Genomic DNA, 56,102 nt, shown 5'->3' on the forward strand with positions numbered 1-56,102 from the left:
CTGTCGACCGCCGGATAATTGCGTGGCAGTTCGAGCCCGCGCACGAATTCGTGGAACCGGCGGTGCGTCATGATGTCCGTGCTTTGCAGCATGCTGCCCGCGGCACGGAGCAGGTCGGTATACGATTTGAGACGGACGCTGATGACGCTTTGCGCGTGTTTCGCGTGGTTGACGAACCGCGCCTCGGCGTCGCCTTCGATCGAGTGAGCCGTCACGATGTACAGCAGGCTGCTGACCAGGGACGACAGCAGGGCGCCGGCCCAGAACGAGAACCGGGTGACCGAAAACGCGTCTCTCAGTGTCGTCGCCATGAAAATACGTTTCCCAAGATGTGTTCCGGCGCTGCCGGGTATGCAATGTTAATTTTTGTAAATTACTTCGCTTGAGTGCCGGGCGTACCTAGCAGTTCGAAGAGTTGTCGTCCGGCATAGTTCAGAACCGATTCATAACGGGCGCTGCCGGAACGAAAAATGCCCGCAGGTGAGCGGGCAGGTGCTTCGGCTGGAAGACGGCGCGCGGAGACGCAGTCTTCCCATGGTGAAAGGTCAGGCATGTGACACGGCCGCGGCGATATCGGCACGGCACATATTGATGTCCGGTCCGGCTCGTTTGTTGTCCGGCCCGGCGCGGTAGGGCGTTTCCGCGCGGGGACCGGCGCAGTAAGCGGTCGCCGCGACGGCGCCTTCGCCACGGGCGGCCTGCGCCTTCACACGCGGCCCCGCGCAGTAAGCCGTTTCCGCGCGGGGACCGGCGCAGTAAGCGGTTGCCGCGACGGTGCCTTCGCCACGGGCGGCTTGCGCCTTCACGCGCGGCCCGGCGCAGTAGGCCGTTTCCTTGCGCGGCCCCGCGCAATAGGCCGTTTCGGCACGGGGACCGGCACAGTAAGCGGTCGCCGCGACGGCGCCTTCGCCACGGGCGGCTTGCGCCTTCACGCGCGGCCCGGCGCAGTAGGCCGTTTCCTTGCGCGGCCCCGCGCAATAGGCCGTTTCGGTGCGGGGACCGGCGCAGTAAGCGGTCGCCGCGACGGCGCCTTCGCCACGGGCGGCCTGCGCCTTCACGCGCGGCCCGGCGCAGTAGGCCGTTTCCTTGCGCGGCCCCGCGCAGTAGGCCGTTTCCGCGCGGGGACCGGCACAGTAGGCGGTCGCGGCGACGGCGCCTTCGCCACGGGCGGCTTGCACCTTCACGCGTGGCCCGGCGCAGTAAGCCGTTTCCCTGCGCGGCCCCGCGCAATAGGCCGTTTCGGCACGGGGACCGGCACAGTAAGCGGTCGCCGCGACGGCGCCTTCGCCACGGGCGGCCTGCGCCTTCACGCGCGGCCCGGCGCAGTAGGCCGTTTCCTTGCGCGGCCCCGCGCAGTAGGCCGTTTCCGCGCGGGGACCGGCGCAATAGGCGGTGCCCGGCCCGCCATCTTCTTCGCGGCAAACCTGCTCGACGACGGCTTGCGTGCCCGGATAGGCTTCGCCGAAGGTGGCTTCGTACAGTTCGCCCATGCGTTTGCCGCTGTCGAGGCGGAACTGCTCGTCCTCTTCGCCGCGCATGCCGACATACGGATAGTGGTGCAGGAAGTAGCCGAATGCCTGTTCGCAGTCGGCGGCGTATTTCATCGTATCGAGGATGTGGTAATGCCAGAACGTGTCGACGTCGACCAGCGGTGCGGTGTCCTCGTCCGGGTACAGCTTCATCAGGCACAGGAAGCGGCGGTATTCTTTTTCGACCGCATCGGCCTTTTCCGCACTCCAGCCTTCGCCGGATTCCACGTGCATCAGCTTCGTTTTGATCGGTTGGAGGTCGAGTTGCATCACGGCTTTGAACAGGTCATTGGCGTTCATGGTCATCCTCATTTGTAATGGTTAAGTACAGCAATCCCTAGTTATGGTGTGAGCGGTGAATCGACTGCCGGAAACAGTATTTCCTTGGAGCATATGATGACATCGGGCAATACACTGTCTAATTCGCAAACATGTCTTACATGTAGTCAATTTAAATCAGGCAACTCGTTAAGATATTGATATTTATCAAAGAAGCAACATTAGTTGTTCATGTGGATATACAGTTGTCATAAGGTAGGGTAGGGATTTATCCGGCCGGGATAAATAAAGGCAAAAGAAAACCTCGCCACCCATGCGGCGGCGAATTGCAAGAGGGAAGTATAGGGGACTAGATCAGGGCAGAGCCTGGTCCATGCTCGAATTGTGCGTGGACCGGATGTTGCACAGCACCCACTACGGGCGCGGACACCATCACGGTCGTGCCGCCGTCCGGCTCGCTGAACACGGCGCAGGTGCCGCCGAGGATCACGATGCGCTCCTCGATGCCGACCAGGCCGAACGAACCGTATTTGTTGCGCCCGCCCGGCGGCAGCCCGCAACCGTTGTCGCGCACCGTCAGCGACAGCCAGCCGCCGTTCAGGCGCAACTCCACCTTCACGCGCGTTGCGTTGGCGTGCCGGACGATGTTCGTGAGCGATTCCTGCAGGATGCGGAAAAAGGCCGTGGCGCAATGGTCGGCAAGGGCGATCTCGCCGTGGTCGTCCTGGATCTCGCACTGGATCCCCGTGCGCCGCTGGAACTGGTTGACCTGCCACTCGACGGCCGCCGACAGCCCGAGGTCGAGCACGGTCGGGCGCAGGTCGTTGATGATCTGGCGCACGCTCTTGATCGTCGTGTCGATCTGCAGCAGGGTGGCGCGCGCGCGCTTGTGCAGGTGGCTGTGCGTACCCCTGGTGCGTCCGGCCAATAGTTCGGCCTCGATGCGCAGTGCGAGCAGGCTCTGGCCGAGGTCGTCGTGGATTTCGCGCGCGATGCGCTTGCGTTCCATTTCCTTGATCTGGTACGCGTGGTCGGCCAGGCGCCTGAGTTTCTGGTGCGACAGTTGCAGCTTGCTCTGGCTCTCGCGCAGTTCGCTCGTCATCTCCTGGGCGAGCGCGAGCGCGGCGCGGCGCGACGAGGTCAGCGTGTGCAGCAGGGCGTACAGCAGGATCGAGCCGAGGAAGCCGAAGGCCATCATCAGCTTCGGATAGTACGAGTCGAATTCCGTGTACAGCGCGGTCTTGGGGGCCGAATAGATCGTCTTCCAGGTCCGGCCGTGGAAATTCAGAGAAAGGGCCGTCGAAAACGTGGTGTCGCCGCCGGCGAGCGGCGGCGTGGGATCGCTGGCGCTGCCGCGGCTGTCGAACAGTGTGCGCGGCGTGCAGCCCGTGTCACGACCATGGATATCCAGCCCGGGACCGATGTCGTACAGTGTCATGCGCAGCCCCGTGATCGGCACTTCGTCCATGACGCCGTGGAGAAGTTTCGGAACGCTGAAGGCGATGCCGAGGGAACCGGCGTAAGCTGCGCGGCGCTCGGCTACGGTATCGAGCCGGCCGCTGCCGTAATAGATGGGCATGCGCATGCCCAGATGGGTGTCGTTCGGCTTCGACAGGGGCTGGATCTGCGTACCGGAGGCGTAAACGGTGCCTTCGTCGCGGGACTTTTCCAATTGCGTGCCGAAATAGCGGTTTGCCAACAGGTCAACGCCGTAATGCCCGGGACTGGACAGGTCGGGTTCGATGTACGAGATGACGAGGTAGGACGAGCGCCTGCCTGGCGGCGCAATGTCCAACGGGGCGGGCAGCTCGACAAGGCCCTGCATCTCCTTCCTCAGTTCCTTGATGAAGATGTCCCGCCGCTCATCGGTGACGTGGGTCGCAAAATTGATCGAGTCGACCGCCGGGAAGTGCTTGGCCAGATCCAGTCCGGTCACATACTGATGAAGCTTGCGATGGGTGATGATATCCATGCTCTGGATCATGCTGCCGGTCGACTGCAGCAGATCGTTGTATGACTTCACCCGGACGTTGATGACGCTCTGGGCATATTTTGCGTGGTTGGTGAAGCGCTCATACGCATTGTTTTCGATCGAACGCGCAGTGACCATGTACAACAGGCTGCCGACCAGCGTCGACAGCATGGCGCCGGTCCAGAACGAAAACCGGGTAACGGAAAACGTGTCTCTCAGCGTCGTCGGCATGAGGTCCCGCAGGCAGGCAAGGGGTGTGTTTATTGATTGCAACTTACTTGTCTTGCGTGGCTGACGAACCTAGCAGGTCGGAGAGTTGTAAGGTAAAAAAAGCCCGGCTCATCGACTGGGCCGGGCTCGTGCAGGGGCGCCAAAGAATTACTTGCCCCAGCTGTCCTTGAGCGTCGTGACGCGATTGAACACGGGCTTGCCCGGGACGGAGTCGACGCGGTCGGCGACGAAATAGCCGTGGCGCTCGAACTGGAAGCGCTGGTCCGGCGCGGCCTGGGCGAGGCCCGGTTCCAGGTACGCGGTGACGACTTCCAGCGCGTTGGGGTTCAGCGCGGTCATGAAATCCTTGCCGCCGCCGTCCGGCTGCGGATCGAGGAACAGGCGGTCGTACAGGCGCACCTCCGCTTCGAGCGCGTGCTGCGCGCTGACCCAGGTGATGTTGCCCTTGACCTTGTAGTTGTCCGCGCCCGGCGTGCCCGATTTCGAATCCGGGAAATAGTTCACGTGCACGGCCACGACGTTGCCGTTCTCGTCCTTGTCGAACCCGGTGCACTCGGTCACGAAGCCGTATTTCAGGCGCACGCGCGAACCCGGCTTGTCGTCGATCGGCGGGTAGAAACGGTGGTAACCCTTGGCCGGCACTTCCATGAAGTCTTCCTGCTCGATCCACAGCTCGCGCGAGAACGGGAACGAACGGGTGCCCCATTCCGGATGGTGCGGGTGGACCGGTGCGCTGCACTCGACCGTCTCGCCGTCCGGGAAGTTATCGACGATCAGCTTCAGCGGACGGAGCACGGCCACGGCGCGCGGCGCCTTCGGGTCGAGGTCGTCGCGCAGGGCGCCTTCCAGCGTGCTCATGTCGATCCAGCCGTCGGCCTTCGAGACGCCGATGCGCTCGCAGAACAGCTGGATCGATTCCGGCGTGTAGCCGCGGCGGCGCAGGCCGACGATCGTGGGCATGCGCGGGTCGTCCCAGCCCGTCACGACACCGTCAACGACCAGTTGGCGCAGCTTGCGCTTCGACGTGACGACATAGGTCAGGTTCAGGCGCGCGAATTCGTACTGGCGTGGCACCGGACGCTGGAAGAAGCCGCCGTCGGCCAGCGTCTCCACGAGCCAGTCGTAGAACGGGCGGTGGTCCTGGAATTCCAGGGTGCACAGCGAGTGGGTGATGTTTTCCAGCGCGTCCGAGACCGGGTGCGTGAAGTCGTACATCGGGTAGATGCACCATTTGTCGCCCGTGCGGTGGTGATGGGCGTGGCGGATGCGGTACAGGGCCGGGTCGCGGTTCGTCATGATGGGCGAGGACATCGCATCCTCGCTCATCTTGGCACGCAGCACGTGTTCGCCGTCCTTGTACTTGCCGGCCTTCATGTCGCGGAAGATCTGCAGCGATTCGGCGGCGGGGCGGTCGCGGAAGGGCGAGTTCGTGCCCGGCGTGCCGAAGTTGCCGCGGTTGCGCGACATGTCTTCGGCGCTCTGGCTGTCGACGTAAGCCTTGCCGTTCTGGATCAGGTATTCGGCCATCGCGTACAGCTGGTCGAAGTAGTCGCTGGCGTAGTGCAGGTATTCCTGGCCGCCTTGCTCCCACGTGAAGCCCAGCCACTTGACGCTGTCCATGATCGTGTCGACGTATTCCTGGTCTTCCTTTTCCGGATTGGTGTCGTCGAAACGGAGGTGGCAGCGGCCCTGGTAGTCGCGCGCCAGGCCGAAGTTCAGGCAGATCGATTTGGCATGTCCCACGTGCAGGTAGCCGTTCGGCTCCGGCGGGAAGCGCGTGATCACGGACGGCATGCCGGCCCGCGTGTGGGTGCCCGCGGCGAGGTCGGATTCGACGATCGCGCGGACAAAATTCGGCGACGGGGTGGCCGCCGCAGCGTTCTTGTCGTTACTCATGAAACCTATTGTGGATGGGTATGATTCCCGGCATTTTACCGTAGAAGGCGGCATCCGGGCCGCTATGTGGCCAAGCGCACGGTCTGCCCCGGAGGCAGTCTCCATACTGGGCGAGCCGTCGTCCCGGCAGCGGCCTGTCAAGTTGGCGCTTTCTATAGGATAATCTCGGTTTAATGTTATTTCGGCCACAGCCGGAGAGTTCCAAGTGGAAAACTTATACGCGATCCTCGGCGTCGCGCCGAATGCCGGCGACGACGAGATCAAGAAGGTCTACCGTTCGCTGGCCATGCGCTACCACCCGGACCGCAACCAGGCACCGGGCGCGGAAGCGCGCTTCAAGGCCGTCACGAAGGCCTACGAGGTCCTGTCCGACCCGGTCAAGCGTGCCGAATACGACCAGAGCGTGAACCACCGCATCGTGCTCGACGCGGAGGCGGAGGCGTTCGAATTGTGGCGCTCGGTCTTCGCCCTGAACGGCGTCAATTTAGCCAACTGAGCTGGCGGCCTGAATACGCATCCAAACAGAATACGAGTCAATCATGAAAAAAGTACATCCGGAGTTCGCCTTCCAGTCGCGCGAGCTGGAAGGGCAGATCGAAGGCACCCTGGGCGACCCGCCCAACCGCAAGAATTACGACATGATGGTGCAGGCCCTCGTGTCCGAATACGCCAATGGCGACGGCCTCGACGACGTCAACATGATGGCGTTCGCGCTCGTCGACCGCATCCGCTTCACCGATCCGAAAGGCCTCATGCGCGAAGCCTATGACTATGAAGGCGGCGACCCGGCCAAGGTGTTCGCGATGGCTAATTGCGACGGCGACGACGAAGGCCGCGCGATGTACGCCGCGATCTGCGACAACCACCCCGAGCTGGCGCGCCAGGCCATCGTGACGGCCTTCCTGTACAAGAACCAGGCCCGCTGGGAGGACGACGACCAGTCGCTCGACCAGCTCGCGAAGGACGACGAAGGCGACGACGAGGAGCTCGACGAAACGTCCGTCGGCGACGAGTTCACCCAGCTGTTCGACCAGGAAGGAGGTGACCGCGAATGAGCGACGACAACAAATCCAACCTGCCCGCGCTGACCAAGCAGGTCGGCGAACTCGTGCTGGCCGGCTCGCTGCAGCACGCCGAAGAGGCGCTGTCGCAGGCCGCCGACGAGCATGGCGACTACGCCGTGGCCGAGGTGCTGTCCACGCTGCCGCCGCAGGTGACGGCGCTGCACCTGGCCGGTTTCGACGGCGCCAAGACCTCGGTCGCGACCCTGCTCGTGCCGCCGAAGGCCTGGGCCGAAAGCCTCGCCTACCTGGCCGCCACGTGGCCGGACGACATGATCGAGGACGATCCCGAGCGCATCGCCGAGAACCTGTTCAACCACATCCACGGCATCGTCTACGCGACGGATGACGAGGAGCGCCGTCAAGAGCTGCTGACGGAAGCGTCCGCCACCGACTACGGCGCGACGGCGTTCGCCATCGTGTGGTCGCTGGCGCCGCGCGAGATCCTCGAAGTGGCGGGCGAGATCAACAACCGCGGCCCGCACATCAACGTGCACACGACGTCCGACAGCGACATCGTGCCGCTCGCCGTCGACCTGGCCAAGGCCAGCGAGGACGGCTGGCAGCGCTCGCTGCTGGAACTGTTCCCGGAATACCGCAACACGGCCGACCTCGCGGACGTCGAACTGCCGGACGATCCGGACGAGGAGACGGAATTCCAGCAGCGCGGCACGCGCGAACTGCTGTACCGCCTGCGCAAGCAAGTGCCGTCCGTCCGCAGCCTGCAACGCCGCAGCGGCCGCCGCAGCATGGGCACGGACATCTTCTCGTGACGGGAGCGAGCGCATCGATGCTGCCTGCCATCGTCATCGAAAAACTGCCCCGGCTGATCCGCGCAATCCGGCTGATCCCGCAACATGCCGCCGACGACGAGGCGGCGGGCCTTGCCGACGAGCTGTCCGGCATCACGGCGATGGTGGCCGAAAAGTTCACCAACGACCGCACGGCCGAAGGCATCCAGCGGGCGCAGCTGCTGACCATCGGCTGCGTGTCGCTGGGCCTCGAACACCTCGTCGAAACGGAGGGCGAACAGGGCGACCTGGACGCGCTCGACGTGCTGCTGGGCGAGGGCGCGGAATACGTGTTCCAGCAGGGCTTCCGCCTGATCCGCGAACTCGCGGCGCTGCCGGAAGACACGTTGATCGGCGAGTTCGACAACGACCCCGTGTACTCGGCGCGGCGCCTGAAGGAACTGTTCGTCGACATCTGCACGGCCGACCCGGGCGAAACGTGGTCCGGCTACGAGCGCTATCTGGGCCAGCTCAAGCAGCGCCAGGAGGTGCAGGCCGTCGTGCGTGCCGCGCAGTGGTTGCGCCGCCATCACTGGGAAGGGCCCGTCAAGGATCCGGACCTGAATGCGGAAGGCGTGATCGCGCTCGCGATCATCTTCGGCGTCGAGGGCGGCGGGCGCATCGTCGCGCGCACGGGGCAGAAGGAATTCGAACGCTTCGTGCAGACCGTCCGCAAGGGCAAGCCCGATTTCGACGCGGGCTGGGCCGCGCTGCTCGAACACATTCCGGCACCGCACCGGGCCATCATCGCGGACCGCATCGCCAGTTACCGCAACAGCATCCTGCTGCAGAATATCGCGGGCAGGGTGCCGATGAAGGAATTGTTCGTCGAGCTCGAGAATTATGCGGGCTCCGAGATCGACGCCGAGTATCCGTGACCGTAGGGTGGGCTCGGGAGCCCACCCGTACGTGTAACCGCAGCCGTAGGGTGGGCACGTTTCATGCGAGGTCGGGACCTCACATGAAACGTGCCCACCAATCGTTTGAGTCATCAAATTCGGCAATTCCGAGGTGGGCTGCCGAACTCGTCAATGCGGTTCGTGCGCCTCTTGATTCCCAACAGGACTACCATGACGCTCCAGCCCCGCATCCCCAGCCGGATGCGGACACGTGCCATCAATGCAAGGAGTTACGTCATGTTGCAAGCAAACGAAATCCAGCAGCGATTCACTCATATTCAGCAAACCATCCAAGAGGCGGAACAGGCTTGCCAGCAGGCGGGCGACGCACCGGACGAGATCCGCAACGTCATCGACAAGCTGTCGCGCGAAGCCAAGCAGGCGCAGAGCGTGATGCAGTCGAACGACCAGCAGCGCATCCAGCAATGCGTGGACAACCTGGAAGACATGGGCGACGAAGCCAAGCGCATCAGCCGTTCGCTGCCGACCATGCCGGCTCACCTGGAAGCGGCCGTGACCCGCGTGCACGCCGAGCTGTCGGACCTGAAGCACAAGCTGCACTGATCCCTGCGTGCGGCAGCGCGCCGCCCGACGTCACACCACGCCGCCCGCGCGCAGGGCGGCGATCTCCTCGTCGCTCTTGCCCAGCACGTCGCGCAAGACCTCGACCGTATGCTCGCCCAGCAGCGGCGGCGCCAGGTTGCTCGTCGCCGGCGTGGCCGACATGCGCATCGGGCTGCGCACCAGTTTCACTTCGCCGGCCGTCGGATGCGGCAGCGCGAACTCCATGCCGCGCGCGCGCACCTGCTCGTTGGCGAACACCTCGTCCAGATCGTTGATCGGACCGCACGGCACGCCCACCGCTTCCAGCATCGCGATCCACGCGTCGCGCGGCCGCTCGCGCACCATGTCGGCCAGCAGCGGCACGAGCACGTCGCGGTTTTGCACCCGCAGCGGATTGGTGGCGAAGCGCGGGTCGCGCGCCAGTTCCGGCCGGCCGCCCGCTTCGACGAATTTCTGGTACTGGCCGTCGTTGCCGGCGGCGACGATGATGTGGCCGTCGCTGCATGCGAACGTCTGGTACGGCACGATGTTGGCGTGCGCATTGCCCCAGCGTTTCGGGCGCTTGCCGCTGTTCAGGTAATTGCTGCCGACGTTGGCGAGCATCGCGACCTGCGTGTCGAGCAGCGCCATGTCGATGTGCTGGCCTTCGCCCGTGCGATCGCGGTGGGTCAGCGCGGCCAGCACGGCGATGGTTGCGTACATGCCTGTCATCAGGTCGGTCAGCGCGACGCCGACTTTTTGCGGACCGCCGCCCGGCAGGTCGTCGCGCTCGCCCGTCACGGACATCAACCCGCCCATGCCCTGGATCAGGAAGTCGTAGCCGGCGCGGTGCGCGTACGGCCCGTCCTGGCCGAAGCCCGTGATGGAGCAGTACACGAGGTCCGGCTTGATCGCCTGCAGCGATGCGTAATCGAGGCCGTAGCGCTTGAGGTGGCCCACCTTGAAGTTTTCCAGCACGACGTCGCAATGGCGTACCAAGTCGCGCAGCAGCGCCTGGCCCTGGGGACTCGCGATGTCGACCGTGAGCGAACGCTTGCCGCGGTTCGCCGACAGGTAGTAGGCCGCTTCGGTGGTCGGCCGGCCGGAAGCGTCCGGCGCGTACGGCGGGCCCCAGGCGCGCGTGTCGTCGCCGGCGCCGGGGCGTTCGATCTTGATCACGTCGGCGCCGAGATCGGCCAGGTTCTGCGAGCACCACGGCCCGGCCAGCACGCGTGACAGGTCGAGCACGCGGATGTGGCCCAGCGCGCCCTGGGGTCGTTGATCCGGACCGTTGTGCGGTCCGTTCTGAATGGATGCCATTCTGTCTCCGATTGAAGAGTTATTGTTCCCGGCGGGAATTATACGTGGCGCGTCTCGTCCAGCGTGGAGACGAACTGGTCGCGCTCGCGGTCGACGATGTCGTCGACGACGCGTTCGTCGAGTCCCATCCCTTCGAGCACGAAGGCCGACAACTGCAGGCTCGCTTCCAGCGTTTCCGGCACGACGACGCTGGCGCCGGCCTGCTTGAGGGTGCGCGCGTGCTTCTCGTCGCGCGAACGCGCGTACAGCTGCACGTGGGGGAATTCGCGCCGGATGCCGCGCACGGCCTGCAGGGCCGATGCCGGATGGTCCATCGTCAGCACGATCGCGGGCGCCTCGTGAGCGTGCACGCGGCGCAGCAGCTCCGGCCGCGCCGCGTTGCCGAACCAGACGGGCCTGCCTGCCGCATGCAGCCGCGAGACGAGCTTCGCATCGTTCTCGAACGCGATGTATGGGATGCCCTGCTCGGCGAGCAGCTTGGCCAGCTGCTGGCCGACGCGCCCGAAGCCGGCGATGATCACGCGGCCCCGCGCTTCATCCAGTTCGCTGTCGTCGCCCTGCGCTGGTGCCGCGCTCGTGCGCTCGGCCCAGCGTTCGCCGATCGCGTGCCCGATCCGCGCCAGCAGCGGCGTGATGAACAGCGACAGGCCGACGGCCAGCATCACGCGCGCGCCGACGGCGCCGTCCAGCAGCTTCATCGCGATCGCGTAGCCGATGACGATGAACGCGAACTCGCCGCCCTGGCCGAGCAGCAGGCCGCCTTCGATCGCGCGGCCCCACGGCAGGCCGCCCAGGCGCAGCAGCGGCGCGATGACGACCGCCTTCAGGAGCACGAGTCCGAGCACGGCGCACGCGAGCCACAGCGGCGCGTCGACGATCTGCAGCGCGTCCATGCCCATGCCGACCGTCATGAAGAAGAGGCCCATGAGCAGGCCCTTGAACGGTTCGACCATCAGCTCGACCTCGTGCTTGAACTCCGTCTCGGCCAGCAGCAGGCCGGCGATCAGCGCCCAACGCCATCGACAATCCGGCCAGGTGGGACAGCGCGGCGATGCCGAACGTCGACAGGAGAATCAAGGCCATGAACACGTCCGGCTGGCGGTGGCGGGCGAATGCGCGGAACAGCGGGTGCACGATCTTCCCGCCGATCAGATAGATCAATGCGATGGCGACGGCCGCCTTGACCATCGCGAGCAGGGCGACGGCCGCGACGTTGGTGTCCGCATTCTCGGTGCCGAGCGCTTTGACCAGGATCAGGATCGGCACCACGGCGAGGTCCTGCAGCATCAGCACGGCGAACGCGGCCTGGCCGACCGGACTCGCGGTGCGCTGGCTCTCGGCCAGCAGCTGCATGACGACGGCCGTCGACGACAGCGACAGCACGAGACCCAGCACGAGCGCCGCGTCGAGCCGCCGGTCGAGCAGAAAGTAGGCCGCGGCGCCGATCAGCGCGGCGCACAGCAGCACTTGCGCGCTGCCCGTGCCGAACACCCAGCGCCGCATGGCCCACAGGCGCGCGGCCGACAGCTCCAGGCCGATCATGAACATCAGGAACAGCACGCCCAGCTCGGCCAGCATGGCGACGTTGTCGTTGTTGGGGAACGTGAGGAGGCCGAGCGGGGCGAAGTCCTGCGCGATGCGCCCGAGGCCGAACGGACCGAGGAGCGCGCCGATGGCGAGGAAGCCCAGCACCTGGTTGATGCGCAGGCGCTGCAGCAGCGGGATCAGGATGCCGGCAAGGGCGAGGAACAGCAGGATTTCGCGCAGGAAGGGGAATGCGTGTTGCTCTTGCACGGGCGGCCTTTGTTGGACAGAAGTTCCGGCAATTCTAACGCGTGGGCGGAGGCCGCCCACCCTACGGCTGCGATGCCGTCGGGCGGGCATTCGAGGCCGGGGGCGCGAACGAAACGTGCCCACCATGCGCCGGGATTACGCCTGGCGGCTCTCCGCCATGAGGATCACCTCTTCCATCTCCTGGTCGATCTCGTTGCGCAGCTCGAGGTAGCGCGTGAGCGCATGATCGATCCCCGGCAACAGGATGCCCCGTTCGCTGTGCAGCCCCGTGTAGCGCGGGCGCGGCGCCGCGAAGCCGATCGACTCGGTCGACACGGCTTCGAGTCGGCTCGCGTCGACGCCGGCCCGCGTGGCCGCGCGTTCAGCGAGCTCGACCCACGTCAGCGTGCCGACGTTGGCCAGGTGCCAGACGCCGGATTCGCCGTCGATCGCGAGGTCGAGGCAGGCGTGTACGAGGTCCGGCACATACGTCGGCGACACCGCCATGTCGTGCGCGGCGCGGAACGGTTCGCCCCGTTCCAGCGCGCCCAGCGCCAGCGTGACGAAGTTGTACTTGTCCCACGGGCCGAAGAACGCGCTCGTGCGCACGACGAGCGCGCCCGGATGCTTGTCCTGCACGCGCAACTCGGCCTCGGCCTTGCTGCGGCCGTAGACGTTGAGCGGGGCGACGGTATCGCTTTCCACATACGGCCGGTCGAGGGCGCCGTCGAACACGAGGTCGCTGGAGAACGTCGTCAGGTGCACGCCGTGGCGGGCGCAGGCGGCGGCGAGGATCGCCGGGCCGATCGCGTTCTCGCGGAAGCAGCGTTCGGCGTCGCGCTCGGCATCGTCCACGCGCACGTAGCCGGCCGTGTTGATGACGGCCCACGGGCGGTATCTGTCGAGGGCGCGGTCGACGGAGGCGGGATCGGTGATGTCCATGTCCTGGCGCGACAGCAGGCGGTAGGCGAGGTTGCGCTTGCGGCAGATGCGGGCGAAGGCGCGGCCCAGGGTGCCCGTCGCGCCCGTGATCAGGATCGGCGCCGCATCCTTGCCGACGAGCGTGTGGCCGTCGGCCGTGATGGACGTCAGCGCATCCGGCGTCGCCACGGGCTGGCACAGCCAGCGGCCCGGACGGCGCCACCAGCCCTGGCCGCGCAGCACCGGGTGCGACAGCGGCGTCCCGGACGACAGTTCGCGCATCATGCGCGCGACGGCCGTCGCGCGCGGTTCGGGCGCGCGCACGTCGAACGGGCCCGGTTCGTAATAGCCGTTGTTGCGGGTGACGAGGCTGTTCCAGTCGAACGAGCCGAGCAGCGACCAGACGGTCACCGCGCGCAGGTCGACGCCGTTCGCGCGCACTTCCTTGCCCGCTTCCCAGATTTCCAGCAGCCACCGCAGCTGATCTTCGCGGTTGGCGTCGATGTGGGCCTCGGTGACGGCCAGCGGGATGTGGTACCGGTCCCAGATTTCATGCAGCAGCGGGGCGATGCCGGCGGTCGGTGTCGCGAGCGCGCGCGACGCTTCGATGTCGGCGCACGGGATGCCGTCCGCCATGCCGCGATGGTGGGCCGGATAGCGGTCGGGGCGGTGATCGAGCCAGCGCTCGCTCGTCACGTAGTAATTGACGCCGATGATGTCCGGCGGGCACGGATTGTCGCGGAACCACAGGATGTCGTCGGCTGGGATGCCCGCCTTCGTCAGGTACGACCACAGCGGATGGTCCGGGCCGACCATGCCGCACAGCAGGTCCCACGCGAGCCAGCGGCGTTCGTTGTAGAACTCGGCCACCTGCGCCATCTCGGGCGTGCTGTAGGTCTTGCCGAGGTCGTCCGTCTGGACGAGTTTCGCGTCCGGATTGACGGCGCGGATCGCGCGCATGGCCAGCACGACGGCGCGGCACTGGTTCAGCAGCGCCTGCACGAACGTCCGGTCGTCGCGGCCGTGCGGATACCACACGCCGTACAGGCCGGCGAAGCGTGCCGTCGTGCAGGGTTCGTTGACGGGCGTGTAGTACTCGATCCATGGATAGCGCGCGGCGACGGCGCCGGCGTATTCGGCCAGCTGCTCGGCGAACGCGGGATCGACGAGGCTCGTGTGGCGCGGGCCGCTGCCGTGGTGGATCAGGCCGGCGATCGGCGTGATGCCGTGGGCGCGCAGCGCGTTCAGGCGCGCGTCTGGCCAGGTCCAGTCGGCGGCGTGGACGCCATCCGGCGCCGTGCGTTCCCACAGCACGGGATAGCGGATGGCGCGGATGCCGAGGGAGGCGAAACGGTCGATGTCGTCGGCCCTGGTGGCGTGGCCGTTACGGTCGAGCTGGTGGAAGTAGTCGTCGCGGACGCGGTTGACGGTGCATTCGAGGCCGCCCCAGAGTTCCAGAGGGCGGGCGTGGCTGTTCGTGCTCTTCGTAGAATCCATAAATCACCAATTTGTTAGTTTTATTGCAACGAAAAATCCAGCATGGTCCCGAACTGGCAAAAAAGTCGGGGAAGCGTTTTGGCTTTCGAACGGTGGCGGTTGACAGCGGCGCGTCAACCTGCAACCATGCCATCCATGAATTTTTCGTATCCACATCCTGTTCTCACCTGGTGGCGCCGCTGATTGCGCGCGGCCAGTGAATTGGATAGGTATTCCGAAACGCCGCCTCGATTCCAAGGTGGCGTTTTTGTTGGCGCGGCAGGATCGAGGCAGGGCGGTCAACCACCCAAGGAAAACTCGATGAGTCTGCAAACCCCTACCGCTACCACGCCCATCATCCTGACCGGCGACCGGCCCACCGGGCCGCTGCACCTCGGTCACTTCGTCGGCAGCCTCCGCAATCGCGTTACATACCAGGACCAATATCGCCAGTTCATCATGCTCGCGGACGCCCAGGCGCTCACGGACAACATGGATGATATTGGTAAGGTACACCGGAACGTGATCGAGGTGGCGCTCGATTACCTTGCCGTAGGGATCGACCCGGCCAAATCGACCATCCTCATCCAGTCGCAGATCCCGGAACTGGCCGAGCTGACCTTCTATTACCTGAACCTCGTGACCGTCGCGCGCCTCGAGCGCAACCCGACCGTCAAGCAGGAAATCATCGTGCGCGGCTTCGAGCGCGACATCCCGGCCGGCTTCCTCACGTACCCGGCGAGCCAGGCCGCCGACATCAGCGCGTTCAAGGCGACGATCGTGCCGGTCGGCGAGGACCAGATCCCGATGATCGAGCAGTGCAACGAGATCGTGCGCAAGTTCAACCGCAATGCCGGCCGCGACATCCTCGTCGAGTGCAAGGCGATCGTGCCCGAAGTGGGCCGCCTGCCGGGCATCGACGGCAAGGCCAAGATGAGCAAGTCGCTGGGCAATACCATCAACCTGGGCGCTTCCGCCGACGAGATCCGCGCCGCGGTCAAGATGGTCTACACGGACCCGCTGCACCTGAAGGTGTCGGACCCGGGCCACCTGGAAGGCAACGTCGCGTTCCTGTACCTCGACGCGTTCGACACCGACAAGGAAGGCCTCGCCGAGATGAAGGCCCATTACGTGCGCGGCGGCCTGGGCGATTCCATCGTCAAGAAGCGCCTGGAAGGCATCCTGCAGGACATGCTGGCGCCGATCCGCGCCCGCCGCGAGGAATTGGCCAAGGACAAGGGCCAGGTCATGCAAATCCTCAAGGAAGGCACGATGAAGGCGCGCGAGGTGGCGGCGCGCACGACGGACGAGGTGCGCAAGGCTCTCGGTTTGTCTTACTTCTAAACCGCATCGGGTAGCGACAGACGCGACGTGAGGTAGCGCAAGGCGATGGCTTTGCGCTTTCTGATGGTCCACTCCATGTATTGATGGCAAGCTGCGGCTTCCGCCATCGATGGAGAGTGCCATGAGCAAGGGTTTGCGCCTAACCGAGCAATGGATGCGCCGGGCCTTGTGGCTCGTCGCGTTCGTGTTTGCCGGATTCCTGACCGGGCTCGGTAACCAGGTCGTCGACAACGTCATGGTCCTGGAGCCCGTGCCTCCTCCCGAACAGTTCCTCGATCCGGCCAAGGCGGGGCCGCTGCAGGCTGCGATGCGGGACGCGCGGGCGACGCGCGAGAAGGCCGATGCGGCGCTGGAGCAGGCCCGGCAGAAACACCGGGTCGCGCAGGCGAACACGAACAGCGCGCGCGACGCGTTCGACAACTGGATCGCGACCCGCCACGCGACGGTGCGGCCGGACCAGGACGAGGAGCTGATCGCGCGTAACCGCGAGCTCGACAAACTCGTCGCCGCGGAACGCACGGCGCTGGCCGGTGTCGAAGCCCAGGAGCAGGTCGAGCTCGACGCCAAGCAGGCCGAGCAGAAAGCGGATGCGGCCTGCGAGGCACTGCTGGAACCGGCGCGCGCAGCGTCGAACGAGGCCGCCCGGCGGGCCGCGCGCAAGGTCTTCCTGATCCGTCTCGCCGTGACCCTGCCGCTGCTGCTGGTGGCCGGCTGGCTGTTCAAGACTAAGCGCAACGGCACTTATTGGCCGTTCACGTGGGGCTTCATCTTCTTCGCGTTGTTCGCGTTCTTCGTCGAGCTGGTGCCGTATCTGCCCAGCTATGGCGGCTATGTGCGCTACGGCGTCGGGATCGTCATGACGGTCGTCGTCGGCCGCTACGCGATCCGCTGGCTGCACGCGTGGCTGGCGCGCCAGAAGGAAGCGGAAGCCATGCCCGACGCGCAGCGCCGCACGACGATGCGCTACGACGTGGCGCTGGACCGCATCGCCAGGAGCGTATGCCCGTCATGCGAGCGTGCGACGAACTACAAGGATGAGCACCTCGCCCATTGCCCGCACTGCGGCATCGCCTGTTCGACCGCTGCCCGGCATGCAGCGCGCGCAAGAACGCTTTCACGCGCTATTGCTTTTCGTGCGGCACGCCGGCGAACGTCAGCTTGGCCGATTAGTCCTTCAGGTCGGCCGGCACCTTGCCGCCGTTCGCCGCCAGCTTGTTCATGACCTGGCGGTGCAGCCAGATGTTCATGGTGGCCGAGTCGTTCGTATCGCCCGTGTAGTTCAGCTCGGCGGCCAGTTCCTTGCGGGCCTGTAGGCTGGAATCGAGGCCGAGCAGCTTGAGCAGGTCGACGATCGACGTGCGCCAATTCAATTGCTGGCCAGATTGCTGCTGCATATTGTTCAGGACGGCTTCCACGTCGACCTGCTGCATCGCCGGCGCGGCCGGGGCCGCCTGCGGCTGTTGCGCGGGCTGCTGGGCCGGCTGCTGCGTGGGCTGTTGCGTCGGCTGCGGGGCGCGTTGCTGGGCGCCCGGGTCCGCCTGTCCGCTGTTCTGCGCGGCAGGGTGCGAGGACGGGAAAATCTTGTGGAAGATATTGCTCAGAATGCCCATATCGAATCCTTTCGGTGATTGACGGATGCGCTCAATGGCGCTGCATGTCTTGCGCCATGTGGCCGAGCGCGATCGCCAGCGCGGCGCCGCCGATGGCCTTGACCAGGGTCGGGTGTTCGGCATAAAAGTCGCCCATGCGCTCGACGATGCCCGGATTCTGCTGTTCGGCCTTGGCGGCCAGTTCCTGCACCTGTTCGGGCGACACCTGGTCAGCCTGTTCCGGCGACACGCGGGCCTGGTCGGCGCCCAGCAGGTTGCCGAGCGCGCCGCCCGCGACGGACGACAGGATGGACGGCCCCACATTGGCCAGCAGATGGTTCAGCATGCCGGCACGCTGGTCGGGATTGCTGTTGCTGAACAGTTGGCTGACCATCTGCGGGAACGGCGGCGTCTGGTCCGAACGGAGCGCCTGGGTCACGCCCTGCGCGACGGTGGCGCGCGGCACGTTCTGCGCCACGTGGTCGAAATCGGTCTCGGCCTGCGCCGGGTTGACGTTCGGATTGGCACCGCCCAGGTATTGCTGCAACAGGTTGCCCAGATCAAAGCTCATGATGTACTCCTGCGTTGAGACGTCGAAGGGCAAGGGTAGGCGTTCGCGCGGGATTCCTCCGTACGTTCGCTAACGGAGCGGGTGGTCCAACCGAGGGGGAGGGGCGCGGCGGCAGGCACCGGCCGCGCGTCTGTGAAACGTCCGTCCGGGCCGCCTTGCGCGGCCCGGGCGGTCGGGCGATCAGAACACGCCTTGCAGGGACACCGACATGTGTTTCGAATCGCCGAAGAACTTGTAGGCGTACTGCGAGCGGTCCTTCGACACGTCGTACTGTACCTTGAGGGCCACGTCCTTCGCGAAATCCCAACGCAGCGACACATACTGCGTATTGCGACCCTCGATCGGCTCCGCCACGGTGCGATAGCGGGAGAACGTGTACATCGGCGTCCAGTTGCCGAAGCTGTGGCCCACTCCGATCAGCGCATACTTGTAGACATTGTTGATGCCCTTGGACGCATCCACCTGTTCGAAGCGGTCCAGCTCGCTCTTCACCAGCCAGTTCTTGTAATCGAGGTTGGCGGACAAGCCCATGATGCGCGTGGGCTGGTCGGCATAGATATCGGTGCGCACGCCGTTCTGGTCCTGCCAGACCGAGTCGTTGTGGTGCATCATCATGACGCGGACATCGACGATGCCGTTGTTTAAGGCGACATAGCTGCCGAGGATTCGTTTCCACGATTCATTCGTCGGCGTCGTGTAGTAGATGCGCGTGTCGTAGGCGTCGTTCTTCTGCGTGAATCCGCCGGCCCAGGCGTGCGCGGTGAGCGCCCAGTTGCTTTGGCCGAGCTGGGTACGGTAGGTGGCGTTGGCGCCGTCGTATGCATAGATCGGCCAGCCGTACACGTCGGGTGCCGGGCGCACCCAGGGATACGCGTAGCCGATGTAGAGATAATCGCTGTAGTAGTAGAGCGGAATGCGCTGGCGGCCGGCCTGGAAGGTCCAGGCAGAGTCTTCCGACGGCTTCCAGGTGACATAGGCCCAGTCGACGGTGGGGCGCGAGCCGTGGTTCGGATTCATCGTGCGGGCCACGACCTGTACGGTCGTCGACAGGGTGGGCGAGAAGTCCTTGCGCAATTGCAAGCCCAGCAGCGATTCCTGGTCGAACTGCCAGCCCTTGGACTTCTCGTACACACTCGTGTATTCCCAGCCCTGCATGCTGCACGGGCAATTCCACTGTTGGTAAGTCCAGGGGGACGAATCGCCTTGCGCCGCGCCGCTCAAGACCTTGGCGCCGGTAATGTTATAGAAGCCGGTCAGCTTTAACGAGCCGCTCGAATCCAGGTCGATGGCTTGCGCCAGCGCGGGCATGAGCGCCAGCGCGATCAGGGTTTTTTTCATGACTTTCTCCACGATGACGGTCACTCGACCACAGCAATGACCTTGACGCTGTCATCGACTTCGGATTTTTCAATGTAGCCAATGGCGTTCGGCGATTGGCTGATGACTTTCTTCACGTCGGCGCCCGACTTCAATTCCTGCGGCGCCTTGCCCGCGCTGGAGAAGACGATGCGCGCCCACATGGCTCTCACCTGGGATGGGGTTCTTTCCAGCACTTTCTTGCAGAATTCTGCCCGGATCGGCGCGCTGTCCGTATATTCGACAGGCTTGAGGTTGTTCGACCCGCCGATGAAGAACTGCGCCACCTGGCTGTGGTCCATGTGCGTGACCGGGTTATTGGGATTGACGACGATCGCGATCTCCGCCTGGGCGGGAGCGATCGCGAATATGGCCAGTAGTGCGAACGCACCGTGGCACAAGCTTGATTTCATGAACATGGTAACGACTCCTTCCCAACGGTCTGGTATTTCCAGGGACGATCAACGCTCCTGGAAGCTTCAAGCGCAGCGCTCTCCGGCAAAAATTTACTTTTTGCGCAATATTGTTGCGTTGTGGCAATTATTATGGTAGAGAGTGGCGGCGCCTCGTACAACCGGTTTCTGACGAAGGCGGCGAAAAAACAACGCGCGGGCCTGATTTGACGGTGTTTCGGTTTGCGACTTTGCCAAGTGGACACTTCCACAGCCGGCGCGTAAGCTGGCGCAATGCGTTATCTTCCCCTGCTGGTGTTCCTGGCCCTGTACGCCTACGCCGCGCTGGCCTTCGGCCTGCCGTCCGCGGTGGGCCTCGCGTATGGGCTGGCCAGCGGCGCCTGCTTCGCACTCTATGCGTACGACAAGGCGGCGGCGCGGCGCGGGGGGCGGCGCACGCCCGAGCGTGACCTGCTCCTGCTGGGTCTCGCCGGCGGCTGGCCCGGCGCATTGCTGGCGCAGCAATGGCTGCGTCACAAGACCGTCAAAGTGCCGTTCCAGTACTTGTTCTGGCTGACCGTCGGCGTCAATCTCGCCGGGTTCTGCGCCCTGGCGCGCGCGCTCGCCTGATTCCATCTTCTCGAGGAGACATCATGTGGCCTTATCCCAGGATCGTGGCACACCGCGGCGGCGGCACGCTGGCGCCGGAAAACACGCTGGCCGGACTGCGTCGCGGCATGGCTGCCGGTTTCCGCGCCATCGAATTCGACGTCATGCTGGCACGCGACGGCGTCCCCGTCGTGCTGCACGATCCCGAGCTGGGCCGCACGGTGGCCGGGGCGGGATCGGTGGCGGACATCGACGCGTCCGATCTCGCCGCGCGCGATGCGGGATCGTGGTTCGGGCCCGATTACGCGGGCGAACCGGTGCCGCTGTTCGTCGAGTTCGCGCAGTACTGCAAGGCGCACGGCGTGTGGATGAACATCGAGATCAAGCCCGTGCCCGGCCACGACGCGCAGACCGGCACCGTCGTCGCGCGCCTGGCGGCGGCCATGTTCGCCGACGAACTCGCCGCCGGCAGGCTGGAGCGGGCGCCGCTGCTGTCCTCGTTCAGCGAGGCGGCACTGCAAGCCGCGCGGGACGCCGCGCCGGCGCTGCCGCGCGCCTGGCTGACGTCATCGCTCCCGGCCGATTGGAAAGCGCGTGCGCGGGCGCTGGACGCGGTCGCGATCCACACGAACCACATGCGGCTGACGCGCGGCCAGGCCGCCGCGGTCAAGGCCGCCGGCTTCGGCCTGTTCTGCTACACCGTCAACGCGCCGGCGCGGGCGCGCGAACTGTTCGGCTGGGGCGTGGACGGGCTGTGCACGGACCGGATCGACCTCATCGGTCCTGCTTTCAATTAAACGGTAGTTTCTCCTCAAGAATTGTAACGCGTTGTCGTTAATGACATTCGGCCCCCGGTCACGGTCCCTATGTCACTTTCGATCAACAACAATTCACTGTCCCTGAACGTCCAGCGCAAGTTCGCCGAGCACACGAACGAGGCGAACCGCCTCATCGCGCGCCTGAGCTCGGGCGCGCGCATCGAGGGTGCCGCCGACGATCCCGCCGGCCAGGCGCTGGCGGCGCGCATGTCGTCGCAGCTGACCGGGATGAGCCAGGCCATGCGCGGCATTAACGACGCGACGTCGATGCTGCAAGTGGCGGACAGCACGTTGTCGAACATTACCGACAGCTTGCAGCGCCTGCGTGAACTGGCCGTGGCGTCCGGCAACGGGTCGTACACGGACAGCGACCGCGACAAGCTGCAGGCGGAAGCGCAGCAGATCCTCACCCACATTACCCAGACCGGCAACGGCGCCTCGTTCAATGGCCAGGCGATTTTTTCTCCGGATAACACGAACGCGGGCGAGGACAAGAACAAGCGTGCCGTGCTGGACAGCCTCCGGGCTGGCTGGCTGAGCTCCGCCGAAGACATGGTCCAGCAGTACTACGGCCTGCAGGCCGACGGTGCCACCCTGAAGATCAACCTCGACACGACGGACGGGAAGGGCGGCGTGCTCGCCTCCGTCTCGGGCTCGACGGCGCCGGACAGCGACATCACCCTGAACATCGACATGGCGGATTTCAGCGGCATCACCACCCCGGACGGGGGCACGGGCCCGCTGTATGACGACCGCGTCATTGCGCACGAGATGGTGCACGCAATCATGTTGCGCTCGACCAGTTTCAATTTCCCACAATGGTTCATCGAAGGTACGGCCGAGCTCATCCAGGGCGCGGACGAGCGCGTGGCCGGCGCGCTGGCCAGCGGCCAGACGGCGAGCAACATCGTCGGGACGATCGCGGGCGGCGGTTTCACCTACGAAGGCGGCTACGTCGCGTCGCGCTATCTGCACGACAGGCTGAAGAGCATGGGCGTCAACGGGGGCATGAAGGGGCTGATGACCTATCTGAGCGCACACCGCACGGCCGACCTGGACACCGCCCTGAAGGCCGTCACGGGCGGGCAATACCAGAATACGAGCGATTTCATGGCGGACTTCGCGGCCAATGGCGCCAACTTCATCACGAACACGATGAACCTGACGAATGCCGACACGGGGGCCATCGGCGGGCTCGACGCGGACGGCGGGCCGTCGCGCGACGCGCAGGGCGTCGTCGCCGAAGCCGGCTTCGGCACGCCGGCGAAGCCGCTGCGCAATTTCAAGGTCGAGTATCCGGATATCGGCAGCGCCGGGCCGACCATCCATCGTGTGCAGGTCCAGGCCGGCGCGGATTCCGGCGACCTGATCGACATGCAGTTCACGGCCGTGAACGCGAGCGCGCTGGGCCTCGGCGACCTGGACCTGCACAACACGGCGGTGGCGCTGCTGCGCATCGACGATGCGCTGGCGCTCGTCGGCGAGCAGCGCACGCAGGTGGGCGCCTACAGCAACCGCATGGACGTCGTGGCCAGCAATAACCAGACGGCATCGATGAATCTGGAAGCGTCGCGCGGGCGCATCCAGGACATCGATTATGCGGGCGATACGGTGCAACTGACGCGCACGCAGATCCTGCAGCAGGCGGCATCCGCGATGCTCACGCAGGCCAATGGTGAGCCGCGGGCCGTGCTGGCGTTGCTGCGCTGATGCGCGTGCCCGCGCTAACGCCTCCGGTCAATCGTAGCGTGCACGGCGCCGCCGTTACGGCTGAGCAGACGCCGCGTGTCTAGCCGTCCACCCTACGCTATAATCAATTTTCTTTATATAGCAAGCTGCCTAAATCCGCCCCTACGACATGAAATCCACCGAAATACGCGAAAAGTTTCTCAAGTTCTTTGAGTCCAAAGGCCACACGATCGTCCGCTCCAGCCCGCTCGTGCCGGGCAACGACCCGACGATGTTGTTGACCAACAGCGGCATGGTGCAGTTCAAGGACGTGTTCCTGGGCCTGGATACGCGCCCGTACAAGCGCGCCACCACCGTGCAGCGCTGCGTGCGCGCCGGCGGCAAGCACAACGACCTGGAAAACGTCGGCTACACCGCGCGTCACCACACGTTCTTCGAAATGCTGGGCAACTTCAGCTTCGGCGATTATTTCAAGCGCGACGCCATCCACTTTGCCTGGGAACTGCTGACCAAGGTTTATAACCTGCCGGCCGACAAGCTGACCATCACCGTCTACTTCGAAGACGACGAAGCTTATGGCATCTGGGCGAACGAAATCGGCGTCCCGACGGAGCGCATCATCCGCATCGGCGACAACAAGGGCGCGCGCTACGCATCGGACAACTTCTGGCAGATGGCCGACACCGGCCCGTGCGGCCCGTGCACCGAAATCTTCTACGATCACGGCCCCGAGATCTGGGGCGGTCCTCCGGGATCGCCGGAAGAAGACGGCGACCGCTTCATCGAGATCTGGAACCTCGTGTTCATGCAGTTTAACCGCGATGAGCAGGGCGTGCTGACCCCGCTGCCGAAGCCGTCGATCGACACCGGCATGGGCCTGGAGCGCCTGGCCGCCGTGCTGCAGCACGTGCACTCGAACTACGAGATCGACCTGTTCCAGAACCTGATCAAGGCCGCCGCGCGCGAGACCGGTGCGACCGACCTGGCGAACAACTCGCTGAAGGTGATTGCCGACCACATCCGCGCGGCCAGCTTCATGATCGTCGACGGCATCATCCCGAGCAGCGAAGGCCACGGCTACGTCCTGCGCCGCATCATCCGCCGCGCGCTGCGCCACGGCCACAAACTGGGGCAGACGAAACCGTTCTTCTTCAAGCTCGTCGACGACCTGGACATCGAGATGGGCGCCGCCTATCCGGAACTGCGCGACGCGAAAGAGCGCGTGATGCAGGTGCTGAAGGCCGAGGAAGAGCGTTTCGGCGAGACCCTCGAGCACGGCATGAAGATCCTGGAAGCGCAGCTCGCCAAGGACCCCCAGCACCTGGACGGCGCCACCGCCTTCACCTTGTACGACACCTACGGCTTCCCGCTCGACCTGACCGCGGACATCTGCCGCGAGCGCGGCATCAAGCTGGACGAGGAAGGGTTTGCCGCCGCCATGGAGCAGCAGAAGAAGACGGCCCGCGCCGCCGGCAAGTTCAAGATGGCCGCCAACGTCGAGTACTCGGGCGAAAAGACCAGGTTCGTCGGCTACGAAGCCCTCGTGCACAACAGCCGCGTCGTCGCGTTGTACACGGCCGGCGCGCCCGTGCAGGAATTGAAGGCCGGCCAGGACGGCATCGTCGTGCTGGACACGACGCCGTTCTACGCCGAATCCGGCGGCCAGGTGGGCGACAAGGGCCTGCTGAAATCGCCGGGCGGCGTGTTCGAAGTCGAGGACACCCTCAAAATCCAAGCGGAAGTGTTCGGCCACCACGGCGTGCTGCAGTCGGGCTCGCTGAAAGTCGGTGACATGGTCGACGCGCAAGTCGATGAAGTGAAACGCGCCCGCACCATCCGCAATCACTCGGCGACGCACCTGATGCACAAGGCCCTGCGCGAAGTGCTGGGCGGCCACGTGCAGCAGAAGGGCTCGCTGGTCGATCCGGACAAGACCCGCTTCGACTTCAGCCACAACGCCCCGCTGACCGCCGAGGAAATCGCCAAGGTCGAGCAGATCGTCAATGCCGAGATCCTGCAGAACCATGCGACCGTGGCCCACCACATGTCGATGGACGACGCGATCAAGCACGGCGCCATGGCCCTGTTTGGCGAGAAATACGGCGACACCGTGCGCGTGCTGGACATCGGCTCGTCGAAGGAACTGTGCGGCGGCGTGCACGTCACCCGCACGGGCGACATCGGCCTGTTCAAGATCGTGTCCGAATCGGGTGTGGCCGCCGGCATCCGCCGCGTGGAAGCCGTGACGGGCGAGGGCGCGCTGGCTCTCGTGCAATCGATCAACCGCAAGCTGAACGAAGCGGCCGGCGCGCTGAAGACGAGCCCGGACGAACTGCCGGCCCGTATCGGCCAGGTGCAGGACCAGGTCAAGTCACTCGAGAAGGAAATCGCGGCGCTCAAGTCGAAGCTGGCTGCCGGCCAGGGCGACGAGCTGGCGACGAAGGCGATCGACGTGAACGGCATCAAGGTGCTGGCCGCGACGATGGAAGGCGCGGACGTGGCTGGCCTGCGCGAGACGATGGACAAGCTGAAGGACAAGCTCAAAACGGCCGCCATCGTGCTGGCGTCGGTCGCGGACGGCAAGGTCAGCCTGATCGCCGGCGTGACCGCGGATGCCACGTCCAAGGTCAAGGCGGGCGATCTGGTCAACTTCGTCGCCAAGCAGGTCGGCGGCAAGGGCGGCGGCCGTCCTGACATGGCCCAGGCCGGCGGTACGGAGCCTGCCGCGCTGCCGCAGGCGCTGGCTGGCGTGGCCGGCTGGGTCGGCGAGCGCGTTTCCGCGTAACGCCGACGCGCCGCCGCAACGAAATTGTTGCGGCGGCGCATGCATTGTGAATTGACGTTGTTACAACGCAACATGGATACCAAATTTTGGTGCGGCGCGTCATAATGGGCTAATTGGAGTACTATCGGGTCCATGCCCTACCAACTAGCAGGCAATCGATGAGCGAAACCATAATCGACACCGGCACCATCGAGGTCCAGAAAGACCTGGATGCGCGTGGCTTGAATTGCCCGCTGCCGATCCTGAAGGCCAAGAAGGCCCTCGCTGAACTGGCCAGTGGCGAAGTGCTGCGCATCGTCGCCACCGACACCGGTTCGGTACGCGACTTCCAGGCATTCGCCAAGCAGACGGGCAATGCCCTGCTGGCGCACACCCACATCAACGGCGAATTCACGTTCTGGCTCCGCCGTAAGTAACACCGACTATCCACGTCGAACCGTCGAGCCGTCCCATCGCCGGCCCGCCGGGCAGGCCAACCACACGCCGGCAAACCGCCAGCTTTCTTCCGAGAACCCGATAACGCACAATCCAGCACGATTAGGGTATTTCCTCTAACCGAAAAACGCACGATCGTGCTTTAATTCTGACCTGAACGGCATTTGCTTTTATAATTCGGATCATTTTTAGTCTTCACCCATTTTCCAAAGGCACACTATGAAAGTCCTGGTACCCGTCAAACGCGTGGTCGACTACAACGTCAAGGTCCGCGTCAAGTCCGACGGCAGTGGCGTCGATATCGCCAACGTCAAAATGTCGATGAACCCGTTCGACGAGATCGCCGTGGAAGAAGCCACGCGTCTGAAGGAAAGCGGCAAGGTCACCGAGATCGTGGCTGTGACCTGCGGCGTGGCCCAGGCTCAGGAAACCCTGCGTACCGCGATGGCGATCGGCGCCGACCGCGGCGTGCTGGTCGAGACCGGTGCCGAGATCGAACCGCTGGGCGTGGCCAAGGTGCTGAAGGCGCTGGCCGTCGAAGAGCAGCCGCAACTGATCATCCTGGGCAAGCAGGCGATCGACGACGATTCGAACCAGACCGGCCAGATGCTGGCTGCGCTGCTGGGCTGGCCGCAAGCGACGTTCGCCTCGAAAGTCGTGCTGGAAGACGGCAAAGTCACCGTGACCCGCGAAGTGGACGGCGGCCTGGAAACCGTGGCCTTGAGCCTGCCGGCCATCATCACCACCGACCTGCGCCTGAACGAGCCGCGCTACGTCACGCTGCCGAACATCATGAAGGCGAAGAAAAAACCGCTGACGACCGTCAAGCCGGAAGACCTGGGCGTCGACGTCACGCCGCGCCTCAAGACCGTCAAGGTCACCGAGCCGGCCAAGCGTTCCGCCGGCGTCAAGGTGCCCGATGTCGCGACCCTGGTGCAGAAACTGCGCACCGAAGCCAAAGTCATCTAATTAAGGAATTTCATCCATGGTCGCACTCGTCATTGCTGAACACGACAACGCCCACCTGAAGGCTGTCACCCTGAACACCGTCACCGCAGCCGCGCAATGCGGCGGCGACGTCCACATCCTCGTCGCCGGCAGCGGTTGCGGCGCCGTCGCCGAACAAGCGGCGAAAGTCGCGGGCGTATCGAAAGTGCTGGTCGCCGACGCGCCGCAATTCGCCGACGGCCTCGCCGAAAACGTCGCCGAGCAGATCCTGGCCGTCGCCGGCAACTACTCGCACATCCTGGCGCCGGCTTCGGCCTTCGGCAAGAACGTGCTGCCGCGCGTGGCTGCCAAGCTGGACGTCGCCCAGATCTCGGAAATCACCAAGGTCGACTCGCCCGACACGTTCGAGCGTCCGATCTACGCCGGCAACGCCATCGCCACCGTGCAGTCGACGGACAACGTCAAAGTCATCACCGTGCGCGGCACCGGCTTCGACGCCGCCGCAGCCACGGGCGGTTCGGCCGCCGTCGAAACGGTCGGCGCCGTCGCGGACTCGGGCAAGTCGAGCTTCGTGGGCCGTGAAGTGGCCAAGTCGGACCGTCCGGAACTGACCGGCGCCAAGGTCGTCGTCTCCGGCGGCCGCGGCATGGGCTCGGGCGACAACTTCAAGATCCTGGAGCCGCTGGCCGACAAGCTGGGCGCCGCCATGGGCGCATCGCGCGCCGCCGTCGACGCCGGCTACGTGCCGAACGACTGGCAGGTCGGCCAGACCGGCAAGATCGTCGCGCCGCAGCTGTACATCGCCGTCGGTATCTCGGGCGCGATCCAGCACCTGGCCGGCATGAAGGATTCGAAGACCATCGTCGCCATCAACAAGGATCCGGAAGCGCCGATCTTCTCGGTGGCCGACTACGGCATCGTCGGCGACCTGTTCGAGGTCGTGCCTGCCCTGGTCAAGGAACTGGGCTAATCGTCGTTTCCCGCACTGCGGGGAACAACTTCCCGCGAAAGCGGGAATCCATACTGAATCAAACGTAGCAATGCGGTTCGTACTTTGTATGGGTTCCCGCTTTTTTTGCGACCAGCGATTGACGTTGACGTAAAGAGAAACTAGGAGACTGCCGTGACCTACCACGCCCCCCTGAAAGACATGCTGTTCGTGATGAACGAACTGGCCAACCTGTCCGAGATCAACCAACTGCCCGGCTGCGAAGACGCGACGCCCGACACCGTCGAAGCCGTGCTGGAAGAAAACGCGAAATTCTGCGGCGAAGTCGTCGCCCCGCTGAATCACCCGGGCGACAAGGAGCCGAGCTACTGGCACGATGGCCAGGTCACGACGTCGAAAGGTTTCAAGGAGGCGTTCCGCGGTTTCGCGGACGCCGGCTGGCAGGGCGTGCAGCATCCGGCCGAATTCGGCGGCCAGGGCTTGCCCAAGCTCGTCGCCACGCCGTGCATCGAGATGCTCAACAGCGCGAACATCGCGTTCGCGCTCGTCGGCCTGCTGACCGACGGCGCCATCGAGGCGCTGCTGACGGCCGGCAGCGACGAGCAGAAGACGCGCTTCATCGAGCCCCTGATCAGCGGCAAATGGACCGGCACGATGAATCTGACGGAGCCGCAGGCCGGTTCCGACCTCGCCGCCGTGCGCACGCGCGCCGTGCCGCAGGGCGACGGGACTTATAAAATCTTCGGCACCAAGATCTTCATCACGTACGGCGAGCACGACATGGCGGAGAACATCATCCACCTGGTGCTGGCGCGCACGCCGGACGCGCCCGCGGGCGTGAAGGGGATCTCGTTGTTCATCGTCCCCAAGTTCATGGTGAACGACGACGGTTCGCTGGGCGAGCGCAACGACGTGCACTGCGTCTCCATCGAGCACAAGCTGGGCATCAAGGCCAGCCCGACCGCCGTGCTGCAGTTCGGCGACCACGGCGGCGCGATCGGCACGCTGGTCGGCGAAGAGAACCGCGGCCTCGAATACATGTTCATCATGATGAACGCGGCCCGCTTCGGCGTCGGCATGCAGGGCATCGGCCTGGCTGAACGCGCCTACCAGCAGGCCGTCGCGTTCGCGAAGGAGCGCGTGCAGTCGCGTGCCGTCGAAGGGTCGAGCGGCCCCGTGGCCATCATCAACCACCCGGACGTGCGCCGCATGCTGATGTCGATGCGCGCGCAGACCGAGGCCGCGCGCGCGCTGGCGTACGTCGGCGCCGGGCTGTCCGACCTGGCGCACAGCCACCCGGATGAAGCGACCCGCAAGGCCAACCTGGCCGTCTACGAATACCTCGTGCCGGTGATCAAGGGCTGGTCGACGGAGATGAGCGAGAACGTCGCGCGCGACGGCGTGCAGGTGCATGGCGGCATGGGCTTCATCGAAGAGACGGGCGCCGCGCAGCACTACCGCGACGCCAAGATCCTGACGATCTACGAGGGCACGACGGCGATCCAGGCCAACGACCTGGTAGGCCGCAAGACCGTGCGCGACGGCGGCGCCGTGGCGAAGGCCATCCTGGCCCAGGTCCGCGCGACCGAGGCGCAGCTGGCCGACGTGCAGGACGCAGACTTCACCGCGATCCGCGCGCAGCTGGTGCAAGGCAGCGCGGCGCTGGAAACCGTCGTCGACTACGTCGTGGCGAATGCCAAGTCCGACGTGCGCGCCGTGTTCGCGGGCAGCGTGCCGTATCTGAAACTGGCCGGCATCGTGCTGGGCGGCTGGCAGATGGCGCGCGCGGCCCTGGTCGCCCGCCAGAAGCTCGATGGCGGCAACGGCGACGCGGCGTTCTACCGCGCCAAGGTCGCCACCGCGCGCTTCTTCGCGGACCATATCCTGTCGCAGGCGGACGGCCTGCGCCACGCGATCGTGGACGGCAGCGCGGGCGTGCTGGCACTGGATGTCGAGCAGTTTTAAGCAAGTCGGCGTATAGCCCTGAAAGCGGCCTGCGGGCCGCTTTTTTGTTTGACGTCCGTCATGCGCAATGGGTAGTGGGACCTCTTAGAATCGATTCGTCGCACCCACGGATGTGTTTCGCGGTGCATGGTCAACCCAAGGAGCGTCCATGTTTTCCCTGAAGCCTGGTAAGGTGTTGCCGGTCGCCGCGGCCTGCGCGGTCCTATGGGCACTGGTTGCCTGCGGAGGCGGCAGCAGTCCCGCCCCCACGACGGCCGCGAACGATCCGCCGGCGGCACCGGGTCCCAGCCCGAGTCCCGCACCCGCACCGGCGCCCGCGCCCGCGCCGGCACCGCCTCCATCCACCGATCCCGCGCCCCCGCCGGACATCGTGCTGGCGCCTACCTATACTGAAATCTCGGCCACCGTCACCTTCAGCAAGCCGCACTGGCCCGCCTGGGTCCATGCGGGGACGGCCATCGTCGACGGCGTCGGCTGTGCGAAGAACGAGAACTATCATATCCACGCGCTGCTCTCGGTCTACCAGGACGGCGTGCGCCTCGCCTTGCCGGATTCGATCGGCCGCGGCAGCGGCTGCGCGTACGAGATGCACACCCACGACGGCTCCGGCGTCATGCACATCGAGACCGACGTGCCCAAGGTCTTCACACTGGGCCAGTTTTTTGCGCTGTGGGGGCAGCCGTTGAGCGCGACGTCCGTGGCCGGCCTGCCGGGCGCGCCGACGTATTACCTGATCGACAAGGAAAAGGTGACGCGGTACACGGCCGACCCGTCCGCCATCACGCTGGATGCGCACCGGGAGATCGTGATCGTGACCGGCACGCCGCCCACGCAGGTGCCCCGGTATAACTGGAATACGAGCGGCTTGTGATGCGGTCAGCCGTATGCGCCGCCCGTGTAGAGCAGGTCGAACAAGCGCGAGATCGCGGCGATGAGCACCGTCGTGCCCACCAGCATCGTGATCACGACGAGGAGGATCACGAACCAGTGCGATTGCGAGCGGCGGCCTGAGCCCGCGTTGTAGCGGGCATCCCATTTCTCGTCGGGCGTGAGGCCGAAAATCAGCGCTTGGACGAAGCCGGCGAGCCAGGACACGATCAGCGGCAGCAGGACGTAGAACGGATTCGGGGCATGCCCGAGTCCGTACACCAGGCCGGCCACGGGGAGGCTGCAGACGTGCAGCAGGCCGATGCGGTCGACGCTGCCCTTCAGATAGAAACGGTGGGCGCCGAGCCCGCCGAGCAGGAAGGCGAGGGCAGTGGCGAAGGTCTTGTTCTTGTGCTGCGACATCGAGTATTTGTTGAAAGGAAAGCCATCAGTATCGTTCAAAAGCGGCCCCGATAGTGGCGGAGTGTCGCGAAATCGGCGATAATCTTGGATTCGGCCGGGACTGCGCGCCCAGCGTTCTTGGTTTTTATGTAAATGCTTGCTGATGCGGGGCGTACCGCGCTATAATCGTCGGCTTTCTTCGTCCAGCTCACTTTTGGAAATATTATGGTCGTTATTCGTTTAGCTCGTGGTGGTGCCAAGAAGCGCCCGTTCTACAACATCGTTGCAACCGACTCGCGCAACCGTCGCGACGGCCGTTTCATCGAGCGCATCGGTTACTATAACCCGATGGCTTCCGGTAAAGAAACCGGCCTGAACATCACCGCTGACCGCCTGTCGTACTGGCAAGGCGTGGGCGCACAGCTGTCGCCGGCTGTTGCTCGCCTGGTTGCCACGCAAAAGGCTGCTGCCTAATACAAGGTTATAAGGTTTGACCGATTCGGCAGCACATTCGGCATCGACTCCGGCCCAGGCCGGGACGCAAGTGCCTGACGACCTGATTCAGGTCGGCCACATCACCGGCGCCTACGGGATCCGGGGTGGCATCCGCGTGGCACCGTATTCGATGGATGCGGATGCGCTGCTGAGCATCAAAACCTGGTGGCTCGACAAGCCGTCGCTGCGTCCCGTCCAGGTGCGGAACGCGAAGTATCACAGCGGCGACGTAACGGCCACGCTGGCCGACGTGACCGATCGCGAGATGGCCGAGGCGCTCAAGGGCGCCACGGTGCAGGTATCGCGGGCGGACTTTCCGGAACTTCCGGAAGACGAGTATTACTGGACCGACCTGATCGGCTTGGATACGGTCAACCTGCAGGGCGAAGCGCTCGGCAAGGTCACCGATATGATGCACAATGGCGCGCAGTCCATCCTGCGCATCACGCCCGTGCCCGATCCGAACGCCGCTCCCGACGCGAAAGCGCCGGAGCGGCTGGTGCCGTTCGTAGACCAGTACGTCAAGACAGTCGACCTGCAAGCCAGACTGATTACCCTGGACTGGGGTCTGGATTATTGATCCCGTCCGCCTGAAGCGAGGTCTCGATGCAGTTTGACGTCGTGAGCTTGTTTCCCGAAATGTTTGCCGCATTGACGCAGTCGGGCGTGACCCGGCGCGCGCACGAGCAGGGTTTGTGGAACCTGGCGATCTGGAATCCGCGCGATTTCACGCTGGATCGTCACCGGACCGTGGACGATCGCCCATATGGCGGCGGTCCCGGCATGGTGATGCTGGCCAAGCCGCTCGAAGCGACGATCAACGCGGCGAAGCAGCGCCAGGTCGAGATGGGTTTGCCCGCGCCGCGCGTCGTGTTCATGTCGCCGCAAGGCAGGCCGCTGACGCACGAACGCGTGATGGGCTTGAAGGATGAACCCGGCCTCGTGGTGCTGTGCGGACGCTACGAAGCGGTCGACCAGCGCCTGCTGGACCGTGTCGTCGATGAGGAAATTTCTCTCGGCGATTTCGTGTTGTCGGGCGGCGAATTGCCGGCGATGGCGCTGATGGATGCCGTGGTGCGGCAACTGCCCGGTGTGCTGGGCGACGGCGCCTCGGCGGTCGAAGACAGTTTCGTCAACGGCTTGCTGGATTCGCCGCATTACACGCGTCCGGAAGTCTATGAAGGCGTGGCCGTGCCGCCCGTGCTATTGCAGGGTAACCACGCCGAGATCGGAAAGTGGCGCCGCCAGCGTATGCTCGAGGCGACCGCGAAGAAAAGGCCCGATTTGCTGGACAAGGCGCGCAGCGCCGGTCTGCTGACGAAGGCCGACGAGCAGTTTCTCGCAACCTTGGAAAAGGTGGCGGAATAAAGGCGGGCAGCCAGACGGTTGCCTGCGTGTTTAACCCCATCCTCTACCGGGCAACGAACGCGCCGGCAAGATGGTATAAGGAGTCTACAAATGGATCTGATCCAGCAACTCGAGCAAGAAGAGATTGCGCGCCTCGGCCGCAACATCCCTGATTTCGCACCGGGCGACACCGTGGTCGTCAACGTCAACGTCGTCGAAGGCAACCGCAAGCGCGCCCAGGCATACGAAGGCGTCGTCATCTCGCGTCGCAACCGCGGCCTGAACTCGAACTTCATCGTTCGCAAGATCTCGTCGGGCGAAGGGGTGGAGCGTACGTTCCAGCTGTACTCGCCGCTGATCGCTTCGATCGAAGTGAAGCGTCGTGGTGACGTGCGTCGTGCGAAGCTGTACTACCTGCGCGAGCGTTCGGGCAAGTCGGCACGTATCAAAGAAAAACTGCCGAACCGCAAAGCCGCTACCACTGCTGCGCAGTAATAGCGATTGTGGTAGGGAAAAGGCATCCATTTGGATGCCTTTTTCTTTTTGGAGAAAGCCTTGGCAAAACTGCACATCGATCCCAAGCGCCTGCCCGTCGACTCGATCGCCGGCGAGCCCGCCTTGCCGGAAGAGCGCCTGGACGTCGCCTGGCTGCGCCAGCGTCTCGCCCATCCGCCGCGGTGGGAACCGGAATTGCCCGAGGACATGCGCCTGCGCTTCCCGGTGCTGCGGCGCGCGGCCGTGCTGATCCCGATCGTGCGGCGGCCGGAGGGCCTCACGGTGCTGCTGACCCAGCGCACCGAACATCTGACCAACCACGCCGGCCAAGTCAGCTTCCCCGGCGGCCGTGCGGAAGAGATCGACTCGTCGCCCATCGAGACGGCCTTGCGCGAAACGCAGGAAGAGATCGGCCTCGCGCGCCGCCACGTGGAAATCATCGGCGTGCTGCCCGACCATGTCACGGCCTCGGCCTATGTCGTCACGCCCGTGGTGGGCCTCGTCACGCCGCCGTTCGATCTCACGGCCGAATCCAATGAGGTGGCCGCTATTTTCGAAGTTCCCTTGCGGTTCCTGATGGATGGCATGAACCATCAACGCTTGTCGTTCGATCTGCCCGATGGCGCCGGCCGGCGCAGTTTTTATGCGATGCCTTACGAGCGCTTCTTCATCTGGGGCGCGACAGCGGGTATGCTGCGCAACCTGTTTCATTTGTTACGCGCCTGACGGGACACGTCGAAACACCTGCTGCGACGGTTTTGCGCGGCGCCTAAAGGGAATAGACTCGCGCCGGTCTCTGCGCTACCCTAGCGGGCAATGAAGTAAGGCAACAACGTAAAAAGGACCGTGCATGACATTCTTTTCCATCCTGTGCGCACTGCTCATCGAACAGCTGAAGCCGCTGCGCGCAGATAACCAGATCTACGCCGAGATCAAGCGTTTCGCCATGCGTATCGAAGGCTGGTTCAATGCCGGTCACGCCAGCCATGGCCGGCTGGGCTGGTTCCTGATGATGGCGGTCCTGATGCTGCCGACGGCCGTCATCTACGGCGTGCTCGTGTACTACCGCTTCGTGTTCGCCGCGTTCGCCTGGAACGTGCTGATCGTCTATCTCACGCTCGGTTTCCGCCACTACAGCCATTACTTCACGTCGATCCAGTTCGCCCTGAATGCCGGCGACGAAGCGACGGCGCGCACCTTGCTCGCCGAATGGACGAAGCTCGACACGGTCGGCATGGACGCGACCGAGATCGCCCGCATCGCCGTCGAAAAATCCCTCATCACGACACACCGCAATGTGTTCGGCGTGTTCTTCTGGTTCCTGATGCCGCTCGGCCCGGCCTGCGCCGTCATGTACCGCGTGTCCGAATACCTCGCGCGCGCGTGGAACGAACCCGACCATATGCGCAACGAAGCGTTCGGCGAATTCGCCGCCCGCGCGTTTTATTGGATCGACTGGATCCCTGTGCGCCTGACCGCCATCGCATTCGCCGTCGTCGGCAATTTCGAGGATGCGATTTATGCGTGGCGCAATTTCGCCAACCGGTGGACGGATGAATCGAAAGGCATCATCCTGGCCGCCGGCGGCGGCGCCATGGGGGTGCGTCTCGGCACCCCGGCCGAGACCGCGCCGCGCATCCTGCCGGCCGACGCGGGAACCGTCGACCTGTCCGCCAGCGAAGACGACATGTTGCCCGGCGACGAGCCGAACGTGCGCGCACTGCAAAGCACGGTCGGCCTGGTGTGGCGTGCACTGTTATTATGGATGCTGCTCCTGCTGCTGCTTTCCGGCGCGGTCCTGCTTGGCTGAACCTGTTGGAACCGTAAGGAATTCGAGACGATTATCGTGCCGGCTTGACCCGACCGGCACGTTGGGCTCGTCCGTAGGTCTTCTATAAGATATAATAGTCGGGTTGTTCTCATTCACGCTTTTGTTTCAGAAGCCGCACTATGGCCGACTCACCGCAAACCGGGAAAGGCGCCGACGAATTCTTCATTCTCGGCGTGACAAGTAAGGGCAGGCAGTTCCGCCCGAGTGACTGGGCCGAACGTCTATGCGGCGTCATGTCGTGCTTCCGGCCGGCCGGCAGCGGCGGCCCGAACGCCCACCTGAAGTTCTCGCCCTACGTGCATCCGACCGTCGTGAACGGCGTCAAGGCGGTCGTCGTGAACAATGCCCTCAAAAGCATCGAACCGCTGGCCTACCACTTCGTGTGCAATTTCGCCAAAGACAACGACCTGCAAGTCGTCGAGGCCTGCTTCGTCCCCCCGGCCGAAGACAAAAAATCCTGACCCTTCACGTTACCGGTTTGATTTGTTTCAGACCGGGGACTATGCTTCATGGATAGCGTAAGCATCTGACGTTGGAGCAGACCATGGAAGTCGGAAAACTCTGTACGGCCGACACCGTCTACTGCGCGCGCGACGAAAGCGTGCAAGGTGCGGCCTTTCTCATGCGCAAACATCACGTCGGCGACATCGTCGTCGTCGACGACGCGGACACCGTGCCCACGCCAGCGGGCATCGTCACGGACCGCGACATCGTCGTTTCCGTCGTCGCGCTCGGCCTCGATCCGAACGGACTGGAGGTGGGCGACATCATGACGGACGACCTGCTCACGGCCGACGAGCACGACGACGTCACGGTCACCATCGAACGTATGCGTCTGCGCGGCATCCGCCGGGTGCCGGTGGTGGGCGAGGGCGGACGCCTCGTCGGCATCGTCAGCACCGACGACCTGCTCGGCTTCCTGGCCGAGGAAATGGAAGACCTGGCGCGCATCAGTCCCTACCAGCAGCAGCACGAACGGCGTACGCGGCAGTGAGGTAAGCCTGGCCTAAGTCCCCGTCTGTTACCATGTCCTACGGACAATGGTTCTTACAGACGGAGACCTATGAGCTTGACGTTTTTCCAGCGCGGCCTGGCCGCCTATGCCGTCGTCGGCGGCATTTCCTTCATCGCGCAAAGTGCCTGGGCGTTCGACCTGCCCAAGGGCGTCGTGCAGGGCCCGTCCGTCGAGGGCATCACGGAATACCGCCTGCCGAACGGCTTGAAAGTCTTGCTGTTCCCCGATTCCTCGCGTCCCACCGTGACGGTCAACGTGACGTACCTCGTCGGCTCGCGCCACGAGAACTACGGCGAGACAGGCATGGCCCACCTGCTGGAGCACCTGATGTTCAAGGGCAGCCCGAAGCATCCGGACATCACGCGCCAATTCCAGGACCGGGGCATGCAGTTCAACGGCACGACGTCGCTCGACCGCACGAACTATTACGAGGTGTTCCAGGCATCCGATGACAACCTGAACTGGGCGCTGGGCATGGAAGCGGACCGCATGACGCATTCCAATATCGCCAGGAAGGATCTCGATTCCGAGATGACGGTCGTCCGCAACGAGTACGAGAACGGCGAGAACTCGCCGACTGCCGTGCTCATGAAACGCATGCAGAGCGTGGCCTACGACTGGCACGCGTATGGCCGCTCGACGATCGGCAACAAGAGCGACATCGAGAACGTCAAGATCTCGAACCTGCAGAATTTTTATCACACGTATTATCAGCCCGATAACGCCGTGCTGCTCGTGGCCGGCAAGTTCGATCCGGCCAGGACGCTGTTGTCGATCAACCGCCTGTTCGGCGCCATCCCGAAACCGAAACGCACCTTGCCGGAGTTCTGGACCGTCGAGCCCACGCAGGACGGCGACCGCACGTTCACCGTGCGGCGCCAGGGCGACGTGCAGATCGTCGCGCTCGGCTACAAGGTGCCGTCCGGACTGCACGACGACAGCGACGCGCTGAGCTTCGCCTCGACCATCCTCGGCGATGCCCCGACCGGCCGCCTGCACAAGCTGCTTGTCGAGACCGGCAAGGCGAGCCAGGTCTTCGCCTACGGCCAGACGGGCTATGCGCCCGGCCTGCAATACTTCGGCGCCGTCGTCAAGAAAGACGCGCCGCTCGAGCCCGTGCGTGCCGCGCTCACGCAGGCCGTGGAAGAGTTCGCCAAAAATCCGCCGACGCCGGAGGAACTGCAGCGGACAAAGCGCAGTTTCCTGAACGAATTCGAGCGCAGCCTGAACGACCCGCAGCAAGTGGGCCTTGCACTGTCGGAAGTCATCGCGCTGGGCGACTGGCGCCTGTTCTTCGTCGGCCGCGACCGCGTCGACAAGATCACGTCGGAGCAGGTCGCGGCGGCATCGGGTCGCTATTTCAAACGCGACAACCGCGTCACCGGCGAGTTCATCCCGGACGACCATCCGCAGCGCGCCGTGATCCCGCCCGCGCCCAGCGTGCAGAGCCTCCTCAAGGATTTCAAGCCGCGGGCGTCCACCTTGAGCGCCGAGGATTTCGATCCGAGCCAGGCCAACATCATGAAGCGCACGACCCTGACGACGGTCGGCGGCGTGAAACTGGCCTTGCTTCCGAAGAAGAACCGCGGCCAGACGGTCACCGTCGACCTGCGCCAGCACATCGGCGATGAACAGAACCTGTTCGGCAAGGGCGCGCTGCCCGGCCTGACGTCGGCGATGCTGATGCGCGGCACGACGAAATACGATCGCGTGCAACTGACCGACGCCTTCGACAAGCTCAAGATTTCCGGTAGCCTCACGCATTTCCAGACGACGCGCGAACACCTGCCGGAAGCGCTGAAACTCGTGGCCCACGTGCTGCGCGAGGCGAGCTTCCCGGCCAGCGAATTCGAGCAATTGCGCCAGCAAGCGATCGTCGGCCTGGAATCGAGCCGCAACGAGCCGCCCAATGTCGCGTCGCGCGCGCTGAATACGCATTTCGACATCTATCCGAAAGGCGACGTCCGCCACGAAACGACGCTCGAGGAAGACCTTGCCGACCTCAAAGGCGCCACCGTGGATCAGGTCAAGGCGTTCCACCGCGATTACTACGGTACCGTGCCGGCGGAAATGTCCATCGTCGGGGACTTCGATGCGCAGGCGATCACGCCGCTCGTCGACCAGTTGTTCGGCCGGTGGAAGGCGCCCATGCACGTGGCGCCCGTGCTGCGCAAGAATGGCGACATCGCGCCCATCCACGAGTTCCTTAACACGCCCGACAAGGAAAACGGGTATTACACGGCACGCATCAACCTCGACCTGAACGTCGACGACCCGGATTACCCGGCCCTGATGCTGGCCGACTATATCTTCGGCGGGGGCGGGCTGCGGTCGCGCCTGATGGACCGCATCCGCCAGCGCGACGGGCTGTCGTATGGCGTCGGCTCGAACCTCGCGGCTGGCGACCTCGACCGTGCCGGCATGTTCGCGATCAATGCCATCGCCGCGCCGCAGAATCTGGCCAAGGTCGACGCCGCCGTGCGCGAGGAACTCGTGCGCGTGCTCAAGGATGGATTCACGGCAGCGGAACTCGCCGGTGCAAAGTCGGGTCTGATGCAACAACGTATCCAGAATCGAGCCGACGACGGCGCGCTGGCGGCGGGCTGGACGTCGTATCTCTACCGTGGGCGCACGTATGAATGGTCGGCCGAGTTCGAAAAGCACTTGATGGCCGTCACATTGCCGCAACTGAACGCGGCGTTCCGCAAGGCGGTCGACCCGGCAAAAATGTCCGTCGTCATGGCTGGAGACAAGGCGAAAGCGAAACCTGCACCCTGATTGCAACACTCGGCCGTTCATTATTTGGCCGAAGTGTCGAGAAACTTGGTCAATGCCCGGCGCGGGCGCTATCATGTTGCTTCAACGCAGTATTGCTTGTGAGAAGCAAAGCTTGCGTCAAGTTATTGAAAAGGAAGCATGATGAAGGGCATGACCAAGCAGACACCGAACGGCATTTCGTATGCAGGCAAGGTTGTGCTGGTAACCGGAGGCGCGAGCGGCATCGGCCGCGCGACGGCGCTGGCGTTCGGGCGCGCGGGCGCCTGCGTCGTCATTGCCGACACGTCGGTCGACGGCGGCCACATGACGGCGGCCTTGATCGTCGAAGCGGGCGGCAAGGCGCTGTTCGTGAAAGCGAATGTCACGGTCGCGGAAGACGTGGAAGCGTTGATCGACAAGGCGGTCGGCCACTACGGCCGCATCGACTGCGCCGTCAACGGTGCCGCCGTCGAGGAAGAATACCTGCCGCTGGCCGAGGGCGAGGACGAGCAGTTCGACCGCATCATGAGCGTCAACGTCAAGGGCGTCTGGCTGTGCATGAAGAGCCAGCTGCGCCAGATGCTCAAGCAGGAAGGCGGTGGCGTGATCGTCAACATCGCGGACGCCGGCGGCCTCGTGGCGGCACCGCACCGCGCCATCTATTCGGCGTCCAAGCACGCGGTCGTCGGCCTGACCAAGAGCGCGGCCGTGGAATACGCCAAGGATGACATCCGCATCAACAGCATCTGCCCGGGCGCCGTCAAGACGCCGATGCTGGTCCGCATGCTCGAGCGCGAGCCCGGGCGCGACAAGAAGCTGAAAGCGGCGCATCCGATGGGCCGGATCGCCGATCCGTCCGAGATCGCCAATGCGGCGCTGTGGCTGTGTTCGGAGCAGGCGTCGTTCGTCACAGGTCATCAGCTCGCCATCGACGGCGGCCTGACGGCGATCTGACGGCGCGTATCACCCCCGTTTCTTGTGGGTGGCGCGCTGTTGCTTCGCTTGCGTGCCCACCCGCGCCTGCCGCGCCTTGTATAACGCCACGGCATCCTCGCGGGCGCGCGTGAGCGTGCGCATGTCCGGATGGTCGTCATGCGGCGAAAAATACTCGGCGGCTTGCGCGTCGACGACGAGCTTGATGGCGGTGGCGTCGTCGAGGTCGTAGAGTTCGGTCAGCAAGGTGGCGACTTCGTCCAGATAGGCTTCGTAGGTCAGGTTGGTCATGGCATTGTTCTTTGAGTAAGTTGCATCAGCCGGCGCTCAGCTCGGCCACGAAGTCGTACATGTCGCCGCGGAAGTAGGAGCGGCAGAATTCCACCGCCTGCCCATCCGGCAAAAAGCCCAGCCGTTCCACGCACAGTCCCGCATCGCCTTCCTTCGATTGCAGCAGCTTCGCCTGCTCGGCGTTCAGCAGCAGGGCGGACAGGCGCTGCAGCGCGCGCACGGGGCGCTTGCCGTTGGCTTCCAGCGCTTCGTACATCGACACGTCCACCGCGTCCAGCGAGGGCAGGGCGGAGGCCGCGATCGTCGCGTATTCCAGGCACATCGGCATGTCGTCGGCGTAGCGGATGCGGTTGAAACGGTACACGGCGGCGCCCGGCGACAGGCGCAGGCGCAGCGCTTCTTCCGGCGTGACGGTGCCTTCCGAACGCTTGAGCCAGACGCTGCGCGGCGTGCGGCCGCGCGAGCGCATGTCTTCCGAGAACGACGTCAGCTTGGCGAAATTCTTTTCGATGCGGGTGTTGATGAAATTGCCCGACCCCGCGCGGCGCACGAGCAAGCCTTCGTCGACGAGACCGTCGATCGCCTTGCGCACGGTGATGCGCGAGATGTCCAGTTCGGCCGCCAGCTGGCGCTCGGCCGGCAGGGCTTCCGCCGGACCGTAGACGCCGCGGTCGATCGCTTCGCGCAGGGCGCGCTGCAATTGCTGGTAGAGCGGCAGGTTGCTGGTGGCGGATAGCTGGTGCATCAACTGCGCGAGGTGGGACATTGCGGCGGGCTTCGACGGGTACGATCCCGCGATAATACCAAAAAAAGACCGCCTGCTACTTCGGCCGGGGATTGGTGACCTTCCGGTCCGGCTGCAGCAGCTTGCCCGAACGCACCGCGGCGACGGCCGCGGACACCGCGCGCGCCACATTGCGCACCTCGTCCTGGAAGGCGGTGTCCTTGTCCAGCGTCGCGTGGCTGTCCGCATACGAATCGTAATAGCCGACGTAGCGGTCGAGCTGGGCGATGGGACCCGCGTCGATCAGGCCCATCCAGTCGAGCCAGTCGGACAGCGAGCGCCGCGTCCCTTCGATGCCGGCCACGTCGCCGTGCACGGCCACGCCGTAGATTCTCCCGGCCAGGTGTTTCGGGTACGTCCAATCCTTTTCCAGCGCCTTGGCTTCTTCCGCCTTCTTGCCGTGCGTGGAGCTGGGATCGGGATTGCCCCCGTCCGCGCATACGAGACGGTCGATCATCAGTTTCAAGATCGACGGCGACTGGTACCAGTAGACGGGCGTGCAGATGATGATCCCGTGGGCCGCCACCCAGCGCTCGTAGATCTCGTTCATCCAGTCGTTTTCCTGGTTCAGCGAATGGTTCGGGTAGCAGCTGCAGGGCCAGTGGCACAGCGGCATCGCCGTCGACACGCAGGCCTTGCACGGGTGGATGTGGCGGTCGTAGTCGGAGATGATGCGCGACAGGTCGAGCAGGTCCGTCTCCACGCCCTCGGCCGCGAGCGTTTCCTCGCACAGCTTGGCGAGGCGCCACGTCTTCGAGATCTCGCCCGGGCAGCTGCCGTCGTTGCGGGCCGCGCCATTGATCAAGAGGATGCGGCTCGGCGTCGCCGGATCTTTCTGGCGCGCTTCGGCCGCGAGCAGGCGGTCGCGCGTCTCCTTCCATTCGATGGACAGGTCGTAGTCGGGATCCGCAAAGCCGGGCCCCGCCTTGACGGTGACCGGCGCCTTGTGCGAATCGACGTACGCCTTCCACGCGACTTCCTCCACGGCCGCCAGTTCCGCGGCAACGGCCTGGTAGGCGGGATCGTAGAAGTCGCGCGCGAACACGAGATGGAATTCGTCGCGGCTCAACTTCGCGGGCGCCTGGCCCTTGCGTACGGTGATCATGGCCGGCCTTTCGTGGGGTGTTCCGGCGATTATCTGCCGCCGGGTTGGCCCTGCCGGTACGCTAATTCACACAGACGAAAAAAAGCGGCGCGAACCGTAGCCCGCGCCGCCTTGTCTTTTGGGGGAAAGCCCCGGTGGAATTACTTGGCCGCCGTCGCGCCGCTCGGGTGGTTCAGGAGCAGGATCCAGTACTTGGCCGTGTCCGACAGGCCGCCGCCGGCTTTCACTTCCTGGAAGGTCTCGATGGCTTTGTCCTTCTGGCCGGCTTTGGCATAGGCCATGCCCAGGCGCAGCTTGGCTTCGTCCGGCGATTTCAGGCCGCCCTTGGCGATACCCTGCTGGATGAAGCCGATGCCCTTGTCGTACTGGTCCATCGTCACGTAAGCCCAGCCCAGGTTGACGAGGCCGGCGCCGGTCTTGGCCTTGGCCGCGCCCGCTTCGCCCGCGGCGATGTTCTTGGCATCGCTGGCGGCTTCCTTGGTGGCGCGGTCGCGCAGCTGGCGGTCCTTGGCGGCGCCGCTGCCCGTGCCCAGCACGCCGGCGGCGAAGCCGGCGTCGACGACCTTCTTGGCTTCGGTCGGGAAGCCGTCCTTCAGCGCCAGTTCGGCCAGTTCCGTGTAGGCATCCCCGGACATCTGCTTGACGGCCGCGAATTCCAGGCGCAGCACGTCAGGGATGCTGGCGTCGTTGAAGCCCGGCTTGCGCACGATGCCGCGGTGGATCAGGTCGGTCCAGAAATCGTCGCTCGGGTAGTAGGCGGCCAGTTTTTCCAGGCCGCGCAGGTAGGCGGCGTCATCCTTGACCTTGTTCGCGGCCGACGCGTACAGGCGCAGGTCTTCCTGCGACGGGGTCTTGCCGGCTTGTTCGGCAGCCGCCAGCACCGGCTCCTGGGCCTTCAGCGCCGAGGCGAAGTCGCCGCTCAGGTAGTACGAGCGGATCAGCGCCGAGTTGACCTGGTCCGAGGCCTTGCCGCTGGCCTGGATCTGCTTGTACAGCTCGATCGCCTTCGGATAGTTCTTGCCGTTGTAGTAGTAGGTCGCGAGCGCCTGCTGGAAGTTCGGCTTGTCCGCTTCCGGCAGCTTGCCCGATGCCAGGATCGCCTCCAGCGCTTCCGTCGCCATCTTGTCGTTGCCGGTCGAGGTGCCCAGCGACAACTTCATGCGGTTCAGCACATAGGTTTCGTACGGGGTCTTGTCCGCGAACGCTTCCGCCTGCGTGATGCGGTTCTGCACCTCGGTGTAGTTCTTCGCGTCCATCAGCGGCTTGATCTGGGCCGGGTCGAGCAGCTTGTACAGTTCCGGGCGGACCGTGTCCGGCTTCGGTGCGGCGGCCGGCGCGTTCTTGTCCTGGGCCGATGCGCTGTGCATCAGGACCGGCGCGGCGTTCAGGCCGAGGGCGGCCAGCATCAGGGCAAGGCGGGCAATACGGAATTGGGACATTGAAAAATCCTCTCTTAATGACGATAAAGTTGCACCGAACAGTGGCTGCCAAAGACATACGGCGACGGTGCGGGGTGCCGATCTCGGACAAAGCGTGCATTGTCCCACAAACTACTGACGGGCGTGGCAATTGTGCCCCAGCCGTGCGACGCCGGGACCCGTCGTTACAATGGGTTACCCAATAGCGTCAAAAGCCGGGCACGGGGCAGCGTCCTTGCGCGTCGACGCTGCCCTCCAGCCAGGCCCGCACGGCGTCCAGCGCGGGTGGCGCGAAGCCATACGTCATGAGGGCGGGCGCCGCGAAGTCGAGCGCCTGGTACGGATTCCACAGCGCGAGGTGCAGGTCCGGCGTCCACGTGGCGCGGGCGTGCGGGCCGTAGCGGCGGCGCGAGGTCGATGCGAGGGTCGTGAAGCGGCCGTCGTCCGGCAACGTCGACCAGTCGAAGGCTTCCGCATCCGCGAACGTGACGAGGTCGACGTCGAACAGCTGCCGCAGCATCGCCGCGATGACGCCGGCGGGCACGCCCGCTTCCGAGACGCCGTCGCTTACGACGTCCTGGCGCGCGACGAGGCGAACCCTGGCGCCTGGCGCGGGACGGCGCGGCGTGCCGCGTGCCGTGAGGGCCCGGCGCCACGCGTCGGCCATCAGCGCGCGGTCCGCGTCTTCCGTCGCGTACGGCATCCCGCCTGCGGGATGCGCGCGCGCGAGGTCGTCGAGGCGGGCCAGGCGCGCGTGCACTTCATCCAGTGGCAGGCGGCCGTCGGCGATGGCGGCCGCGATGGCATCGATCGTCTCTTGCTGCGTGGCGCGGCTGCCGATCGCCATCACCATGTCGGCGCCGGCCAGCAGCGCGTTGACGGCGGCCTCGCCCGCGGCGTAGCGGTGCGCGATCGCGTGCATGTCCATGCCGTCCGTGATGATCACGCCTTGGTAGTTCCATTGCGTGCGCAGCAGATCGTGCAGGATCGCGCGCGACATCGTGGCCGGATGGTCCGCGTCGAGGGACGGATAAACGATATGCGCCGTCATCACGGCCGGCGCGTGCGGTGCGGCCGTGCGGAACGGCGCGAATTCGAAGCGCTCCAGTTCCGATAAGGGTTTGTCGACCGTGGGCAGGTCGCGGTGCGAGTCGACGTGCGTGTCGCCGTGGCCGGGAAAGTGCTTGACGCAGCAGGCCACGCCTTCGCTTTCGCTGCCCGCCATCCACGCGAGCGCCAGCGTCGTCGCCCGGTCCGGGTCGGCGCCGAACGAGCGCTCGGCGATGACCGGGTTCTGCGGATTGTTGTTCAGGTCGAGCACGGGCGCGAAGTTCCAGTTGAAGCCCAGCGCGCGGATCGCCCGCGCCACGGCCGCGCCCACGTCGCGCGCAAGCGTGGCGTCGCCGGCCGCGCCGAGCGCCATCGCGGACGGCGGCGGCGGCACCCACAGCGCGCGCACGACGGCGCCGCCTTCCTGGTCGAGCGCGATCAGCGCCTCGTCGCCCATCGCTGTGCGCAGGTTCTCTGTAAAACGCGTCAGCTGCGCGGCGTCCGTCATGTTCTGGCGGAACAGGCACGCGCCACGGATGCGGTTGGCGCGGATGAAATCGGCAGTCTCCGCATCGAGCTCGGTGCCGAACAGCCGGATCATGATCAGCCGGCCGGCCAGTTGGCGCAAATCGTTCGTGTGCATCAGTGAGTCTTCGTTACTTTATTTAAGTGGCGCGGCTTGTCCGGATCGAGTCCGCGGGCTTTCGACAGGTGCGCGGCCATCACGTAGAACGCGTTGATCGCGACGATCGGGTCGAGGTCCGGGCAGGTCGCGACGGGCAGGTCGAGGTCGCGCGACGGCACATCCGTCGGGGCCGCGAGCAGCACGCGCGCGCCGCGGCCGCGCATCTCGTCGGCCAGCGCGACGAGGCCCGCCTGCGCGGGCCCGCGCGTGGCGAAGATCAAGAGCGGATAGCCGTCGTCGATCAGCGCCATCGGCCCGTGCTTGATCTCGGCGCCGGAGAACGCCTCGGCCTGCAGCGCGGACGTCTCCTTGAATTTCAGCGCCGCTTCCAGCGCGATGGGGAAGCTGATGCCGCGGCCCACGACCATGATGTTGCGGGCCGGCGCCAATACCTCCAGGGCGGCCGACCAGTCGGTCCGCGCGGCCTGGCGCAGTGCGTCCGGCAGCGCTGCGAGGCCGGCTTTCAGTTCGTCGTCCTGCTGCCACTCGGCCACGAGGCGCGCGCCGGCCGTCAGGCTCGTGATGAAGCTCTTCGTCGCGGCCACGCTTTGCTCCTTGCCGGCGCGCAGCGGCAGCGCCCATTCCGCCTCGTGGGCGAGCGGCGAATCGATGTCGTTCACGAGGGCCACCGTCGTCGCGCCGCCGGCGCGGAAGTAGCGGATCGGCTCGACGACGTCCGGGCTCTGGCCCGACTGCGAGATCGATACGGCAAGCAGGTCGGCGGCCTGCAGCGGCGCCTTGTACAAGGTGAGGAGCGACATCGGCAGCGACGTCACGAGGCGGCCCATGCGCGCCATGATCAGGTAGGCGAGGTAGCCGGACGCGTGGTCCGAACTGCCGCGCGCCACCGTCACCGCGTTGTGGAAGGAGGCGCTGCGCAGGTGATGGCCCAGAGCGGCATAGTGGTCGGCGTCATTCGACAACTGCAGGGCGACGCAGTCGGCCGCGGATACGGCTTCTTCAAGCATCAACGAGGTCACACGCTTCTCCTTCGATATAAACGGTTTTCAGATTCAGGTTGCGGTCGAGGACGACCAGGTCGGCGAAGCAGCCCGGCGCGATGCGGCCGCGGCGCGTCTCGCCCAGGTAGTCGGCGGCGTTCGTCGATACGCGGCGCGCGGCGTCCGCGAGATCGAGGCCGATGGATACCAGATTGCGTAGCGCCTGGTCCATCGTCAAGGTGCTGCCGGCCAGGGTGCCGTCCGCGAGGCGCACGCCGCCCATGCATTTGTGGACGACCTGGCGGCCCAGCATGTACTGGCCGTCCGGCATGCCGGCGGCGGCCGTGGAATCGGTCACGCAGTACAAGTGCGGGATGCAGCGCAGCGCGGTGCGGATGGCACCCGGGTGCACGTGCAGCAGGTCGGGGATGATTTCGGCGTACTGCGCATGCGCGAGCGCCGCGCCGACCATGCCGGGGTCGCGGTGGTGCAGGCCCGGCATCGCGTTGAACAGGTGCGTGAAACCGGCCGCGCCGTGTTCCAGCGCGCGCACGCCGTCGTCGTAGTTGCCGTTCGTGTGGCCGATCTGCACGCGGATGCCGGCGTCCGCCATCTGGCGCACGAGGGCGAGGTGGCCGTCGATCTCGGGGGCCACGGTGATCAGGCGCATCGGCGCCAGCGCATGGAAACGCTCGACTTCTTCCATCGTCGCTTCCCGTGCGAACGGCGGCTGCGCACCGAGCTTGCCCGAGTTGATGTACGGGCCTTCCAGGTGCACGCCGAGGATGCGCGCCTCGTTCCTGCCACGCTGTTCGCAGGCGGTGCCGATGGCGGACAACGCGCGGTCGATGTCGTCCAGCGGCGCGGTCATCGTCGTGGCCAGCAGGCTCGTCGTGCCGTGTCTCGCGTGCAGGCGCGCGATCACGTGCGGGGCGTCGCCGCCTTCCATCATGTCGCGTCCCGCGCCGCCGTGCACGTGCAGGTCGATGAAGCCGGGCAGGATGTAGTCGTCGCCGTTGGATGCCGGATCGACGGATTCGCCTTCGATGGCGGCGATCGTCGTGGCGCCGTCCTCGATCTGGAGGCGGCCGCGGATCCAGCCGTCCGGGGTCAGGATATTGCCTTGCATGGGAATCCTTTCATGCCGCGAGGTGCAGCTCGATCATTCTTAACGCGCCGCGTGCGGAATCGCCTTCGGGCGTGCGGGCACGGGCCGCGAGCGCGGGCGGCAGCCAGTCGCGCAGGGCTCTACCTAAGCCGCCGCACAGCGCGAGCGGGAGCCGTTCGTCCGGGTCGAGCGCGCGGGCGATGGCGGCGACCTCGATGCCGGCTTTCGTCAGGATGGCGCGCGCGGCCGGGTCGTCCGCATGGTCGAGCACGAGCGGTGCCAGCGACGCATACGCCGTCTGCGTGGCCTGGCCGAGCCAGACCTGGATGGCGGCGCGGTCGCCGCCGCACGCGTCGATCAGGGCGTGGGCGAAGGCGCTGGCCGGACGGCGCCCGTCCAGCACTTGTTCGATGTGGTTGATGGCGGCGAGGCCGATCCAGCCGCCGCTCGCTTCGTCGCCGGCGGGGAAGCCCCAGCCGCCCACTTCGCGCCGCGTGCCGTCGGGCAGCAGCACTTCGCCGACGCTGCCCGTGCCGATGGCGACGATGGCGCCGGGTTGGCCGCCGTGCGCGCCCATCAAGGTCGTGAACGCGTCCGTTTCGAGACGCAGCGCGGCGTAACCGGGATCCGCTTTCTCGAACTCCTGCGCCCACTGGCGGTTGTGCACGCCGGCAAGGCCCAGGCCGATGGCCATGCGGTCCAGCGGCGGTTGCGCGATGCCGGCATTCACGAATGCCTGGCCGACGGCTTCCTGGACGGAAGCCCAGGCGCGGGCCAGCCCCAAGCCCAGGCCGGACGGGCCGCTGGCGCCCTGGGCCAGTTCCGTGGCGCCGCTTGGCGCGAACCGCGCGATGCGCACGCGAGTGCCGGTGCCGCCGCCGTCGACGCCGATGAGATAGTCGATCATATTGAAGTGCTGTGCCGGAAAGGTCAGGGCACTATAGGCAGCACGGATAGGCTTGTCAACAGGTATTTAATTGGTATTGTCTCGCTGCCCGCATGATCGCAAACTGGTCTCGTTCTCCCTTGCTGTAGAGCGAGCGGGGGGGAGGTAAATTGGTATTAATTGCGGTATTGTCGGTCTCGTTTGACGCGGTAAGTGAAAAGCAGGGTGTTGGCCACAAAGGGATTTTTCACGATCTGCGTCACGCCGACTGCGAAGCCTGACAGAGAACCTGAAAAAACTCGGCAAGGATGACGCAGAAAATGAAATTTCTGTCACGACCGGCCAAGGCGTCGACAGGCCGCTTTCGACCCAAAGCTGACGTACACGGACAGTGTGCTTGATGACCTGACGCATTCGAAATCAAGGAGCATGGCCCTTTGTAAGCCAGATGCTCCCCCAATACCTGATCGTTTCCAAACGCTTTTTCTCAATCTCTGCAAGCTGAGAAGTCCGTTCGATTTCATGCTTAGCCGAACGCATGGCCTCGATACCAAATTGCTGCATTAAATAAAAAACGATTTCCTCGATACTTACATCCCAACCTGGAAGCATTGCCTTCAAGGCCTGTATGGGGGTGATCGTACATTTCGGGTTAAGGGCTTGCAGAGCGAAAGCGGCATATGCAACGGGAAGTCCGTTCCCTTGCGGGCGTGTACCCAGGCAAAACAGTGTATCGAACAGTTCGCTTTCGTCGAATCGTCGGAGCGAGTCAATGGATTGTGCAAGCTGCTTTGGCGATGGCGTTGAGCTAAGTATCGTTACGATTTCCTGATTCATGTCGAAACGTCCATTTTCTGTAAAAGTATCGCTAGAGGACTGTCCGCTTGTGGCCGGTTGCGGACGGTCGAGCCAGCATAGCAGGTTGCCGAGCTGGCAAACTCTCGGTCTGTCACGACGGGCGGCTCCCGACCCGAAGCGGACCTACAATTTGATACCGTGAAACTCATCCATAGCATCGCAGTGTGCTTTTGCCAGCCTTCCCAAGAACGGTTGCCATAGCTTCGGTTCAACATCATGTTGATGTTGTAGGCCCTCGACCAAACCGGTTAAGACCACGGTCCGTACGTCATCGTCACCTTCTGCGATAAGCTTTTCGACGACGCAGAAAAGTGCTTCGGTGTGTTCATAATTGCCATTGGTAAGGCGCTCCCGTACTAGCTCGGTCAACTGAAGCATCCAGACATGCCCAACGAAATCTCCATCGTTACCAATCCAAGCATCGGAAGTAGCCACAACGCGGTCGCGTAAGCCTGGATAAGCGCGGCAGAGTAGCTGACGCATTTCTTCCATCTGAATCATGGTATTCCTTGAATAAATTCTGAAGGTCCGCTCCTGGCCCAGGCCGTGTAAAAACGCAGGCCCAGGTAAACGGAACCGGCCCAGTAAACGTTGAGTCAGTATCTCATCAATACGGATGCGACATGAAGCGCTTTATCGAAGGCGAGAATCGAGGACAGGGCACGCTGCTGCCCGAGCTCTTGGACGACTACGTTGCCGAGGACAACCCGGTACGCGTGGTCGATGTCTTCGTTGAAGAGCTGGACCTTGGCGGGCTTGGATTCAAAGGTGTGCAGCCTGCGAAAACGGGGCGGCCCGCTTACCACCCGGCCGTGCTTCTGAAGCTTTACATTTACGGCTATCTCAATCGTATCCAGTCGAGCCGGCGACTCGAACGTGAAGCCCAGCGTAACGTCGAATTGATGTGGCTGACACAGCGCCTGAGGCCCGACTTCAAGACGATAGCGAACTTCCGCAAGGACAACGGCAAGGCCATTCGCAATGTCTGCCGCCAGTTCGTTGTGTTGTGCCAGCAGCTGGATTTGTTTTCGGACGCGGTGGTCGCGATCGACGGCAGCAAGTTCAAGGCCGTCAACAGCAGCGACCGCAACTTCACTGGCGCAAAGCTCAAGCGCAGGATGGAGGAGATCGAGGCCAACATCACTCGCTATCTGGCAGAGCTCGACACGGCCGACCGGCAGGAACCTGCTGCCATACAAGCGAAAACTGTCCGTCTCAACGACAAGATCGCGTCGCTGAAGGAGCAGATGACCAAGCTCCGCGAAATCGAAGCGAAGCTGGAAGAGACAGGGGAAACGCAGATTTCGCTGACCGATCCGGACGCTCGCTCGATGATGACACGGGGCAGCGGCATCGTCGGCTACAACGTCCAAACCGCAGTCGACACCCGGCATCATTTGATCGTCGAACACGACGTGACAAACAACGGTAGCGATCGCGATCAACTGTCCGGGATGGCCAAGAAGGCGCGCACAGTCATCGGCACACCGATACTGACCGCGATTGCCGACCGTGGTTACTTCAAGGGTGAGGAAATCCTTGCGTGTCACGAGGCCGGAATCTTCGCCCTGGTGCCACCGACGAAGACCTCGGGCGCCAAGGCCGACGGGCGATTCGACAAGGCTGACTTCATTTATGATCCGCACAAGAACGAGTACCGTTGTCCGGCAGGTGAGGCACTGATCTGGCGTTTTGCGACTGTCGAGAAAGGCATGACAAACCACCGGTACTGGAGCTCGAATTGCCAGGGGTGCCCGCTCAAGGAAAAATGCACGCCGAGCCCGAATAGACGTGTAACGCGATGGGAGCACCAGACCGTACTTGACGATATGCAGACGCGTCTCGAACAAAGCCCCGACGCCATGCGAATTCGGCGCTCCACGGTCGAGCATCCATACGGAACGATCAAAGCGTGGATGGGATCGACGCACTTCTTGACGAAGGGCCTTGAACGCGTGAAGACCGAGATGAGCCTGCACGTGCTTGCCTATAACCTCAAGCGATTGATGGCACTGCTCGGCATCGCCGCGATGATGGATGCGATCAGGGCGTATGCCCTTTTTCTGCGGCGATATGGCCCACTCCGGGCAATTATTTTGACCACCTTACCTGGAAGGCTGAGAAGCAGGTTTGGCGTGACTGGGGCTCTCGCCCCGTGCTAAAACCGGCTTCTCGCGGCCCCGATATTCTGCCTTTTGTTTTCACACAGCCTGGGCCGGTTCCGGCCTTTCGGCTGAAACCGCTTTCGACCCAGAGCTGACGTCTGGGTATGAACCTCTAACATTGCGGTTGGCCGGCTGAGGCATTGGATTCCTGGAGCAACATCACTCCAGTCAGCTTCTCATCAATTGAAGCTGCTTCTTCGATTAGGGACTCGGGCAATTCCTGTCCAGTGCGGTTCAGGAATCGTGCTTTCGTACATAGCACAACCAAAAGTGCGCTGCCGTCCCTCTTCGATGTGGCTTGAACCACGTATGGCCCAATCCGGGCTCCCCCAAGACTCTTGAAATGCGGTCCCAATCGAACTTCAGCATAGGCAGAATCGGACAGGTTAACGCTTGAGCTGAGGAGATCCCGGATGACGGGCATTTGTCCGATCAGGCGATCAAGTACGGCAGTCTCCAACGTTCCGCCAGCGATACAAAGCCCCGGCACGATCAACGCAGCGATGAAAAGTCTATGTAAGCGCATGTGGTCGTAGCTCGATGTTAGCGCGGGAAACCTGACTCGGCTGATTGAACGCTTCTGGCCGTTGTCGGCCGGTCGAGGCCAGCATAGCAGGTTGCCAGCGCGAAAAAGTCACGGACTGTCACGACAGACCGAAACCGCCCCGAAGCGGACGGTCACTTTTCAGACAACAGTGTCGAGTCGAACCAAACGTCCTCGTATCCGTCCGCGATTTGAAATCTGTAGCCCGGTGGCAGTGACAAGTACGGCACTACTGATGGCAGAAAGTCGGCAATGTGTTCGACATGAAGGGCCTGATAAAAGTTGGGATCGGTCGAGGCATCGCCTCCGGCCCAGATGAACCACCCGCACGTCCCGTCGAGGCGAATGCGTAACCCGTTAATCGGCAGCTTCCCAACAGTTGCAAGCGCTATCCCGAGCTTTTCACCAGCAGCGGGCGCCTCGCCTATTACGCCGAATCTCGAACACACGTTTTCTTGAGTTTCCAAGGGGACGTCCGTCAAGGTTAGATCATTGGATTAAGAACGACCGTCCGCTCCTGGCCGATAGCGGAAGTTCGACCAGTGTACGGCAGTGTTGCTTAGGCTGCAACGAACGGCCCGAGGTCACCAATTTTTTCGCTACCTGTGACACTGGTTTTTCACTAACTAGGCGCAGTTTTCACTTTCCGCGTCATCCGACAGTCGGCATCGTCCGCGCGCAGCCACTCGAACAGGATCGCCATCATGAACGGCCCGGCGAACAGGCCGATGACGCCCAAGGTCGACACGCCGCCGAGCAAGCCGAACAGCACGGCCAGGAAGGGCAGGTTGACGCGCCGGCCGATGAGTTTCGGGCGGATGAATTTGTCGACCATGAAGAGTTCGAACGCGCCCCAGCAGAACAGGCCCAGTGCCGCGCCGGAATGTCCCTGGCCCAGCAGCAGCAACGACACGAGCGTGAACGACAGCGGCGCGCCGCCCGGTACGAGGGCGAGATAGCCGGTGAAGACGGCCAGCAGCGCCGGTGCCGGCGCGCCCGCGATGGCATAGGCGGCGCCGAGCACGCAGCCTTCGAGGATGGCGACGGAGACGAGGCCCAGCGCCGTGCCGCGCACGGACAGCGGGAACACGCGGCGCAGCATCGGGTACTGGCGCGGCAACGCGCGCATGCCGGCGGTGTCGACGTGGCGGATGGCGGCCGGGCCGTGCAGGTACAGCACGAACAAGGTGAGCAGGGCGAGGAACAGGTACAGCGCGTTGGCGAGGATCGTCGAGCCCCAGATGCGCGCGGCGCCCGTCAGGTGCGGGGCGAAGTCGCCGGCCGCGCTGCCGACGAGGCGATTCAGGCCGCCGGGCAAGGCAAGGTGTTCGTTCCACCAGCGGGTGGCGTGTTCGGCGACGAGGGGCAGCTGCGCGAGCCACGCGGGCACGGGCACGCCCGTCTCGTTCGCGCGCGCAAGGAAGCGCTGCACGCCGGCCAGCTCGCCGCCGAGCGTATCCACCAGCAGCAGCGACGGGCCGACGAAACCGAGGATGAGCAGGCCGACGAGGCAGGCGGCACTGGCGGCGGGCGGCCAGCCGCGCGACTGCAGGCGCAGGTGCGCGGGCCAGGTGATGACGGCGAGCAGGCCGGCCCAGGCCAGCGCGCCGAGGAAGTGTTGCAGGAGTACGGCAAGCGCCAGCGCGAACAGCGCCGGCGCCACGAACCGGGTTGCGCGCCGGTCCGTCATGCCGTCTGCAAGGCCGCGATGCGGTCCTCGCATGAGGGGTGGCTGCTGAACAGGGCCAGCACGCCGTTGCCGGCGATGCCGGACGCGGCCAGGTTCTTCGGCAGGTCCGCGTGCTCCATGCCACCCAGGCGCCGCAGCGCGGCGATCATCGGACGCGGCGTGCCCAGGATCCGCGCGGCGCCGCGGTCGGCGCGGTATTCGCGCTTGCGCGAGAACCACGCCACGATGATGCTGGCCACGAGGCCGAACAGCAGGTCGCACACGACCGACGTGATCGTGAACGCGATGCCGGGGCCGCGCTCCTCGCCGTCGCGGCGCAGGAACTGGTCGACGGCATACGCGACGACGCGGGCCAGGAAGATCACGAACGTGTTCACGACGCCCTGGATCAGCGTGAGCGTCACCATGTCGCCGTTCGCCACGTGCGCCACTTCGTGCGCCAGCACGGCCTCCACTTCCTCATGCGTCATCGAAGCGAGCAGGCCGGTCGACACGGCGACGAGCGACGCGTTCTTCGTCGCACCCGTGGCGAACGCGTTGGGCGCGCCTTCGTAGATGGCCACTTCCGGCGTCGGGATGCCGGCGCGGCCAGCCTGGTTCGCGACCGTGTCGAGCAGCCAGCGCTCGGTGGGGGTGGACGGTTGTTCGATCACGCGCGCACCCGTGGACCATTTCGCGATCGGCTTCGAGAGCCACAGCGAAATGAAGGCGCCGTCGAAGCCCATCAGGCCGGCGAAGACGAGCAGGGCGGAAAGGTTCAGGCCTTTGGCCGTGAGGTAGCGGTCGACGCCGAGCAGGCTCGCCGTGATGCCCAGCACGAGCATGATGGCGAGGTTGGTGGCAAGGAATAGCAGAATCCGTTTCATGGTCGTATCTCTCATCAATAACAAGAATCGCGGCCAATGCGGCCGTTGTCAAGGCGAAGGATAGGGCAATGACGGATCTTGAAAAAGCGAAGTATCTGGAAGGATTTCTTCGAAAAAATATGATTCTACAGGTTGCGCACGTCGGCCGGGGGATGTTCCCAGTCGTCGTCGCGGCCGTTCAGATACGTCACGGGCAGCGCCGCGCGTGCGTCAAGCGGCAAGTCGTCGAGACAATGCACGCTGACGGCGACATACTCTCCCCAGCGCGGCGACGTGCCTGTGCCGAACGGCCGGATGCCGCACGTCGCGCAGAACAGGTGGCGTTCCGTGCGCGTGTTGCAGCGGTATTCGGTGAGCGTGCCGCCGCCAGCGAGCAGGCGGAACGCGGACGCGGGCACGATCGCCGCCCAGTTGCGCTGCTTCGTGCACAGGCCGCAGTTGCAGCGGATCGTACCGCGCGCCAGGTCGATGTCGGCCGCGAAGCGCACGGCGCCGCAATGGCAGCTGCCGTGCCAGGTACGCACCCCGATCGTCATTGCGCGGCCCGGACGAGCGGCAGTTCGACGTAGCTGCTGTGGTAGATGCGCTGCGTGGCCTTCTTGTAGTCGCCCGGCTGGGCGAAGAAGATGTTGGGAACGAACGTTTGCGGATTGCGGTCGTACAGCGGGAACCAGCTCGACTGCACCTGTACCATGATGCGGTGGCCGGGCAGGAACACGTGGTTCGCGGTCGGCAGGCCAAAGCGGTAAGCCAATGCCTTGTTCGGCGCCAGCGCCTTCGGCTTGTCGAAGCCCTCGCGGTAGCGGCCGCGGAAGATGTCGCCGGCGACCATCAGCTGGTAGCCGCCCATGGCCGGTTGCGATCCCACCTGGTCCGGATACACGTCGATCAACTTGACGACCCAGTCCGAGTCGGTGCCGCTCGTCGAGGCGACGAGGTGGGCGACGGGCTCGCCGCTGATTTTCACGGGCGCGGTGAGCACGTCGGACACGAAGGTCGCGACGTCCGTGCGGCCGGACGCCTCGCGCTGGTCGTCCGCGAGCCAGCGCGGCCACGTCTGGCCCTTGGCCTCGTCGTAGCCGTACGGCGGGATCGGGCGCTGGCGGAAGGGCACCGGCTTCGCGGGATCGGACACGTATTCGTCATAGCCTTTCGCATCCGCCGCGCCGCCCAGCACGGCCTTCTGGCCCGCGGCCAGGCGCAATGCGACGGGTTCGATGGCGCAGCCGGCGGCGCAACCGGCAGGCCACGCGGCCAGGTTGCGCCACTTTTTCGTGCCCGTCTCGAACGCGGTCACGGTGGGGATCGCGGGCACGGACGCGTCGCCTTTCAGGTAGCGCGCGAGGAACGGTTTCAGCACGTGCCGGCGCCAGTGCAGCGCCGTGTCGGTGCCGAACTTCAGCGTGCCGAGCGTGGCGCCATCGCCGA

The 56,102-nt window shown here is 64.7% G+C and carries 53 protein-coding genes and 2 pseudogenes (2 of these 55 only partly in view); 27 read left to right on the forward strand and 28 right to left on the reverse strand.

Going from position 1 to position 56,102, the window contains the following annotated elements; translation table 11 throughout:
- The 4 genes from BVG12_RS27050 to BVG12_RS27065 all read right to left on the reverse strand — a co-directional run.
- On the reverse strand, positions 1-311 hold the 5' end (the start) of the coding sequence (locus BVG12_RS27050; RefSeq protein WP_075795103.1) for a sensor histidine kinase. Its footprint begins 1,543 nt before the window's first position; 311 of the gene's 1,854 nt are visible here — the first part of the coding sequence; the start codon lies at positions 309-311; its stop codon lies off the left edge, out of view.
- A gap of 234 nt (positions 312-545) precedes the next feature.
- On the reverse strand, positions 546-1,829 hold the full coding sequence (locus BVG12_RS33630) for a UCP032817 domain-containing protein (RefSeq protein WP_075795104.1): 1,284 nt from the start codon (positions 1,827-1,829) through the stop codon (positions 546-548).
- Between the two features lie 328 nt (positions 1,830-2,157).
- Complete coding sequence (locus tag BVG12_RS27060; protein WP_075795105.1) at positions 2,158-4,011, reverse strand: sensor histidine kinase; 1,854 nt, start codon at positions 4,009-4,011, stop codon at positions 2,158-2,160.
- Between the two features lie 147 nt (positions 4,012-4,158).
- Positions 4,159-5,907, reverse strand: a complete 1,749-nt coding sequence (locus BVG12_RS27065; protein WP_075795106.1) for a glutamine--tRNA ligase/YqeY domain fusion protein — start codon at positions 5,905-5,907, stop codon at positions 4,159-4,161.
- A gap of 205 nt (positions 5,908-6,112) precedes the next feature.
- Between BVG12_RS27065 and BVG12_RS27070 the strand changes: the two genes are divergently transcribed.
- The 5 genes from BVG12_RS27070 (at position 6,113) to BVG12_RS27090 (ending at position 9,222) form a co-directional block, all read left to right on the forward strand.
- A complete protein-coding gene (locus BVG12_RS27070; protein ID WP_075795107.1) occupies positions 6,113-6,403 on the forward strand; it encodes a DnaJ domain-containing protein in 291 nt (96 codons plus the stop codon).
- 43 nt (positions 6,404-6,446) lie between these two features.
- The gene (locus BVG12_RS27075) at positions 6,447-6,962 is read left to right on the forward strand and encodes a hypothetical protein (protein WP_075795108.1); all 516 of its coding nucleotides are present in this window, start codon (positions 6,447-6,449) and stop codon (positions 6,960-6,962) included.
- Entirely contained in the window at positions 6,959-7,741 is a 783-nt protein-coding gene (locus BVG12_RS27080) for a hypothetical protein (RefSeq protein ID WP_075795109.1), read from the forward strand. Before BVG12_RS27075 ends, BVG12_RS27080 begins: the two co-directional genes overlap by 4 nt.
- A 17-nt stretch (positions 7,742-7,758) precedes the next feature.
- Positions 7,759-8,637, forward strand: coding sequence for a hypothetical protein (locus BVG12_RS27085; protein ID WP_075795110.1), 879 nt, complete (start codon positions 7,759-7,761; stop codon positions 8,635-8,637).
- A 258-nt stretch (positions 8,638-8,895) separates the two neighbouring features.
- Positions 8,896-9,222 carry a hypothetical protein gene (locus BVG12_RS27090; RefSeq protein WP_075795111.1) on the forward strand — a complete coding sequence of 109 codons (327 nt, stop codon included), beginning with the start codon at positions 8,896-8,898 and terminating at the stop codon, positions 9,220-9,222.
- 30 nt (positions 9,223-9,252) lie between these two features.
- On the opposite strand, the gene BVG12_RS27095 is transcribed toward BVG12_RS27090, so the two are convergent.
- From BVG12_RS27095 to BVG12_RS27105, 4 genes and pseudogenes are all read right to left on the reverse strand, one after another.
- Complete coding sequence (locus BVG12_RS27095; protein WP_075795112.1) at positions 9,253-10,521, reverse strand: CaiB/BaiF CoA transferase family protein; 1,269 nt, start codon at positions 10,519-10,521, stop codon at positions 9,253-9,255.
- 38 nt (positions 10,522-10,559) lie between these two features.
- Entirely contained in the window at positions 10,560-11,219 is a 660-nt protein-coding gene (locus BVG12_RS35340; protein WP_370662853.1) for an NAD-binding protein, read from the reverse strand.
- Positions 11,199-12,441, reverse strand: a pseudogene (locus BVG12_RS35345) (cation:proton antiporter domain-containing protein); the annotation flags it as partial. The pseudogene BVG12_RS35345 and the gene BVG12_RS35340, both read right to left, overlap by 21 nt.
- Positions 12,442-12,450: 9 nt before the next feature.
- Positions 12,451-14,712, reverse strand: a complete 2,262-nt coding sequence (locus BVG12_RS27105) for a family 1 glycosylhydrolase (protein ID WP_075795113.1) — start codon at positions 14,710-14,712, stop codon at positions 12,451-12,453.
- 300 nt (positions 14,713-15,012) lie between these two features.
- On the opposite strand from BVG12_RS27105, the gene trpS reads away from it, so the two are divergent.
- Positions 15,013-16,035, forward strand: coding sequence for a tryptophan--tRNA ligase (gene trpS / locus BVG12_RS27110; RefSeq protein WP_075795114.1), 1,023 nt, complete (start codon positions 15,013-15,015; stop codon positions 16,033-16,035).
- A 121-nt stretch (positions 16,036-16,156) separates the two neighbouring features.
- Positions 16,157-17,257: a serine endopeptidase gene (locus BVG12_RS27115; RefSeq protein ID WP_307189088.1), complete on the forward strand. Its 1,101-nt coding sequence runs from the start codon at positions 16,157-16,159 to the stop codon at positions 17,255-17,257.
- Here BVG12_RS27115 and BVG12_RS27120 read toward each other — a convergent pair.
- The 4 genes from BVG12_RS27120 to BVG12_RS27135 form a co-directional block, all read right to left on the reverse strand.
- Complete coding sequence (locus BVG12_RS27120) at positions 17,202-17,645, reverse strand: DUF3597 domain-containing protein (protein WP_075795115.1); 444 nt, start codon at positions 17,643-17,645, stop codon at positions 17,202-17,204. The two genes, BVG12_RS27115 and BVG12_RS27120, sit on opposite strands and share 56 nt — an antisense overlap.
- A 31-nt stretch (positions 17,646-17,676) precedes the next feature.
- Positions 17,677-18,195: a hypothetical protein gene (locus BVG12_RS27125; RefSeq protein ID WP_075795116.1), complete on the reverse strand. Its 519-nt coding sequence runs from the start codon at positions 18,193-18,195 to the stop codon at positions 17,677-17,679.
- Positions 18,196-18,375: 180 nt separating this feature from the next.
- Positions 18,376-19,533 carry a hypothetical protein gene (locus BVG12_RS27130; protein WP_075796584.1) on the reverse strand — a complete coding sequence of 386 codons (1,158 nt, stop codon included), beginning with the start codon at positions 19,531-19,533 and terminating at the stop codon, positions 18,376-18,378.
- Between the two features lie 20 nt (positions 19,534-19,553).
- On the reverse strand, positions 19,554-19,970 hold the full coding sequence (locus tag BVG12_RS27135; protein ID WP_229503727.1) for a type 2 periplasmic-binding domain-containing protein: 417 nt from the start codon (positions 19,968-19,970) through the stop codon (positions 19,554-19,556).
- 267 nt (positions 19,971-20,237) lie between these two features.
- Between BVG12_RS27135 and BVG12_RS27140 the strand changes: the two genes are divergently transcribed.
- The 9 genes from BVG12_RS27140 to BVG12_RS34750 all read left to right on the forward strand — a co-directional run bounded on the left by BVG12_RS27140 (position 20,238) and on the right by BVG12_RS34750 (position 31,012).
- A complete protein-coding gene (locus BVG12_RS27140; protein ID WP_075795117.1) occupies positions 20,238-20,573 on the forward strand; it encodes a DUF1294 domain-containing protein in 336 nt (111 codons plus the stop codon).
- Positions 20,574-20,596: 23 nt separating this feature from the next.
- The gene (ugpQ, locus tag BVG12_RS27145; RefSeq protein ID WP_075795118.1) at positions 20,597-21,349 is read left to right on the forward strand and encodes a glycerophosphodiester phosphodiesterase; all 753 of its coding nucleotides are present in this window, start codon (positions 20,597-20,599) and stop codon (positions 21,347-21,349) included.
- 69 nt (positions 21,350-21,418) lie between these two features.
- Complete coding sequence (locus tag BVG12_RS27150; protein WP_075795119.1) at positions 21,419-23,080, forward strand: flagellinolysin; 1,662 nt, start codon at positions 21,419-21,421, stop codon at positions 23,078-23,080.
- Positions 23,081-23,228: 148 nt separating this feature from the next.
- Entirely contained in the window at positions 23,229-25,844 is a 2,616-nt protein-coding gene (alaS, locus tag BVG12_RS27155) for an alanine--tRNA ligase (RefSeq protein ID WP_075795120.1), read from the forward strand.
- Between the two features lie 188 nt (positions 25,845-26,032).
- Positions 26,033-26,260 (forward strand): sulfurtransferase TusA family protein, encoded by a 228-nt coding sequence (locus tag BVG12_RS27160; RefSeq protein WP_036238555.1) that lies wholly within the window; start codon positions 26,033-26,035, stop codon positions 26,258-26,260.
- A gap of 238 nt (positions 26,261-26,498) precedes the next feature.
- Complete coding sequence (locus BVG12_RS27165; protein WP_075795121.1) at positions 26,499-27,248, forward strand: electron transfer flavoprotein subunit beta/FixA family protein; 750 nt, start codon at positions 26,499-26,501, stop codon at positions 27,246-27,248.
- A 16-nt stretch (positions 27,249-27,264) separates the two neighbouring features.
- Positions 27,265-28,197 carry an electron transfer flavoprotein subunit alpha/FixB family protein gene (locus tag BVG12_RS27170; RefSeq protein WP_075795122.1) on the forward strand — a complete coding sequence of 311 codons (933 nt, stop codon included), beginning with the start codon at positions 27,265-27,267 and terminating at the stop codon, positions 28,195-28,197.
- A gap of 153 nt (positions 28,198-28,350) precedes the next feature.
- Positions 28,351-30,141 (forward strand): acyl-CoA dehydrogenase, encoded by a 1,791-nt coding sequence (locus BVG12_RS27175; RefSeq protein WP_075795123.1) that lies wholly within the window; start codon positions 28,351-28,353, stop codon positions 30,139-30,141.
- 148 nt (positions 30,142-30,289) lie between these two features.
- Positions 30,290-31,012 (forward strand): hypothetical protein, encoded by a 723-nt coding sequence (locus BVG12_RS34750; RefSeq protein WP_075795124.1) that lies wholly within the window; start codon positions 30,290-30,292, stop codon positions 31,010-31,012.
- 5 nt (positions 31,013-31,017) lie between these two features.
- Here BVG12_RS34750 and BVG12_RS27185 read toward each other — a convergent pair whose 3' ends face one another.
- Positions 31,018-31,470: an NINE protein gene (locus BVG12_RS27185; protein ID WP_307189089.1), complete on the reverse strand. Its 453-nt coding sequence runs from the start codon at positions 31,468-31,470 to the stop codon at positions 31,018-31,020.
- A gap of 165 nt (positions 31,471-31,635) precedes the next feature.
- Here BVG12_RS27185 and rpsP point away from each other — a divergent pair, with 165 nt between their 5' ends.
- From rpsP to BVG12_RS27235, 10 genes are all read left to right on the forward strand, one after another.
- On the forward strand, positions 31,636-31,884 hold the full coding sequence (gene rpsP, locus BVG12_RS27190) for a 30S ribosomal protein S16 (protein ID WP_075795126.1): 249 nt from the start codon (positions 31,636-31,638) through the stop codon (positions 31,882-31,884).
- A gap of 70 nt (positions 31,885-31,954) precedes the next feature.
- On the forward strand, positions 31,955-32,485 hold the full coding sequence (gene rimM, locus BVG12_RS27195) for a ribosome maturation factor RimM (RefSeq protein WP_229503728.1): 531 nt from the start codon (positions 31,955-31,957) through the stop codon (positions 32,483-32,485).
- 26 nt (positions 32,486-32,511) lie between these two features.
- Positions 32,512-33,273, forward strand: coding sequence for a tRNA (guanosine(37)-N1)-methyltransferase TrmD (trmD, locus tag BVG12_RS27200; protein WP_075795128.1), 762 nt, complete (start codon positions 32,512-32,514; stop codon positions 33,271-33,273).
- A gap of 90 nt (positions 33,274-33,363) precedes the next feature.
- Positions 33,364-33,747 (forward strand): 50S ribosomal protein L19, encoded by a 384-nt coding sequence (gene rplS / locus BVG12_RS27205; protein WP_075795129.1) that lies wholly within the window; start codon positions 33,364-33,366, stop codon positions 33,745-33,747.
- Between the two features lie 60 nt (positions 33,748-33,807).
- On the forward strand, positions 33,808-34,473 hold the full coding sequence (locus tag BVG12_RS27210) for a CoA pyrophosphatase (protein ID WP_075796586.1): 666 nt from the start codon (positions 33,808-33,810) through the stop codon (positions 34,471-34,473).
- A 124-nt stretch (positions 34,474-34,597) separates the two neighbouring features.
- Positions 34,598-35,557, forward strand: coding sequence for a CobD/CbiB family protein (locus tag BVG12_RS27215; RefSeq protein WP_075795130.1), 960 nt, complete (start codon positions 34,598-34,600; stop codon positions 35,555-35,557).
- Between the two features lie 140 nt (positions 35,558-35,697).
- The gene (locus tag BVG12_RS27220) at positions 35,698-36,039 is read left to right on the forward strand and encodes a DUF3579 domain-containing protein (protein WP_075795131.1); all 342 of its coding nucleotides are present in this window, start codon (positions 35,698-35,700) and stop codon (positions 36,037-36,039) included.
- An 83-nt stretch (positions 36,040-36,122) separates the two neighbouring features.
- On the forward strand, positions 36,123-36,572 hold the full coding sequence (locus BVG12_RS27225) for a CBS domain-containing protein (protein ID WP_075795132.1): 450 nt from the start codon (positions 36,123-36,125) through the stop codon (positions 36,570-36,572).
- Between the two features lie 69 nt (positions 36,573-36,641).
- Positions 36,642-39,371: a M16 family metallopeptidase gene (locus BVG12_RS27230; protein WP_075795133.1), complete on the forward strand. Its 2,730-nt coding sequence runs from the start codon at positions 36,642-36,644 to the stop codon at positions 39,369-39,371.
- A 150-nt stretch (positions 39,372-39,521) separates the two neighbouring features.
- Positions 39,522-40,304 carry an SDR family oxidoreductase gene (locus BVG12_RS27235; protein WP_075796587.1) on the forward strand — a complete coding sequence of 261 codons (783 nt, stop codon included), beginning with the start codon at positions 39,522-39,524 and terminating at the stop codon, positions 40,302-40,304.
- A gap of 9 nt (positions 40,305-40,313) precedes the next feature.
- On the opposite strand, the gene BVG12_RS27240 is transcribed toward BVG12_RS27235, so the two are convergent.
- The 10 genes from BVG12_RS27240 to BVG12_RS27285 form a co-directional block, all read right to left on the reverse strand.
- Positions 40,314-40,574 (reverse strand): hypothetical protein, encoded by a 261-nt coding sequence (locus BVG12_RS27240; RefSeq protein ID WP_370662817.1) that lies wholly within the window; start codon positions 40,572-40,574, stop codon positions 40,314-40,316.
- Positions 40,575-40,599: 25 nt separating this feature from the next.
- Entirely contained in the window at positions 40,600-41,340 is a 741-nt protein-coding gene (locus tag BVG12_RS27245) for a GntR family transcriptional regulator (RefSeq protein ID WP_075795134.1), read from the reverse strand.
- 55 nt (positions 41,341-41,395) lie between these two features.
- Positions 41,396-42,463: a flavodoxin family protein gene (locus tag BVG12_RS27250; RefSeq protein ID WP_075795135.1), complete on the reverse strand. Its 1,068-nt coding sequence runs from the start codon at positions 42,461-42,463 to the stop codon at positions 41,396-41,398.
- Between the two features lie 140 nt (positions 42,464-42,603).
- Entirely contained in the window at positions 42,604-43,902 is a 1,299-nt protein-coding gene (locus BVG12_RS27255; protein ID WP_075795136.1) for a tetratricopeptide repeat protein, read from the reverse strand.
- Between the two features lie 187 nt (positions 43,903-44,089).
- Entirely contained in the window at positions 44,090-45,574 is a 1,485-nt protein-coding gene (gene nagZ, locus BVG12_RS27260; protein ID WP_075795137.1) for a beta-N-acetylhexosaminidase, read from the reverse strand.
- Entirely contained in the window at positions 45,574-46,584 is a 1,011-nt protein-coding gene (locus BVG12_RS27265) for an SIS domain-containing protein (RefSeq protein WP_179966298.1), read from the reverse strand. The genes nagZ and BVG12_RS27265 overlap by 1 nt, the downstream gene beginning before the upstream one ends.
- Entirely contained in the window at positions 46,577-47,686 is a 1,110-nt protein-coding gene (gene nagA / locus BVG12_RS27270) for an N-acetylglucosamine-6-phosphate deacetylase (RefSeq protein WP_075795138.1), read from the reverse strand. The genes BVG12_RS27265 and nagA overlap by 8 nt, the downstream gene beginning before the upstream one ends.
- 10 nt (positions 47,687-47,696) lie before the next feature.
- Positions 47,697-48,572: a glucosamine kinase nucleotide-binding domain-containing protein gene (locus BVG12_RS27275; protein ID WP_075795139.1), complete on the reverse strand. Its 876-nt coding sequence runs from the start codon at positions 48,570-48,572 to the stop codon at positions 47,697-47,699.
- 399 nt (positions 48,573-48,971) lie between these two features.
- Entirely contained in the window at positions 48,972-49,388 is a 417-nt protein-coding gene (locus tag BVG12_RS27280; protein ID WP_075795140.1) for a hypothetical protein, read from the reverse strand.
- 144 nt (positions 49,389-49,532) lie between these two features.
- Positions 49,533-49,910 carry a DUF7674 family protein gene (locus tag BVG12_RS27285; RefSeq protein WP_075795141.1) on the reverse strand — a complete coding sequence of 126 codons (378 nt, stop codon included), beginning with the start codon at positions 49,908-49,910 and terminating at the stop codon, positions 49,533-49,535.
- A 122-nt stretch (positions 49,911-50,032) separates the two neighbouring features.
- On the opposite strand from BVG12_RS27285, the pseudogene BVG12_RS27290 reads away from it, so the two are divergent.
- Positions 50,033-51,460, forward strand: a pseudogene (locus BVG12_RS27290) (IS1182 family transposase); the annotation flags it as partial.
- 792 nt (positions 51,461-52,252) lie between these two features.
- Here the strand turns inward: BVG12_RS27290 and BVG12_RS27295 are convergent.
- From BVG12_RS27295 to BVG12_RS27315, 5 genes are all read right to left on the reverse strand, one after another.
- On the reverse strand, positions 52,253-52,585 hold the full coding sequence (locus tag BVG12_RS27295) for an immunity protein Imm33 domain-containing protein (RefSeq protein WP_075796590.1): 333 nt from the start codon (positions 52,583-52,585) through the stop codon (positions 52,253-52,255).
- A 155-nt stretch (positions 52,586-52,740) separates the two neighbouring features.
- A complete protein-coding gene (locus tag BVG12_RS27300) occupies positions 52,741-53,808 on the reverse strand; it encodes an AI-2E family transporter (protein WP_075795142.1) in 1,068 nt (355 codons plus the stop codon).
- On the reverse strand, positions 53,805-54,674 hold the full coding sequence (htpX, locus tag BVG12_RS27305; protein WP_075795143.1) for a protease HtpX: 870 nt from the start codon (positions 54,672-54,674) through the stop codon (positions 53,805-53,807). The genes BVG12_RS27300 and htpX overlap by 4 nt, the downstream gene beginning before the upstream one ends.
- Before the next feature lie 125 nt (positions 54,675-54,799).
- Positions 54,800-55,198: a GFA family protein gene (locus BVG12_RS27310; RefSeq protein ID WP_229503729.1), complete on the reverse strand. Its 399-nt coding sequence runs from the start codon at positions 55,196-55,198 to the stop codon at positions 54,800-54,802.
- Between the two features lie 8 nt (positions 55,199-55,206).
- Positions 55,207-56,102, reverse strand: the 3' portion of a protein-coding gene (locus BVG12_RS27315) for a CocE/NonD family hydrolase (protein ID WP_229503730.1). Its footprint extends 1,009 nt past the window's final position; the window shows 896 of its 1,905 coding nt (coding positions 1,010-1,905); its start codon lies off the right edge, out of view; the stop codon is at positions 55,207-55,209.

Source organism: Massilia putida, from assembly GCF_001941825.1.
Taxonomy (GTDB): domain Bacteria; phylum Pseudomonadota; class Gammaproteobacteria; order Burkholderiales; family Burkholderiaceae_D; genus Telluria; species Telluria putida.

What these genes read in the sequence shown, in the direction of transcription:
- BVG12_RS27120 (WP_075795115.1), bottom strand. Translation starts at nt 17,645, where the DNA reads ATGGGCATTCTGAGCAATATCTTCCACAAGATTTTCCCGTCCTCGCAC.
- BVG12_RS35340 (WP_370662853.1), bottom strand. Translation starts at nt 11,219, where the DNA reads ATGAAGCTGCTGGACGGCGCCGTCGGCGCGCGCGTGATGCTGGCCGTC.
- BVG12_RS27300 (WP_075795142.1), bottom strand. Translation starts at nt 53,808, where the DNA reads ATGACGGACCGGCGCGCAACCCGGTTCGTGGCGCCGGCGCTGTTCGCG.
- BVG12_RS34750 (WP_075795124.1), top strand. Translation starts at nt 30,290, where the DNA reads ATGTTTTCCCTGAAGCCTGGTAAGGTGTTGCCGGTCGCCGCGGCCTGC.
- rplS (WP_075795129.1), top strand. Translation starts at nt 33,364, where the DNA reads ATGGATCTGATCCAGCAACTCGAGCAAGAAGAGATTGCGCGCCTCGGC.
- trmD (WP_075795128.1), top strand. Translation starts at nt 32,512, where the DNA reads ATGCAGTTTGACGTCGTGAGCTTGTTTCCCGAAATGTTTGCCGCATTG.
- BVG12_RS27165 (WP_075795121.1), top strand. Translation starts at nt 26,499, where the DNA reads ATGAAAGTCCTGGTACCCGTCAAACGCGTGGTCGACTACAACGTCAAG.
- BVG12_RS27215 (WP_075795130.1), top strand. Translation starts at nt 34,598, where the DNA reads ATGACATTCTTTTCCATCCTGTGCGCACTGCTCATCGAACAGCTGAAG.
- BVG12_RS27220 (WP_075795131.1), top strand. Translation starts at nt 35,698, where the DNA reads ATGGCCGACTCACCGCAAACCGGGAAAGGCGCCGACGAATTCTTCATT.
- htpX (WP_075795143.1), bottom strand. Translation starts at nt 54,674, where the DNA reads ATGAAACGGATTCTGCTATTCCTTGCCACCAACCTCGCCATCATGCTC.
- BVG12_RS27255 (WP_075795136.1), bottom strand. Translation starts at nt 43,902, where the DNA reads ATGTCCCAATTCCGTATTGCCCGCCTTGCCCTGATGCTGGCCGCCCTC.
- BVG12_RS27060 (WP_075795105.1), bottom strand. Translation starts at nt 4,011, where the DNA reads ATGCCGACGACGCTGAGAGACACGTTTTCCGTTACCCGGTTTTCGTTC.
- BVG12_RS27275 (WP_075795139.1), bottom strand. Translation starts at nt 48,572, where the DNA reads ATGATCGACTATCTCATCGGCGTCGACGGCGGCGGCACCGGCACTCGC.
- BVG12_RS27125 (WP_075795116.1), bottom strand. Translation starts at nt 18,195, where the DNA reads ATGAGCTTTGATCTGGGCAACCTGTTGCAGCAATACCTGGGCGGTGCC.
- nagA (WP_075795138.1), bottom strand. Translation starts at nt 47,686, where the DNA reads ATGCAAGGCAATATCCTGACCCCGGACGGCTGGATCCGCGGCCGCCTC.
- BVG12_RS27080 (WP_075795109.1), top strand. Translation starts at nt 6,959, where the DNA reads ATGAGCGACGACAACAAATCCAACCTGCCCGCGCTGACCAAGCAGGTC.
- BVG12_RS27135 (WP_229503727.1), bottom strand. Translation starts at nt 19,970, where the DNA reads ATGTTCATGAAATCAAGCTTGTGCCACGGTGCGTTCGCACTACTGGCC.
- rpsP (WP_075795126.1), top strand. Translation starts at nt 31,636, where the DNA reads ATGGTCGTTATTCGTTTAGCTCGTGGTGGTGCCAAGAAGCGCCCGTTC.
- BVG12_RS27225 (WP_075795132.1), top strand. Translation starts at nt 36,123, where the DNA reads ATGGAAGTCGGAAAACTCTGTACGGCCGACACCGTCTACTGCGCGCGC.
- BVG12_RS27140 (WP_075795117.1), top strand. Translation starts at nt 20,238, where the DNA reads ATGCGTTATCTTCCCCTGCTGGTGTTCCTGGCCCTGTACGCCTACGCC.
- BVG12_RS27250 (WP_075795135.1), bottom strand. Translation starts at nt 42,463, where the DNA reads ATGATCACCGTACGCAAGGGCCAGGCGCCCGCGAAGTTGAGCCGCGAC.
- BVG12_RS27105 (WP_075795113.1), bottom strand. Translation starts at nt 14,712, where the DNA reads ATGGATTCTACGAAGAGCACGAACAGCCACGCCCGCCCTCTGGAACTC.
- BVG12_RS33630 (WP_075795104.1), bottom strand. Translation starts at nt 1,829, where the DNA reads ATGAACGCCAATGACCTGTTCAAAGCCGTGATGCAACTCGACCTCCAA.
- BVG12_RS27280 (WP_075795140.1), bottom strand. Translation starts at nt 49,388, where the DNA reads ATGAATCAGGAAATCGTAACGATACTTAGCTCAACGCCATCGCCAAAG.
- BVG12_RS27170 (WP_075795122.1), top strand. Translation starts at nt 27,265, where the DNA reads ATGGTCGCACTCGTCATTGCTGAACACGACAACGCCCACCTGAAGGCT.
- alaS (WP_075795120.1), top strand. Translation starts at nt 23,229, where the DNA reads ATGAAATCCACCGAAATACGCGAAAAGTTTCTCAAGTTCTTTGAGTCC.
- BVG12_RS27150 (WP_075795119.1), top strand. Translation starts at nt 21,419, where the DNA reads ATGTCACTTTCGATCAACAACAATTCACTGTCCCTGAACGTCCAGCGC.
- BVG12_RS27235 (WP_075796587.1), top strand. Translation starts at nt 39,522, where the DNA reads ATGACCAAGCAGACACCGAACGGCATTTCGTATGCAGGCAAGGTTGTG.
- nagZ (WP_075795137.1), bottom strand. Translation starts at nt 45,574, where the DNA reads ATGCACACGAACGATTTGCGCCAACTGGCCGGCCGGCTGATCATGATC.
- BVG12_RS27085 (WP_075795110.1), top strand. Translation starts at nt 7,759, where the DNA reads ATGCTGCCTGCCATCGTCATCGAAAAACTGCCCCGGCTGATCCGCGCA.
- BVG12_RS27095 (WP_075795112.1), bottom strand. Translation starts at nt 10,521, where the DNA reads ATGGCATCCATTCAGAACGGACCGCACAACGGTCCGGATCAACGACCC.
- BVG12_RS27090 (WP_075795111.1), top strand. Translation starts at nt 8,896, where the DNA reads ATGTTGCAAGCAAACGAAATCCAGCAGCGATTCACTCATATTCAGCAA.
- BVG12_RS27230 (WP_075795133.1), top strand. Translation starts at nt 36,642, where the DNA reads ATGAGCTTGACGTTTTTCCAGCGCGGCCTGGCCGCCTATGCCGTCGTC.
- BVG12_RS27130 (WP_075796584.1), bottom strand. Translation starts at nt 19,533, where the DNA reads ATGAAAAAAACCCTGATCGCGCTGGCGCTCATGCCCGCGCTGGCGCAA.
- BVG12_RS27240 (WP_370662817.1), bottom strand. Translation starts at nt 40,574, where the DNA reads ATGACCAACCTGACCTACGAAGCCTATCTGGACGAAGTCGCCACCTTG.
- BVG12_RS27075 (WP_075795108.1), top strand. Translation starts at nt 6,447, where the DNA reads ATGAAAAAAGTACATCCGGAGTTCGCCTTCCAGTCGCGCGAGCTGGAA.
- ugpQ (WP_075795118.1), top strand. Translation starts at nt 20,597, where the DNA reads ATGTGGCCTTATCCCAGGATCGTGGCACACCGCGGCGGCGGCACGCTG.
- BVG12_RS27115 (WP_307189088.1), top strand. Translation starts at nt 16,157, where the DNA reads ATGAGCAAGGGTTTGCGCCTAACCGAGCAATGGATGCGCCGGGCCTTG.
- BVG12_RS27265 (WP_179966298.1), bottom strand. Translation starts at nt 46,584, where the DNA reads ATGCTTGAAGAAGCCGTATCCGCGGCCGACTGCGTCGCCCTGCAGTTG.
- BVG12_RS27065 (WP_075795106.1), bottom strand. Translation starts at nt 5,907, where the DNA reads ATGAGTAACGACAAGAACGCTGCGGCGGCCACCCCGTCGCCGAATTTT.
- BVG12_RS27245 (WP_075795134.1), bottom strand. Translation starts at nt 41,340, where the DNA reads ATGTCCCACCTCGCGCAGTTGATGCACCAGCTATCCGCCACCAGCAAC.
- trpS (WP_075795114.1), top strand. Translation starts at nt 15,013, where the DNA reads ATGAGTCTGCAAACCCCTACCGCTACCACGCCCATCATCCTGACCGGC.
- BVG12_RS27285 (WP_075795141.1), bottom strand. Translation starts at nt 49,910, where the DNA reads ATGATTCAGATGGAAGAAATGCGTCAGCTACTCTGCCGCGCTTATCCA.